Source organism: Butyrivibrio hungatei (genome assembly GCF_900101605.1).
Taxonomy (GTDB): Bacteria; Bacillota; Clostridia; order Lachnospirales; family Lachnospiraceae; genus Butyrivibrio; species Butyrivibrio hungatei_B.
The window spans coordinates 57,672-102,707 of the sequence record NZ_FMUR01000015.1 but is presented as its reverse complement, the minus strand read 5'-3'; the positions used below and the strand labels follow the sequence as shown (position 1 = coordinate 102,707).

Sequence of the window (45,036 nt, the reverse complement as noted above, 5' to 3'; positions counted from 1 at the left end):
ATGCGGTATTAACAGTCGTTTCCAGCTGTTATCCCCCAGTATGAGGCAGGTTGCCCACGCGTTACTCACCCGTCCGCCACTAAGAATTTACAAGAATCTGCCGAAGCTTCATCAGCGTAAATTCTCCGTTCGACTTGCATGTGTTAGGCACGCCGCCAGCGTTCATCCTGAGCCAGGATCGAACTCTCACGTTTAAAAGTTTAATCCGGCTAAGAACTTAAGCTTGGCTTTCGTTCTGTCCGTTAATTTACATTTTTCTGAATTATTCTCTTGGAATCTTTCAGGGTTGCATTACTGTTTATTTGTCAAGGTTCATGTTCTTGCGACTTCAGTGCCGCAACTCGTTTATCGTATCATAGTCAAGCGCTGTTGTCAAGAACTTTTTTAAACTTTTTTCAAAGTTTTTATGAAACCCGCTTAGTTCTGCGGTTTTCAGCCCCTCTCTCGAGCGGGCAAAAGTTATTATAGCAAAGCGTATATACAAATGCAACAACTTTTTTGAGAAATTTTAAAAAAATTTCCGATCACTATATTTTGTGTCAAATCACGCCTCACACCACAAGATATCTGTTTTTCATCCGCCATAATTTCTGTATTCATATAAAAATATCTTTTTTTGTTTAAAAACTTCGCACAACTTTCCCCCTTTTTTACAGAAAATATTTAAAGTCGGATACTTTGGGCCTTTCGCCTGTCAAGACTTTTTCCATAAAAATTCTTTTATAATATTTTCTATATGAAATAAGACATTTTATCCCCGCAGATCTTTTTTGTTATAGCAGAGCATTTTTTGTTGAATAGAAATTTCCTGTTAGACAAAAAAAGCGCTACTCACTGAAATTCATCAGTAAGTAACGCTATACTTCAACGGAGAAAGCGGGATTTGAACCCGCGCGCCGCGTTAACGGCCTACACCCTTAGCAGGGGCGCCTCTTCAGCCACTTGAGTATTTCTCCATGCCTGAATCCCTCTACCAAATATGGTTCGAATTCTCTTGGCTAACAGCCAAGACGCAAATGTAATTATACAAAGACACTCAGCCTTTGTCAATTCTTTTATTCGTTTTCTTTGTTATACAGTTTATCCGCAGTTTCGTACAGATTATTTCCCTTTGAGTCAATTACCACTATGGCAGGGAATTTCTCAACTTTAAGTTTTCTGATAGCTTCCGTTCCAAGATCGTCATATGCGACAACTTCAGACTCTACTATCGCTTTTGACAAAAGAGCTCCCGCTCCACCAATAGCCGCAAAATAAACAGAACCGTTTCTTACAATAGCATCCGAAACATCCTTAGACCTCTTTCCTTTTCCGATCATTCCGCCAAGTCCAAGATCAAGAAGTTTGGGGGCATACTTATCCATCCTGCTTGCCGTTGTGGGCCCTGCTGATCCTATGGGTCTGCCTTCTCTTGCCGGAGACGGTCCCATATAATAAATAAGATTTCCTTTTAAATCTATAGGAAGCTCTTTTCCCTCAGCAAGAGCTTCATCCATTCTCTTGTGAGCAGCATCACGAGCTGTATAGATAATTCCTGTAATATATACCATATCGCCTGCACTGAGACTGCTTACCGCCTCAGCACTGACAGGAGCCTGTATCTCTTTATTCATGTCAATTCCTTTTCAATCTCTATCATTATTCTGTATCACAAAGTCACAGTAACATGCCTGTTTACATGGCAACAGATATTTACCGCTACCGGAAGTCCGGCTATATGTGTGGCATATGTATTTATGTTTACTGCAAGAGCCGTCATCTTTCCTCCAAGTCCGGCAGGACCGATTCCGGTTTTGTTTATCCTATCAAGAAGCTCTACTTCCATTGCCTTTATATGCTCTTTATCGGAATGACTACCGACAGGTCTGGTAAGAGCTTCTTTTGCCATCTCCGCGCATTTTTCAAATGTTCCGCCTATTCCGACACCTACAACCATAGGAGGACATGCATTCGGGCCTGCATCCTTGACGGCACGAACAACCGCTTCCTTGACGCCTTCTTCTCCATCAGCAGGCTTAAGCATGAATACTCTGCTCATATTCTCGCTTCCAAATCCTTTTGGAGCACATGTAATAGTAACTTTATCACCCGGAACAATGTCATAATGTACGATTGCCGGCGTATTATCTTTAGTGTTTACTCTAATAAGAGGATCTCCGACTACGGATTTTCTAAGATAGCCTTCCGTATATCCCTGTCTTACGCCTTCATTTATGGCAGTTCCGAGATCTCCTCCCGTAAAATGAACATCCTGACCAACTTTAAAGAAAAATACCGCCATTCCCGTATCCTGGCAAATAGGAATCTGATCGTTTGCGGCTATCTCCAGATTTTCTTCAAGTTGTGAAAAAATCTGTTTTCCAAGCTCTGACACTTCCTCTTTCTGTGCAGTTTCAAGAGCTTTCTTCATATCATCGGAAAGCGCATAGTTAGCATCTATGCACATATTTTTTACAGCTTCGGTCACTTCCGAAACATTAATCTCACGCATTAAATATCCCCTTGTATTAACCTATTATAGTATTCTTTATCTCTACAAGCTCTTCAGCTGAAGGACTTGTCGGCTTCCACAAAATATGCTGTCCGTCGTTTTCATATCTCGGGATCACATGTAAATGGTAATGCATAACGGTCTGACCTGCAGCCGCTCCATTGTTCTGCACAAGATTAACTCCGTCACATCCAAGCTTATCTTTTAACATGGAAGCAACGATCTTTCCTGTCTGCACCGCTCCGGCAAGAACATCATCGGGAATCTCAAAAAGATCCGCATAGTGCTTCTTTGGAATTACCAACGCATGTCCCTTTGTTGCCGGTCCGTTATCAAGGATTACTCTAAAATCTTCATTCTCATAAATAGTATTGGACGGAATCTCTCCGTTTGCTATCTTACAAAAGATGCAGTCACTCATTATGCCAAACCCTCCATATTCTTGTTGTTCTTTAATACTATTATATTAACCACACCAAGTATCGCTCCCATGAGAAAGCCTCCGAGATGTGCCTGTGTATTTGCTCCGGGTTGTATAAAACAGGATTCGATAATATATAATCCAAAAACAATAAGCCTGAATTTCATATCAGCAATATTTCTTTTATTCTTGCCTCCCGAAATGAGCCACAGCGCCAGAAAACCTACATTCCCCATTATAGCACCGCTTGCGCCAACCGATATCCTGTCTATTCCAAAAAACTGCTCATATCCCAGAGAAAAGAAATTTCCGAATAATCCGGACAATATATACATAAATAAGTAATAGATATGTCCGGTATAATTCTCGATCACTCCTCCCAGAAGCAGCAACATAAACATATTGCTGGTCAGATGATTCACGTCCGCATGGAGAAACATAGAAGTAAACGTTCTGAATTTCCCCCAGCCCGAATCAAAATCTGTCAGCATCAATGCGCCTTTATCATAGATAAGATATGCATAATCCGTTGTACATAATATGTACATAATAATATTTATCACAAGAAGCGCAATAGTAACATACGCCTTTTTATAAATCTTTCTCTGCTCATCCCAGAATTCTTCCTGATTCATCCGATTCTGAGCACCAGACATTCCTTCCGACATAACTTTAAGTTATTCCTCCATCAGTCCAAAAAGCTGATCCATACTTCTGAGAAGCTTGAAATCACCCTTCATTTTAATACTTCCGTCCATAAATGCTCTTTGGAATGTAATTCTTCCGTCAAGAATGTCCTCAAAGACTCTCTGCTCTGTAGTAATCACAACATCACATTCACCGCTCTCACCTGTCGAGCACTCACATCTGCTGTTTTCAACATTTATGATCACAGGCTTAAGTCTTGCATTATCAGTAAAAAGAATCTTAAATACGGCATTTATACCGGCTACCGGTCTAAATGTACTTTGAAGTTTCTTTGCATACTCACCGGAATTTCCGGATGTAGTCTCATCCTGTCCCATCTTATCCCTGAATATACTTGCAAGTTCCTGCAGATCTTCTTTTTGCTTTTTTACAAACCTGTCATCGGAAGCATACTCAGAAAGCTGCTCTGATTCCTGAGGTGTAAGATCTATGCTGTTTGCAACAGCAACCTTGTTGATAACCGCGCGATTGCTTGCAGGAAAAACAGGCATCTTCTGATTGATCGTCCTGTAAATATTCTCTGCTTTCTTATCTATAATCTTGGAATACTCCGAACTATTTTCAAGCCTTGTAGTATCTGCAATATATCCGCAAATACCTTCACAGGGAAGTCCGCCGAGCATCTCCCACGCGGCTGAAAGACTCATCATTCCTTCTCTTTCCCCGTGAGTAGTAGACATGACAACAGGCGCCATATAGATGTCCTTTATCTTTTCCTTGTCACCGTATAACCAGCATGCATCAAGGAACTGCATCATATATCCGCCAACACCGAACCACTCAACCGTAGACGCAAGAATAATTCCGTCCGCATCCTTAAGAGTATTTGGAAGTGCCGTGATTCCGTTTTTCTGCTCATATAAATTATATTGCTGAACCTTTACATTAAGCTCCTGCAACACTGTAGTTATCTGAGAAATGACATACAAAGTGGGATCGTCAATAATTCCCCTTCCACCGTAATAGATATTTATCTTCATTAGAACCCCTCCAACCGGTTAAGGGTATTATAACATATATTTTTCAGAGTTATCGTAAGTCAAAGCAAATTCGACCTATCTTTATTTCATCCCCTTCCTCAACAGGCACTTTCACCTTAGGTCCAAGTCTTAAGCCGTTCTTGTATGTTCCGTTTGTCGAACCAAGATCGGACACGACAATCTTTCCACCTTCATTGCTGAACCTGCAATGAATCCTTGAAATACTCATATCCTTGATGACCGTATCAACATAGCCTTCGAGCTTTCCTATAGTTATAGGAAGTTTATCAAGCGGAATCCTGAATGTTTTCCCCGCATTTCTGCTGTACAGGGTCATCTCGCCCGAATCTTCTTCAGCAAGTAGCGTTGTTTCCTCATATGCAGATGAAATCTCCGCATTTCTGTCACGATCAATACCTGAAGCAGAAGATGTTATTTTAAGCGGCGCCTTATATGATGAACTGTAATCTTTAAACGAAGGCTCGTCCTCATAATAATCATCTTCGTCCTCTTCATCACTCCATGAATCGCGCTCTTCTACCTTATATCCCAGTTTCTTCATATCCCTGATTCCTGTAAAAAGAGCTGCTGCGCTCATACCCACAGAAACAACGATCACTCCTATCGAGAAAAGATTCTCAACCTCAGACAGTACATAGTTCATTCTTACATATACAACAACTGCCACAAGTGCGGCAAACAAAAAAGCAAACACGAATTTACTCTTCACTCCGAGACCGCTCTTTTTAGAATCTACATATTCCTCATATTCTTCATCATCTTCATAATCGTCATACTCATCAGATTCTTCAAAGCGCATCTCATTTTCCGGCAGCGTTTCTTCCTTGCCGGGCGCAGTCTTTAAAATCTCATCAATAAGCTGCGGAAGCAATATTCCATCTTTCTCCGACATCTCACATAGATTATACGCAATCTCTATAGCCTCATCATCGGAATGATCAACCAGATCAAGAAGTTTCTCCGCAAAATTTCCAAATGCTTTATTCTCCCCGTCAAACGGATAATACATGAATCTATATTCGCCCGAGGATATATTTACATAGATATTTTCGGGATCAAAAAGAATCCCCTCTTCCCCAAGCAGGTATTCAGACAGGCCTTCCAGCATTTCCTTAAGCTCACGCAAAAAACATTTAAGGTCATCCGCGCTCATTCCTTTTGAGGAAAATCTGTCTTCCATACTTACCATCGAACTTACTTCATAATATAAAAGCTGTTCAAGATCTATTTTCCTAAGACTTACAGGAAGAAGCTTTTTGATTCTTCCGTTTTCCGCGATCTTAAGCTTATATCCGCCAAGTTCTTCCTCTCTGACATCGTTGCAGGGAGCGATAATATAACTGTGCTTTAAATCTCTGTAATATTTGTATTCCACTTTAGTTTCCATCCTTTAATCAAATACTCTAATCAACCATTCTTTGTCCGATATCTTTAAGCCGTGTAATCTTGCGTATATGTTTCACTTGCCCGAGGCACTTTGCCTTATGTCCCGCCTTAAACTCCCATCCGGATCTTGGTTTCAAAAAATAATTCCCCATAGCTCCCGCTCTTATCCTCGCACTTGCGCTTACCCTAATTTCTTTTCCGCCGTCTCTGCTATCCACATGGATAACCGGCTTCGTGCTTCCAAAATATTTTTTTCCAAAAACACGATCTCTTTTGGAAAGCACAGTGCTCTCGGGATTACTTCCGTATCTGTCCGCATCGACGCTTGCCCTGAACGCAAGGATATAGGAATCCTGCGACAAAATGCACCTTCCGTACAGATAATATGAAAATAAGATAAGAAGAGTTATCACGCATATGACCATCGGAACAATAAGCGCCGCCTCAAGCGTCATATATCCTTTATATTTGCGCAACTGTCGCCACCACCATTCCTGCCGCAATAAACGGGATAAAAGGATAACTCTTTTTTCTCCGTCCCCTCAAAGCGGCAATTATTACAAGCGAGAACAATCCGCTCACAAAAAACGCCACCGTTATACCAAGTGCAACTCTTTCAATTCCAAACGCCGGTCCCATGCACAATGTGACCATTCCGTCACCGAGACCTATCTGCTTTCCGGTCACATAATACAGGACTATCAGAACTACTCCGGGCAAAAGAGCTACCGCTGCCCGCTCAATATCATCCGCCCCCGCAACAATCTCAAATGCAGCACTTCCAACAGAAAGTGCCGCCAAAATCCATATTTTCCATGAAGATATACTCATGCTCTTTATATCTTCAATCGCTATTATCAAAAGAACCATCAATGCCGCTATCTGAATCATCATAATCTACCTCTATCCGCAGTCACTGCAAGGACGTCTTGCGCCAACTTCCGAGATTGGAATGGTGTATATCTTCCTTTTCAGCCCCGCACAATCAACCTTTCCGTGATACCTGTTTCCGTAATCCGTTATAAATACATCTCCCGCTGCGATCTTACCTGCGCAATACTCGCAAGGATAATACTTACTCCCGTCATTGTTCCTAAGTTTATCTATCCCCTGCAAACTCGTACTCCGGACACTCACCTTAAGATGCTTACAACTTATATTCCTGTGATATACTTCGCCGTGCTCCGTAACATATACAATTTCCTCTTCGGGATCACCACCGCCTGCCGCGCCCGCAATTTTGTACCCTGTCCACGCATGGGCATAATATCTGCCTTCTACGGAAAATTTTGTAAAACCTGCAACCGGAATAAGCGGCTTAACTTTATAATCGACCACAATGTCGACTATATCGCCGCCGTTTGTCACATCCGACCTTATATATCCCAATCCGTTTAATCCGCCTGCAATGCAGCTCCTATCTATTCCGGTTCCAAGATATTCCCTCACCTTGGAAGAAGCATAGGAGACAGAAACGACGCCTTTTATAGCATTCGCATCACTTCCGATCCCGGCTGCGTTTTCGGCAAAAGAAACATCAAAAGCCCTAAGCGCAATCTCATTGCCAACCTGATGTAACGCCGCCTCAATATCCGACTGGACTTTTATGACATTGAACATCACCATTAGATTTGCAAAAAAGAAAATAAAAAGCGGAAGTACAAGTGAAGCTTCAACTGTCATGGACGCAGGTAAAGACACTCCTTTGTCCTTTCTGATCGCCCGGAAAATAGCTTTTTTTATTTTTTTGTTTCTTATTATTTTTGTCAGTAAAAAAGAAGTGTCTTTATCTGCTTCCGGACTACTCTTCATATCCGTACACCCTCTCTATCTTCACCTCATAGCCGAATGATGTTCCGACTACAAGCTCTCCGCAAAATACATCAAGACAGTGATCAACCTTAAATTCCCTGTTTCCGTCAGTTCTTCGTATATCCATCTCGATAATGTCCATAAGCCTCTGCGTCTTTTCCTTTAAATCCGTCATACCAAGCTTCATCTTAAGATAGTCTTTGTAACAAAGCCCTTCTCCGCAATCTTTTCTTCCGATGTTTCTTCTAAAAAGTAGCATCTCCGCAAGCCCAAGCTGCCAGGTCGAATCACTTTTAAAAAGAGGAACCCTCCCTCCTTCCAAAAGAATATTCACATCCGATACGCTCTCTGCAAAAACCCAGGCAAAAATGATCGACCATTTAACGGGATCTTTAAACTCAGGAGCCAAAGCGACCGCGGTAAGTGCACTTGCAACCGCATCGGCCTCATTCTGTTTGGCCGAACAGCCAAGCATGTACATCCAGTTTGACGCTTCTCTCCAGAAAAAGAGCGTCTGCGCCATTTTCTCAAGATTTCTGTAATCACTGTTTTGCCCGAAAATAAGATACTCAAGCTGATATTTAAGAAGTGATTTATCCAATTCACCTCCGTATCTTCCGCATTTTTCATAAAGGTACTCATCTATAAGAAGTTTCTCGGAAGCTGATATTTCCTCATAATCTCTTAATCCCGTACCTTTATTCTTGGATCTGTAAGACGCATAATTCGAAAGATCCGCCGCAGCCCTTGATATATCTATTCCTCCCGCAGCAAGCGAAAGAACTCCTATACCTCTCTGCGAATTTACCGCATCCGCAGGGTTCCCGAGACTGACTTCCTCTTCCTCACCTTCCTCATTTATGATGGTAGGAAGCTCCAAACTGTCTATCTCATCCTGATTCTCATAAGCCATCTCATCCACATTTGTCGTATCAAGCTCAGCGCTTCTGAGTTTGCGGATATTTTCATCCACGTCAGTCATCATCCCACCTACAGGTTCAGCCGCCATATATGAAAGAATCTGCCTGTTTAGTACCGCTCCGTCATTATCTGTCGCAAAAGAACTTCCTGTGATCCTCGCATCCTTGCAATATGCCTTCATCAAGGTACTTGTCCCCGTCAGCCTGCCGGCAGTGCTCGGCTCAAAATTCTTCTGCGCATATTTTCTTAAATGCTCTTCGGTATTGGTTATCGAATGGCTACCCGTTCCGTAAGAAGTATCGACCATAAGAAGCCCATACTGCCGATACAGCTCCCTGCTGTATTCAGCCAGCACAGAATTCATCGCTATATCCGCAACACACTCAGTTTTCATCTTTACCGCTCCGATCCTGGCTCCGCTGTACAGAGCCAGAATAAGCGACATTATCATTGTTATGGTCAGTGATAAAAAAACTGTCAGATAACCTTTAGTTCGTAATAACACGTGTATCTTCCCTTATCGCTTTAAAAATATCTTCTACAATTCCTGCAATCTGCTGCTTAAACACGATTACAAGTCCGATAAGAACCACGATGATCAAAATAACTTCAACCGTTCCCATTCCGGACTCGTCGCTCCAGAATTTGCGAATTCCCTCCACGATCCTATTTTTAACTTTGTTTGCACCTATCATTAAATAATTCATTTTTTCCTCCGTTTTTTATTATCTAAATTTTTAAAAAGAAAGATATGCAGGAATCATAATGATCACCATTACTATGACCAGCATCATTATCATTGGAAGCAGAAGTTTTGTTCCCGCTTCTTCTCCGATCTTTCTTACTCTGTCCATCTTTTCCTCAAATGCTTTTTGCGATTCTTCCTGCAAAATCTTAAGCATCTCACTGTTACCTTTTCTCAGGTTCTGCGAAAGCAGCGTGGCAAGCCTCGTATACTGCCTGCTCTGACACCTGATCCCAAAATTCTCATACACGGCAGCCTCAGAAACTCCGCTTGAAAGCTCTCTTACCGCAACAATAATCTCTTCATAGACATATTGCTTCTTTCCACCGTTCTTACTTTTTCTCACATAATCCTGTGCAAGCTTCTCAAAAATATTTCTCATGGTCATTCCCGCACCAAGATAAAGAACAAGCTGCGAAACAAGTTGCGGATAATCATTAAGCATCTGAAAAGCCCTGTTTTCTATACCTTTTTTAAGTTCTTTATCCTTAAGAATGTATGAAGCCGCGCCACCGATCAGCGTTATGACAAGTATCAGAAGACTGTTATCTTCTATCTTTTCCTTCCAGACTATCGCCTCGTCGTTGTAATTTTGCGGAAGCTCAACAATTTCACTGTTTACGGAATCTTCATCCGCCTTTTTGATAAGCTCACGAAGTTCAAACTCGATCTTCTCCGCAGGAGTCATATTCTCTCTAAAAAGCCTTGCAGACAGCTGCTGTTCCCAGATTCTTCCGTTGTATTTAAATTCAGCAACAAGATTTACCACCGCTCCGCCTTCCGGAATGTTCTCTTTCTCAAGTCGCCCGTCATAGTGGATAACTTCGTAGTCATCTATGTGCCAGTCGATAATAAACGGATATCCTTCCAGTTTTTCCACAAGCTTAAGGTCCTCTGTCACCCGGTCAAAAGATTCATTTTCGCCAAGTGCAGTTTTTTGCAGCACCTCTGCCGCTTCATCAAACATCTCATTTGCTTCGCTTTCGGTAAAAAGCCGCTCCCCGACAACAATCTTTACTTCTCCGATTTCCTTGCCTTCTTTGTCATTTGCAACAAGTTCTGTCTCGTACTCCCCCTCACCGCAGGCGTTTCTCTTAAGCTCCTGAGTTTTGTACACATCCGTTCCCATCATGGTACTAAGATACATAAGCGTAGAAAGAAAACTTCCCGCGATCGCCATGATAAGCACAATGGAAATCTTTCGGATGTAATATTCGGTCTCTGCTTTTTCGACATTTTTTCTGTTACCGAGAGTCCTCAGATAACTTCTGACTTTTTCACCAAATGAAAACCTGTCTCTTATCGGTAATTTTTTGAAAATAAAGAGCGCAATCTTCAAAAACTCACGGCTGATGCCGTTTTCCTCCATATCAGAAGGAAGTTCCTCTTTTCGCGCAAAAATCCACAAGACAAATATTCCCACCGGGAATATAAAATATAGAAACAACATATAGAACTACCTTTGTTATATTGTGATATTTACTATCTTTTGAGATAAAAGATATGCCGCAAAATACACCAGCATACAGATTGTCATAAGGATCACTCCGACGACATTGTGATATAACGGGTCAAAAAAACCGTTACTCGTGATACTTATATAGAAAATGATAAAGAACGGAACAATATTCATTATCCCTGCTTCAAGCCGCTTTGAACTTATAAGGACATCGATTTCTTTTTCAACATCCATCTTCCTTGAAATAACGGCTATTGTTCTTCCGATAATGTCAGTCATGTTTCCGCCGCTTCTTTTGGCCACGGCAAAAACCTCAGCAAATTCTTCTATATCAGCATTTCCGCTCTCTTTTCCAAGTCTGCCTATAAGTTTTTCAAGCGGAATATTGTTTCCAAGACCTTTGTATATCCGTCTCAGTTCCTGACAGATAGGGCTTTTCTTCCCATACAAAAGCTCCATATCTCTTCCGGCCTCTCTAAATGCATTCTCTATGGAATATCCGGCCTTAAGGCTTGTAAGCGCAGAAGCTATCGCATCTCTGAACTGAATCCCAAGGATTCTTACCCTTCGCATCTTTTCCATTTTCTTCTTATAGATAAACCACGGAATTACAAGCGGCAAAAGAAATATGACCGCGATCCACGAATCATAGAACAGTCTTCCAAAAAGAACTGCGATTCCCACTCCCCGTATAAGTACAGGCAATTCACTTATCGTAGGCCGGAAGCCTGATACCTGCAGAAAAAAGTTTTTCACTGTTTGAAATGTCACCGACTTTCCTCCATTCACCGACTATTTTGCCGTCGTTATCCATTCCTGTTTCTTCAAATTTAAAAAGTGTATTTGTCTGAATCTTTCCGGTTACAGGATCGATTTCCTTTGAAAGCTCGCATATTTCAAGCACTTTCCTCGACCTGTCACGAAGTCTCCCGAGATGAACAACAATATCTATGCCGGATGCTATCTGACCTCTTATCGCAGAAAGCGGAATATCCATTCCCATTAGCACCATCGTCTCGATTCGTGAAAGCATGTCTGCCGCGCTGTTGGCATGGCCTGTCGACATCGCCATGTGACCTGTATTCATTGCCTGTAGCATATCAACACACTCACTTCCGCGAACCTCACCTACAATGATCCAATCAGGCCTCATTCGAAGTGATGACTTGATCAGGTCTCTTATAGTGATCTCTTTACAACCTTCGACATTTGCATTTCTGGCTTCGAGCCTTACAATGTTCGGAACTTCACGTATCTGAAGCTCGGCATTATCCTCGATGGTTATAACTCTCATATCCTTTGGAATGTAGTTGGACAGCGCATTTAGAAAAGTTGTCTTTCCAGATCCCGTACCGCCCGAGATAAAGATGTTATAGCCCGCTCTTACAAGCTGCGCCAGATAATCTCTTATGTACGGCGTAAGCGCTCCAAATTCAATAAGCTTTTCCATCGTCATTGGATTTTCCGGAAATTTTCTTATCGTGATTATTGGACCGTTTAGTGCAACGGGACTTAGAACTATATTTACTCTTGAGCCGCCTGAAAGCCTTGCATCAACTATAGGTGATGACTCATTTACAACTCTGTTGCACGAAGCAACTATCTGCTGAACGATGTCCTCAAGTTTTTCCTTTGACTCAAATCCAAGTTCCTGCTTAAAAATCCTTCCGTTTCTCTCGGTAAATATATTATCGACTCCGTTTATCATAATCTCCGTAACTTCCGGATCATCAACAAGTTCCTGCAAAATATCAAGTTTTCTTATCGAATGAAATATCCGGAACCTGAGATTCTTTCTAAGTTCCATAGAGATTGCACGACCGCGCATGCTTACAGATAATTCCCTGTCTATCAGTTCAAACATTTCCTCATCGGAAATATCTTTGGAAAAATCAAGCGACTGTATAACCTTAGACTTTATATCTTTTTTCAGTTCCTCAAAATCACTCACTTACAAGCTCCTCCCTTGCAAGCATTTCACCCGCATAGGTTGAAAGCCCTCCTCCTAAGCTCTCTTTGGGCAAAAGACATCTCACGGTATTGGCAATAACATCGTCATATCCGTTATTACCGAGAACTTTTACATATTGCTCAAGCTTATAGTTCTCTTCTTTGCCTTCGCCGATAACAGTAAATACTCTTGTGCACATTCTGAGAATATCAAACAGCCCTTCGGGAAATTCTGAAAGATCAAGAACAATATATTCATATCCCGCAGCGTCAGATAAAAGCCTTGCAAGAGATTTGATCCGCTCAAAAGTTATTTCCTTTATCTGCGTTGCCGTTTTGGCAGGCGGGATAAAATCAAAACCTTTTCCGCTTCTCTTGATCCGTTCAAGATAAACCGAGAACTTTCCTTCTTCACACTCGGAGTAATAAAGAAGATCGGTAATATCCTCATCCGCATCCTGTCCCATTATCTCAGTGACCATCGAATAACTGTCAAAGTTAAGAAGCATTGTTTTACCATGCTTTGAAAGTTCCTCGCAAATTTTTACAGAAAGAGCCGTTTGACCACACCTTGAAAGTGGAGAAAAGAGTCCCAGAAGTTTAACCTTTTCCGAACCTCTGCCTGCATCAAGATTCCCGATGTTATCGGGAATCTTAACACAGAAATCCAAAATGCCGTCTATTATCTTTCCCGCAGGAAGATACTTGCTTATATGGCATATATTTTTTTCTTCTTCCTGACTTTCGTCCTCATTCACAAAGGAATTTGCCTCATCAAGCACCAGAATGTTTTTTACAGCCTTGATGCCCCCTCCTTCAGAAAGCGCCGAGTACACACTTTGTGAGAGAACTGAAAGTGCAGGAATCTTCTCTTTTACAAACTCTTTAAAAATCTCCGTATCAGTGAATGAACAGATTTCAAAAGACAGATTCAGATGATCTCTTAAGTATTCATCCAATCTTCTGCAATAATCTCTTTCCGTGTCACATATCGCAAGTAACGGTCTGTTCATACAACCACACCTCCTAAGGTAAAAATCGCACTTACGAGAACAGGTACTGCGAAGTGGATAGTCTTTTTCTTATTTCTTTTGAACAAGAGAATTGACAAAGAGATCAGTCCGGCAACGAAAAATGCCGTTATGATGCAGGACATTGTGTCCTGAACAGATAGGAAGGACGCTGCTGACATAAAGAGTTTAACATCTCCCGCAGCTATCCCCTTAAGTAGATACACAGGAAGCAATATAGCAAAAGTTATTCCGATCGCTGTAAGACAGGAAATAAGTTCATTCTGTCCCGCCAGCGCAGATCCGGCAATTCCGGCGATCATTCCCGGTATTACCCAGAGATTATAAATCTTATCTCTGTAGAGATCCGTGAATACTGCTCCTGTTAAGAACAATATCAAAATCACGTAAATTAGATTTTCTCCTTTCGTTTTTTTCGAGCTCGCGATTTACAAATTTATCACTTGATTTTTTGTTTGTAAATAGGCAAATTTCTTTTCGGCATTTTGCACAATTAATATTTTTTCCAAGCCGGTTGAAATAAAATTTTCATCGCAAAACCCGCACGGAAAGAGCGTTCTGTATTTTACTCAAATTATTATTACGCTTTATTGTATTCACTTTTTCGTTTTATGCTTTTCATTTTTTGATTTCACATGTCATAAAATTAATACTCTTAAGATTTCCTTAAGGCACATAAAATCGCTTTTTTCATTTACCAGAGTAACGTACCGCGGTGTAAAAATCAGCCCCAAAAAATCTTTCTTAAACAACGTGAAAACTCCCCGCCGGAACAAGCCGTCGGGGAGCTTCCACGATTATTATTTATCTGATAGAGAGGTGTGTATGCAATTTATTATTCCTGTGTCTGTGTTTCTACAACAGGATCTGTTTCCTTCTTTTTAGCCATATATGTCTTAATTGCACGATACTCAAGGAATCCGATGCATGCGATAAGAAGAACGTCTACTCCGTAGAGGATCTTAACCCATGTAGGAAGCCCTGTATTAACTGCTTTGTCATATGCACGGCTGTTTACAACAGTGTACAAAATGTTCTTTGATGCAGTTCTCATTGCATTAAGTGATGTTGCACTTGTCTGATCTGTAACAGTTGACTCCGGTGTTGAGTATGTTGCAAGCATCAGATCGCAGCCGTTTCTGATCATACGATCGGCATCCTGATATCCGTATCCACCGAAATAATCTGTTTCAGCAAATCCACGGAATCCCCACTCACCACGAAGAACTGTGTTAAGAAGTGCAGAGCAAGCCTCGGCAGGTTCAATACCGATGTTGTTGAAAGCTACCATTGTTGCACCGGGATTACCGTTCTTAAATGCAATCTCGAAGGACTTAAGGTAAATCTCACGAAGAGACTGCTCATTAAGCCATGTGCAGAGAAGTCCGGTACGGTTCGTCTCCTGATCGTTTGTGGCAAAGTGCTTAACGTATGAGTATACGCCCCACTCACGTGCGCCCTGTACTGCATTTGCGCACATCCACCCTGCAAGTACTCCGTCCTCTGAGTAATACTCAAAGTTACGTCCTGCAAAAGCAGATCTGTGTGTATTTGTAGCAGGTGCATACCAACCTGATACATCCATATCGTTAGCCATACGTCCGATAGAAGCACCGAATCTGTGAGCTATATCTTTATTCCATGTGCAAGCGATCATTACCGCTGCAGGGAATCCGATAGATCCCTGATGCGTAAAGTTGTTGTTGATAGATGCAGGACCGTCACAGTCATAAGTCATAACTTTTCCGATAGACTCAACTGCCGATGTCTCATATCCGCCAAGCTCGATAAGTGTGTTCATCTCTGCAACACTCATCTCATCAAGGAGTGACTCCCACATAGGATCGTCATACTCAAGTCCTCTGAGCTGTTCAAGCTTGATGCCGTTCTTTGCACCTGTTGCAGGCATAGCGTCTGCTTCGTTATTGTAATCAACTTCATTATAATTTGTGTTGTTTACATAATCTTTTTTGTACTCTTCTGCAAGCTCAAATGACTTGGGAGCTGCAGTTGCTTCTGCATAGTTCTTAAATCCGTCCGCACGTGAAAGGTATGTTACACCGCCTTCTGCAAATCCAAACTGATTTGTTGCGGCAACCTGATCTGTTGAACGCTTATTGTTCTGATCGTATACAACTTCAGAACCGATATTTACAGTCTTTGCTGCAATCTTGTTATGTGAATCGCTGTTGATTGAAATCTCATAATCTCCAGACTCAAGTACATAACATCCGTGACCGTATGTGTCATATGAAGCCATATCTTCCACAGGGAAAGAAATGGATACTGTTGCTGAAGCACCGGGCTCAAGAGTCTCAGTCTTTTCAAAAGCAACAAGGTTAGCTGCGGCCTTTTCGATTCCGCCGTTTGTATAAGGAGGATTGAAGTATACTTCAACAACATCCTTACCTGCTACATTTCCTGTATTTGTTACGGTAACATCGAATGAAATATTTGTACCGTCGTTGTTTATTTCACCCATCTCCTGAGTGAATGTTGTGTATGAAAGTCCGTATCCAAACGGATAAACTACATTTGCATCATAATCAAATTCATAGTTTCCGGCTGCTGCTTCAACAGCTGCAGTCTCATAATATTTGTATCCTACGTAGATACCCTCTACATAATTTACAAATGTAGGGAAGGCTTTTCCTCCCTCAGCGAACATGTTATCAACTCCAAATTCGCTCATGTTTGTGTAATCGAAATCACCAAAGTTATTTGATGTAGGTGTGTTCATAAGATCTGCAAGGAAAATATCTGCAGTCTTTCCGGAAGGATTGATCTTACCTGCGATGATCTCCCCAAGACCATCGAAACCTGTCTGACCTGTTCCGGGGCAGTAAAGCACTGACTTAATCTGTGAATAATCTTTTACAAAGCCAAGTTCCATGGCATTTGCAGAATTTACAACAAGTATAACCTTATCAAAAGTTGATGTTACCTTATCAAGAAGAGTCTTTTCTCTGTTTGACAATTCAAGATAAGACTTTGAAGCATCAAGATCGTCCTTCTGATCTGAGAAACGAACACCAAGTGCACCGAAAGGTCCCTCTGTTGAGAATGTGTCCGGTCCGTCATAAGAAGTTGGAAGATCTGCACCTTCACCGCCTGAACGAGCGATGAACAAGATAGCTGTATCTGAATAATTCTTTGCATCTGTTATAAGATTCTCATAATCTGAAACCATAGGCTCAGGAATTGTCCAGTCCTGTCCGATCATTCCAACTATAGGTCTTGCATCTCTCCAGCCCTTGTAGAAATCAACAAGATCCTGATTGTACTCAATTCCTGCATCGGTAAGTCCTGTAAGGAAATCTACGGTAGGATAAGCATCTGAAAGAGCTCCCGATCCTGTACCACCGTAAATAGGATTTGTGGATGACCATCCAAATACGTTTACCTTACTACCTTCTGCAAGAGGAAGTGCCTGCGCATCGTTCTTAAGCATAACGATACCTTCTTCGGCTATCTCAGTACAAAGCGCCTTGGCTTCTTCGATAGCTTCATCTGAAATAGTTCCTCCACCCATTGCCATGTTCACCATAGAATACATCGGAACAAGCAATATGTTAGAAATCACAATGACAACTGTAAGTAAAAATGCAAGCCACGCCTGCTTACGCACGAATTTGCGCACCGGCTCTGTCTTCTTTATAACTGACAGTGTTGCGATGATTGCTGCCAATAATACCACACCGAGAATAACAAGCTGAGGTATCATTGTTTTGAGGACGGCAATGACGTCCGCGGGGTTAATGTTTAACATTTCTCTCTTCTCCTCCTTTGCTTTAGATGAAAGAAAATATCTAAAGGACCCTTGTCCTCTATGACCAATTTAATAAAAATTCATGCTTTCTTCGGAGTCTCAGGGAAAATGATCTTATTAACAAAGAAAAATACGACCATTGAAACTCCTCCGTTAAGTACTGTAGTTCCTATGTTGTAAAGCCAGGGAGCAACGAACTTGCCCGCCACGGCTACCCAGATGCAGTTGATTGAATTTACAATGCATGTGATCACAATAAATGCCATGACATACCATGCGATCTGCTTGCCGGGCTTATCGTGATTGCGGAAAACAAACACTTTCTGGATAGGAAAATTAATGCATTCTCCTATGACCATCGCGATCATATAAGCCGTAAAATAAGCCAATCCGCCGTGAGCACTGTCATAACCCAGAATGTTCCAGCTAAATGTTTCACCTGCGACAGTAAGCGGTATTCCCGGCCAGCCAAACGATTTATCTCCCAGAAAAGCAAATGCTGCGGGGAGGAATGTCAGCAAAAGATACTTAAATATCGTTATCAGGTTGCTGACGATCACGAATAATCCGCCCTCACGCACCCACTTGGCTGCTTTAGGATATTTTTCTTCAAATTGCTTCCAAAGATTCATTCCCTTATCTCCTATTAAATATTTCCAAGCTTCTTCTCGTATTTCTTATTCGCACTCTTGTTGCGGAAGAATCCGATGATTACGCCTCCAAGTCCTTTGAAGAAATGACCGTTTACGATAGTTACTATGCTCTCAACCATATCTCTCGAGACCATACCTCCGGACATCTTGCAAATTGCCCTGAATGGCATATTGTAAATAAACATTATGTTGAGATTCGGAACGCCCTTCTCATAAGATTTTTCCAGTTTTCTTTCCAAAATCTTATAAACAAGTCTGCACAGAACGCTCTTTGCGGTATCCATCTGACATAGCGCATCATTTATATCAAGCGGTCCGACCTTCTCTTCGGGAAGCGCCCTGCCATATATTTTTTCAAATTCGTCGTAGTGAACGTTTCGTACCTGTCCGCTCCTGTATCTTGAAAATGTCTTGATATCATAAGGAAGTTCCTCTATGGTGCCTTCCTTAACAATGCTTCCTTCAAGAGCGATGTCACGAACATTTCCGCCTACATATATGCGATACTCTCCGCCTTCTACTTCCCATTTATCTGACACTGTCGAGAAGTAACGGAATGTCTTATCGTCAAAAGAAATCGTAACTTCCTTTGATTCACCGGCTTTGAGCCATACCTTTGCAAAACCTTTAAGCTCTTTTCTCGGACGGATAAGTCCGCTGTTCTTTTTTCCTACATATAACTGTGCGATCTCGGCGCCGTCATACTTTCCCGTATTGGTAACAGTAAATGATACGCCGTCTTCCGTAACCTCCAGATTGCCATACTCAAATGTTGTATAGGACAATCCGAATCCAAACGGGAACTGCACTGCAACTCCGGCGGTATCATAGTAGCGATAACCGATAAAAGGACCTTCTCTGTACTGAAGATTTCTCGTATCATCAGCTGAGAAATTTACTATCGAACAATCTGTATAAGAAAAAGGATATGACTCAGACAGCTTACCTGTCGGAACCGTTTTACCCGTTATAATATCCAGCAATGCACTTGCGCCTGCCTGTCCCGTAAGATATCCGTGAAGAAGTGCCTTCAGATTATCAAGCCATGGCATCTTCACAGCAGATCCCGCGCTCATAACTCCTACGATATTCTTGTTAAGAGCGATCAGCTTCTTAAGTTCCTTCACCTGATATTCGGGGATGTCCATCGACATTCTGTCAGCGCCTTCGCTCTCTGCGATCTCATCAAGTCCGAAGAAATACAGAACTACGTCTGCTTCTCTTGGATCTTCCACAACCTCAAGGTTATAATTTCCGATAACTTCAGAGACCTTCTCAACCTTTGTGGAATTTACCTGAGAACTTCCCGATCCCTGATATCTGGGCTTATCAACAAATGGCCCTCTAAGTGCAACTTTTGTTCCTGCTTCAAGCGGAAGAATGTCTTCGTCATTTTTCAAAAGAACTGCTGAATTTGCTGCCGCTTTCCTTGCAAGTTCATGGTGTGCTTTAACATCAAATTTTTTGGTATGGTCGTTATCCTTTACATGTAAAGCTGCTTCGATAACGGGAAGAACTGCTGTGTCTATCTCTTCTTCAGTGATGAGTCCTTCCTTAACTGCCTTTATCAGCTCTCTTGCCGAATCAAGTCCCGGATTTGGCATCTCAACATTTGATCTGCACTTAACGCCTTCAACGTGGTCGTTACTTGCGCCCCAATCCGTTACCACAAGTCCGTCGAATCCCCATTCTTCTCTAAGAATGTCCACCAAAAGATGCTTATTCTCATTGGCATACTCGCCGTTTACCTCGTTGTATGCCGACATGATTGCTTTGGCTCCACCCTCTTTTACCGCAATCTCAAATGCAGTCAGATATATTTCACGTAAGGTCCGCTCATCAACTACCGCATTCATAGCCATTCGGCGGTATTCTCTTGAGTTAACCGCAAAGTGTTTCGGACATGAATAAATATTTTTACTCTGTATTCCTCTCACATATGCAGCCGCCATCTTACCTGCAAGTATCGGATCTTCCGAAAAGTATTCGAAGTTTCGTCCGCAAAGCGGTGAACGTTTCATATTAAGGCCGGGGCCTAAGAGAACGTCTACCTTCTGCGCCAAGGCCTCTTCACCGAGAGCCTGTCCGATTTCCTCACCAAGTTTTTCATCCCAGCTGTTCGCTACAGTTGCTGCTGTCGGAAAACATGTTGCGGGAAGTGATGCATTAAGTCCCAAATGATCTCCGGCACCTTCCTGTCTTCTAAGACCGTGAGGTCCATCTGCAAATGTAATGGACTGTATATTAAGTCGGGGAATGTCTCTTGATTCCCACTCGTTCTTTCCGCCTAATAATGCTGCTTTCTCTAATAAAGAGAGCTTTGAAATAATATCTTTTGCGTTCAAAAAGCGTACCTCCTTGTCTGTATTTTTGTTATAACATGTATTTTTATTAATGGAGTTTGTGCAAGGATAACTTGTCATTTATTCGTGATAACTTGCATAGAGAAAAGAAAAAATGAATTGATAAGCACGCAAAAAACCTCGTGAAATCCACACTTCACAAGGTTTCTACGCTATTCTTTGTATGAAAGGATGACTTTAACCTTGAACCATCCGTCTTCATACGTACAGTTCATGTTTCCGCCGTATTTTTCCGCCACCTGCGCTATGGATTTAAGGCCATAGCCATGTTTAACATTATCTGCCTTGGTGGTCTTGGGCAGATTCGTACCGCGAAAGATCCTGCGGCGCTGATTGTTTTTAAGGCGCACAAAAGATCCGTCGGAGCAATTTTCGCATTCAATAATAATGAACTGATTGCGGCTTCGTACGGACAAAGTGATAAGTCTTTTCTCCTTATCAGTAAGTACCTGAGTCGCTTCAATTGCATTGTCGATAATATTTCCAAAAAGAGAACAGATATCTTTTACATGAATTGCCGAAAGAACATCTCCGTCAACCATGGCATTTAAAGTGATGTCTTTCTTCTGGCACTGAAGGCTCTTGGTCGTAAGAATTACATCAAGAACGCGGTTTCCGGTATTCATAAACGATTCCTGGATTGCGATCGCCTGCTCCATATCATCCAAAACTTCCGCACGTTTCTTGGGATCGTCCTCATTTTTAAGCGCAAGGACGTAATGCTTCATGTCATGTATCTCTTTTCGTAGCGCCTCGGAATTATCTATGGCAAGTTTGTACTGCTCATACTGTCTCTGGAAAAGCTGATTAATTGCGTCGTTCTCACTCTTTGCCGCCATCTCGTTCCTTCGTCCCATCTCAGTCATGAGCATCAACATTCCTCCAAAGTCAACAAGAGTACGGACATAGAGCATGTTCTCGGTTGCTGAAAACGGAGTCCTTTTAGTGACAAAGCTTATGTTGGACATTATGAAAGCGCCGATACCTGTTGCAATGACACTGATAAGCTCGCGCTCACTTATATTTAGATTTCTGTTTCCGGGGAAATTATCACGTTCAATGCGATAGTAGATATTATAGGTCAGTGCAAAGACAACGAACATGACCGCAAATGACGGAAGAAAGCCTTCATATCCGTTAAGATATACAGCCCATACATACAACTGCTTGTACAGACTGGCTGAAAATTCTGCAAGAACAAACGCATGCGTTGTTATGACGCCGCAGTCCCTGGGCTTAATGTCAAGTACCATGTACAGAGTCAGATACATCAAAGCCACGGCACCGACCATGCTGGGGATCCAGAATCCTATCGGCAAAAGACCTGCCACAAACTGAAATCCCACCTGTGCGGCAAACGAAAGTACACACTGCAATGCATACAGCTTGCCATGACTGTCTCTTTTATAAATATTGAAATATATAAAAACCGCCAGCCATTCAGCAATGGCGGTAAAAAGTCGCGGGGTATCCTGTAAATTCTTCGGGTCTAAGAATGATGAAAAATCCATAGATTCTCCTCTTTTTTACAAAATATCTTCCGTCAGCGCCATCATAAATTCCTTCTTACGTGCGCGGCTTATGGGAAGAACGATCCCACTCGTCAAAAGAACTTCTTCCTTCCTGACACCTTCAACGTAAGACAGATTCACGATATAAGCATTGTGACATTTACTAAAACCGTGACCGCTAAGCATTTCTTCAAACTTTTTAAGCGGTCCAGCAGTTATATAATCTTCATCGGCACAGTGAATACAGACATTGTTTCGCTGGCTCTCGATGTAATAAATATTGTCGCAATCAAGCTTAAGTTGTCGCTCGTCCACAGATACCCTGATATAGAGCTTTTCTTTTTTGGTCATAACACGCGAAATAGCCTTGTCGAACAGCTGCTCGAATTGCAGATACGGCACCGGTTTAAGCACATATCCAAGCGCATCGACAGCATATCCCTGCACGGCATATCTCACCGTTGACGTAATAAAAATAATTACCACGTCAGCGTCAACCTTTCGGATTTTCTCAGCAGCAACCATTCCGTCCAGATGCTTCATTTGAATATCGAGGAGAATAATATCGAACTGTGCCCGATACTCATCCACAAGATCGATACCGTCAGAGAAGTGGGTTATGTTAACCTGCTGATTGTTTTTATTCCCATAGGTCTGTATGTAGTTTCTGAGTAAGTCGGCCTGATCCGACTCATCTTCTACGATACAAATATTTATCATATTTTAAGTATAACAAAAAAATGTATATTTATGCCATATATCCTCGATTGGCACATACCATCGCAAGATCCTCATTCAGGCAGTGTCTTCCGTATGTAAGACCCGTGTATACCTTCTGGGTATTTCCCATCATTGGACTGCTTGTGTCATACTTCTCGATTTCTTTATATGCTTCTTTTAAGCACTTAAAATTCTGAACCACTCTCCAGATCTTATGGCTGCTGTAATTGACTCCTGCCACCATAAGCTCCTTTTTTGAAAAAATATAGATGGCGTGTAGATTCTTGGCAAGCTCATAGCTGAGATTAAGAGATCTGATAAGTTCGTCAATGCAGCTCTGCGCATATCCAATATACTTATCAGCTTCGTCTTTTTTCCCTATACCGATCTCATCTATCGCATCATTGAGATACTCTATGACCATCTCATACAAGATTGTGATGAGCTGAGTTTTATTTGCCTGTGATATCTTAAGGGTAAATTCCTGCTTCTTTTCCTGTGTCATTGTCCACCTCGATTACTATACAACCGGTTAAAAAAGTTTACTGAAGGAGCTGCAGAATCTGCGCCGGTCTTTCATTGGCCTGCGCCATCATTGATGTTCCAGCCTGAGAAAGAACCTGCTGTGTGGAATATATTGTCATCTCCTCTGCCATATCTACATCCATGATTCTTGAGTACGCCGCAGTCATATTCTCAACGGTAATATCAAGACCGCTTACCGTGTGCTCAAGTCTGTTCTGATATGCACCAAGCCTGCTTCTCATGGCATTAACGGTTTCGATTGCATCCTTCAGACTGTCAATTGCCTGATTTGCACCTGTAAGATTAGACATATCAAGGTTACTGATCCTGAGCGCCGTAAGTGACACCTGCGGAATCCTGATATCAAGTGTCTGTCCCTCGTTTGCTCCAACCTGCATTGTCATCGCGCCCTTGCCGGTGATCTCAAGATTAAGAGTTCCCTTGTAGGACTCATCCATTTTTATGCTGATGCTCTTTCCGGTGCCGTCTGACAGTGTAAGAACGTCTTCCTCTATGCTTGCGATCATATGATTTGTCATGTAAGGTTCTTCTTTTCCGTCTTCACCTATCTTATATACTTTTATATTGCTGAGATCCGCATCCTCACTGAAGATAGCTTTTTTATCGACACCCGCTTTTCCCATAAGTCTGGCAAAATCAATATCAAGTCCTCTTACTTCATAATTGCCGGCATCAAAGTTATCTGAATAGCTTGCAACTTTAATATTCGCATTTGACTTGCCGCTCTCATCGGTAACATATCCTTTGAGGTCAAAAGAGCCGTCAAGAATATTTTGTCCGTTGAACTGAGTGGTGTTTGCCATTCTGTCGATTTCCTGTTTAAGCTGCGTAACTTCCTCCTGAATTGTCTTTCTGTCATTTTCGGTGAGTGTTCCGTTACTTGACTGAATTGCAAGCTGACTCATTCTCTGGAGAACCGCATGTATCTCTGAGAGTGTTCCGTCTGCAACCTGTACGATTGAGATTCCGTCGTTTGCACTGTTATTTGCAACTCCCAATCCTTCTATCTGTGAATTCATTCTTCTGGACATTGCAAGGCCCGAAGGATTATCCTTGGCATTTGCAATCTTAAGACCACTTGAAAGTCTCTCAAGTGATTCCGAAAGAAGCTTGTCATTTTTCTGTAAAGCATTGTTTGCGATCATTGCGGACATGTTGTAGTTTACTTTCATGTTAACCTCTTTTCTGCACGTATAGAGCTTAGAGCGCCTCTATAAATGCTTTCGCCATTTTCAAAAGTGTGCCTGTATCTGCTGTCAAATTACTTTCGCCGTCCATGGCTTGTGCATTAACCGTGCCTACTTTGGTAGGTTGTGCCTGTGCGTTATAGAGAATCGCAATTCTGTTTCGGTCTACACCTGCATCCTCTATCTTCTCCGCTAATTTATCGCACATCTTAGTTTTTACGCTTTCAAGATATTCAGTCTCTTCGGGACTTCCTGCATACGTTGTTGTAAGCATTCCCGTTATACCGCCTTCCTCCCGGTAAAGATTTGCCGAGATAAGACCGTAGTCTGTAGTCTGAACACTTGCTTCCATCCTTGAAATTCTGCTGTTGTCACTCCTTAGAGTGATGTGCATTGATACTTTTGTTCCATCTATTTCCACCGGCACTTCGAAGGTTCCTTTCTCCGATGTGTATGCCATCACGGAAATCTGTTTTTGCATAAGAGTAATTGCCTTAACATCAATGTACTCTGTTTCCGGATCTACAAGTACATCCGAAAGTTTGTCGGAAATATTTTCAAGACTCTTAGTATAAGTCTCTTCGTAATTGTCATTATCAAGAGCTTCTGTAAGAGTATCCATATCTTCTGCTATATCTCTCTTTACAAGCTCCTGCGCCCTGTTCCATAAATTTCCGTTTCTTCGATCCCGCCTCACGCCGATCATAGCTTCAAGATTGTTGAAATTCATCTCAACTTCAAATGCTTCCATCTCTGCGATTGCGGCAGGTGCAGCCTTTGAACCGGCTACATTTCGTATCTCCTGCACCTGATCTTTGATATATGCTTTCTCAAGTTCAGGATCGATCTCTTCATTCTCAAGCGCCCTTGCAAAATCCTCCAACTCTGTAGCGGGCGTGGGTTTTGCTGCCTTTAATTTTTCGGGCTCGAGATTCTCATATACTATATCGGCTTGTGACCTATAAAATCTGAAGGCCGAATTTATCTGTTCGTCAATTTTCACAGAATTTCCTTCTTTTAGGTCAACTCCGCCAAAGTTATCACTCACGGAATAATCAATGCCGCTCTTTGCGGTCCTTCCACTTCTTGTCTCGATCAAAAGATTTCCCAAGGTCATATCTTTTCCCGTCTTTAATACGGAACCGATTGCCTTGTAATCATTTGCCTTTAATGTATGGAAAAGTCTGTATATTCCGATAAAAGAAGCCTTCTCTTCTTTCGTGATATCTTTTTTCTGCTCAAGCTTGCAGATAAACTTGGAGAACTTTTCACGGGATCTGTCGGAATCTCTTTTTCCGTCGCCGCTTCCGTTAAACATTCCCTGATCGAGGCTGTCCGAAAGCTGCTCAAGCGTCATATTGAGAGGATTGTTTCCTTCTCTTATAAGATTCAAAACCGCTCCGGGCTTAAGTCTTTCAAGCGTTGCGACAAACTTGCGGTCCCAGGCCCTCACGTTTTCAAAATTCTCTTCCGTGATCTCCATACTGTTATATCCAAGTATTCTTACCGCTCTGCGATTTTCCTCATTTGCCTCTTCGCCGAAATCCCGAAGTATATCATCGACATTTCTGAATGCTTTCTTAATACTATCTCCAAGATCCGCTCTGGGTGCGGTCATCATAGATTCATAGCCTTCGCCCGCAGCCTTGAACTTTCTTGTAAGGCTCGCCGAGACATCACTTATCTGCGAAAGAGTCGCTGTCTGCAATCTTCCCGCCATGAGTCCCGAAATGTCCGCAGGGCCTTTACTTATAATCTGAATCTTCTCAAGAGTCAGGTCATATACTCTTGCAGGCCCCGATGCCTTAACACCTGTGATGTCGTCTATGATCTCGCCTGCCTGCGTACCCTCTATGTCTTTTAAGATGTTCGAAAGCTCTTCGATAAGATTCCTCATTGGCGCCGTATCTATCTCAAAACCTCTGTCCAAAAGGTTTTTGTTTGCTTCGACACTCATGCGAAGTCTTACTTCCTCAAGCTGAAGTCTCGCCGCAACGACTTTGGGATCGTTATCGGACAAAAGAGCTGTCGGATTCTCAGGGTTAACTCCCGCTCCTTCACCGCTTGCCATAACAAGATTCTTGATATTCAGCTCTTTTTCTTCTTCAACAACACTCTTTACCGCATCATCGGTGATAAGCTTGGTATTTTCATAAACTCTGATTGCTTTTTCTATATTACTTTCCGAATCCGCAAGATTTCCCTCAACCGCACTTTTACCGTCAAGTATCGCAGATGCAGCCGCCTTAACGGCAGCCTCCTCCGATATGGGAAAATCCACCTTGGCAATTTCGGTAAGCGTGCTTAAATTTTCGGGTGTTAACGGGATTCCCTGCTCAACCATCCATTTTGCGTCATTTCTTATCCCCGAATCATTTGTATCATATCCTGCTTCGGCAAGCACTTTATCTATCTGCGGAGCGAGACTGTCCCAGTTTATGCTGTCCGCTTTCTGCGCATAATAACCGCCTGCTTCCTGCGCATAGAATCCTCTTCCCGAAAGATTCTGTCCGTTTGTACTGTGAGCTGCAAGATAAAAATTGCTTATTGTGGGCTTCATGTTATTGAGAACCATGTATTTGACCGCACCGTCTGAAGGCTCCTTAATCTGAGCAGCCTCTTCATAAGCTCCTTTTGCCCCTCTTACATTCTCAACGGTCATTGGAATATCGTTCTTGGAAAACTCCTTTTGAATGGACTCCGCAAGTGACCTGCTTCCCGTTATCTTCGTAAGTTTCTCAACGCTCATATCATCGTTGAAACCTGCAACTTCAACTCCGGACTCCAAAAGTACACCCTTGATCTTATCAAGGATGTTCACTGTATCTGAACTATTAAGATTTTTCACATCAAAACCATCCTGAAGAGCCTTGGCATAGTCCTCCTCAGACATAGTATTTGACAGTAGTGCCATATAATTATGCTGCGTCAAAACATCCGTGTTCTTTGCCATCTCGCTGATATCCTCAGCTCCTCTGGCATGACTTGCATATACATCATTACTGAATATGCTTGTATCAAGGTTAACGGTAATCGCACTCACCGAGCTTTGCTTTACCACACTCTTATTGATCCTGTCCTCAGCATCCATGCCGACGTACATAGAATCCTCAGTTGTCTTCTTCCCTGTCACAGTCTGAAAATTAATGTTCATATACGCCTCATTTTTAATATAAATGTACTGCTTATGTAATCTAAAAAGGTGACGGGTTTACATTCCGTCACCTTCTATTTCGGCTGAAAAATTTTATTTCTTAATATCAAAATTTTTATATTTTTTCTTTTACGGTTCCGGCAGTTTTCGCGCTTTTCCTTTTCTTTGCCGTTCCCTTAAAGCGAAATACCTCAGCTCCGTACGCAGGAAGATCAAATGTTATGCTGTAGTCTTTGTAGTCGCAGAGTCCCTTCTTTGCAGTTATCTCACTTGGAATATTACTGCCATTTCCGCCAAACTCTACTCCATTACTGTCCAGGATATGCACATATTTGCCTGAAAAAGGAACTCCGACCTTAAAATCTTTTCTCTCAACAGGTGTCATGTTGATAACAAACAGCAGGTTATCCTTACCATCTATAGCACGTCTGTAGAAGCTGTAAGTGCTGCGCTCCTTGTCATCTGCATTTATCCACTCAAATCCGCCCCAATCGTTATCTACTTCGTACATAGCGGGATATTTTCTGTATATCTTCAAGAGCTGAGAAACATAGTCCTTCATTCCTCTGTTGAGATCATTTGCCAAGAGGAACCAGTCAAGCTCCCGCTTCTCACTCCACTCTCTTTCCTGAGCAAAGTCCTGTCCCATGAAAAGAAGTTTTTTGCCCGAATGCCCAAACATGAATGTATAGCCGGCACGAAGGTTCGCGTACTTATCAACCTTGTACCCCGGCATCTTCTCAAGCATAGAACACTTAAGATGCACAACCTCATCATGCGAAAGAGGGAGAATATAATTCTCAGAGCTGTTATAACTCATGGCAAAGGTCATCATATTGTGAGCGCCCTGCCTGAAATACGGATCAAGCTTCATGTACTCACAAAAATCATGCATCCATCCCATGTTCCACTTAAACGCAAATCCAAGTCCATCCTCTTCAGGTGGCGCTGTGACTTTAGGCCATGCCGTAGATTCTTCGGCAATCGTAAGAAACTCGGGATATGTCCCTCTTACCACGCTGTTTAAATGTTTAAAGAACTCTATCGCATCGAGATTCTCTTTTTCACCATATTTATTTGGAACCCACTGTCCGTCTTTTTTGCCATAATCAAGATAAAGCATGGAAGCGACCGCATCCACACGTATTCCGTCTATATGGAACTTTCTTATCCAGAAAAGAGCATTTGCAATAAGGAAATTTTTTACCTCGGGTTTACCCAGATTAAAAATCTTGGTTCCCCAGTCTGGATGCTCGCCCTTTCTCGGGTCGGGATCTTCATAAATGCATTTTCCGTCAAAACAGGAAAGTCCGAATTCATCCGTTGCAAAATGCGCGGGAACCCAGTCAAGTATTACTCCTATGTTGTTCTTGTGAAGCTTGTTGACAAGATACATAAAGTCCGAAGGCTCACCGTATCTTGATGTCGGGGCATAGTAGCCCGTAACCTGATAGCCCCATGACCCGTCAAAAGGATGCTCAGCTATTCCTATGAGCTCAATGTGGGTATAAGGCATTTCTTTGAGATACTCGACAATTCTGTCTGCGAACTGTCTGTAAGTATAAAAACCATCTTCCGTCCCATCCGGATGTTTCATCCATGAACCGATGTGGCATTCGTAGATTGCAATGGGCTGTCTGTTGGGATCCTTGCCCTTTATTTTTTCATACCAACCTGAGTCCGACCATTTAAAGCCGGATAAATCTGTGGTTCTGGATGCGTTTCCGGGACGAAGTTCAGAATAATTTGCATAAGGATCGGCTTTATACAGCTTTTTTCCTTCCGGTGTTGTTATGAGGAACTTGTACAATTCACCCACTCCAACTCCCGGAATGAAACCTGTCCATATATTGCCGACAGAAGTACGCTCTAGAGGGTGCGCATCTTCAGCCCAGTTGTTGAACGATCCGACAACATGGACTTTTGCTGCATTTGGTGCCCACACAGCAAAAAAGTATCCCTTCTTCCCATTTTCTTCTGTGGGATGTGCTCCGAGTTTCTCATAAATCTCATAGTGCGTTCCCTGTCCGAATAAATATTCGTCAGCTTCAGATATAAATACTTTTTTGCCCATGTATCCCCCTCGTAAGTATATTTAAGCTTTTTTAGTGCATAAAATCTTTTTCTCTGAGGATTATCATATCATTTTCATCATATCGCTTGCGTGCTATGAGATCAACAAAATGAGACACCGATCTCCTCTCTGCATTTTCTATAGCCTCATCAACCATATCCCTTACCTCTGAAATCGTAACATCGTGATACAATGTCTGGCTTTCGGATATCTTGGTATGAAGTGCGAGAATACCGAGATTGTCGATAGCATATTCTTTCTCAAGCGCATACTGCTTAGCATACGCAACAAGCGACTCATCATCAAGAGCCTCTATATCAACTCTTACGCTGAAACTCTCTTTGTAATCAGGATTACTGTCAAGGAATCTGTCCATATCTTCCTTGGTGTCTTCCATTACTATTATTATACCCTTTTTCTGTTCTTTGAGAATCTTTATGAGCTCAGCAGCTGTATCAGGCAAAAGATCCGCCGCTCTCTGAACAACAAGTGCACCGTTTGCCAGCTTATCAAAAATTGCTGCCGGTCCCCTTTTATTAAGCGTATTTGCGGCTACCTTGGCAACTTTTCCGTTGAAGACAGAATTGGATGCCTGCACAACGCGGATAAGTCCCTTTGCAAGATTTATTGTTCCTGCTCCCTCGTCACCGGTAACAATTACATTTCCGCTAAACGCATCCATGCTCATGTTATCGATTGCCTTGATTATCTGTCTTCTTGATTTCTTATGATGAATATAAGGTCCGAACAATTCCTTTTCTTCAGGAGTCATCTTCCTTATTCTCTCTTCAAATTCTCTGTTTCCGGAGTTATGCTTCTTAAGTTTCTTCTTTGCACCCTGTGTTCCGTCCTGACTCTCGTTTCTCTGCACATCGGCTCTTTCCGTTCTCTCCGGCCTCTCAACTCTCTCAGGTCTTTGTCCCTGAGGCCTTCTGTCGGAATTTCTGTTTCTTCCTCTGTTCTGAGGACTTTCGGAGTCGTCTTCATGCGCAGCTTCTTCCGGTTCTTTCTCCAGCTTTACTTTGCTCTGTGGAGTACCGAAATCTTCGCGTGCAAATCTGTCCTTTTTCTTCTCAGGCTCTTTAGCCGGTTCTTCTTCGTCTATTTTTTCAAAAGAACTGTCTACGCCTTGTTCTGCATTATTTATAACTTCATCGACAGCTTCGTCGATAATGTCGGCATTATCCCTTGACCAGTCGCCTCGTCCCGATGCTCTCTTCTGCTTTTCCTTCTTAATGGCATCGGAAATTGCCTTCTCAATTTTCTCCTGAAGTCCGGCCTTTGCTATCTCATCGTAATCAGCAAAAAGATCTCCCGTCTGATCCGAAACCTTTTTCTTAACGCTCTCTAACTGTCTCTCCTGCTGATCCTTCTTGAACTGTTCCCAGTTCTGGATATACTCGGAGATACTGATCTGCCCCGTGATCTGCTTTTCTACCACAGGGTCAGGCTCAACGGCAAGCTTGATCTGACCGTCATAATCCTGAGAAAGTATATTATCAAGTCCATTACCGTTCTCATCAGCGTCAGCCACATTTGCATCCGAATTTGAATTTTCATTCACATTCGCATTTGTTCTCACATTCTGCATGCTGTAGCTTCCGTTCGGATGAATGACCGCACCCGGCACTTCCTCTTCCAACGGTCTGGTCTCATAAGTTGCACTGAAAGAAGGCTGTTCATCCGGAACATCTTCAAGATCAAAAAATCCTGAAGTCTCTTCCTGTGCTATTTCTGCTATATCTGAACTCTGTTCCTGCATGGGAACTTCATTTCTGACTTCGGGAGCCGGCTTAAATACAGGCTCTTGCTCAGGCACATGAATCTCATGTGTATCAAAAAATACTTCCTCTATACCGCCGGGTGTAGGCTCTCCTATAGTTCCGCCAACACGCGAAAAAGAGCCGTCATTTTCATCATCATCAAAAATTTCCGGTTCTAAAGACTCTGCCATTTCTTCTGCAAAGGTTGTATTTTCATATACTTGCTGCACACCCATAGTATCAGGCTTAGGCTGCGCCATCTCCTCCTGATACTGCGCAAAGCCTGACTGCTGAGGTGTCTCAGGCTGACTTGCAAAGTTATCCTGAGATTGCGCTGTCTCCTGCTGCTGTGCGAAGCTCTGCCCGTATTGCTCTGCCTCCGCTTGCTGTGCGAAGCTCTGTGCGTACTGCTCTGCCTCTGCCTGCTGTGCGAAGCTCTGTCCGTACTGCTCTGTCTCTGCCTGCTGCGCAAAACTCTGCTGGTATTGTGCCGTCTCTGCCTGCTGCGCATAGCTTTGCCGATACTGCATTGCATCTAATTGCTGTGCATAACTTGCGGGATACTGCGGTACATCCTGTTGCTGCTCATAGCCGGTCTGATACTGCGAAAATCCCGGTTGCTGCTGTGGATAACCGGGCTGTGCGAATCCCTGGTATTGCGCCGCTTCCGGCTGCGGTGCATAGCCCTGCTGATACTGCGCCGCCTCTGGCTGCGCTGCATAGCCTGTCTGATACTGCGTCGCCTCTGCCTGCTGCGCAAAACTTGTCTGCTGTACAGGCGCCTGTGGCTGATCGTTTCCTATATATGGTTTCAATTCCTCCGCAAGCGCTGCCTGCAGATTCATTGTATTGTATGCGCTTACATCAACGGACGGAGCTTTGATCTCAACATCATTTGAGACAGGTGGAATCTCTCTGGTGTCCTGTCCAAATACCTGAGACTGCTGCATATTCTGAGGCATCCTGTTCTGCGCAGGATCCTCTTTATTGTATGCTATAGATCTGTCTATATATCCGCCGTGTTTCTGCTTATATCTGATATATCTGTCCTGCTGTTCAGGGGATAAGGGTTCGTGAAGCGCCTTGAGCTCCAGCGCCTTCATGACATAGTTGCCGTCTCCGAGCCACAAAAACATCTCATCGCATGTTTCAATGCACTCAGTAGTAAGACCTATCCTATGATAAAGATAAGCCAACTCATATACCCATTTTTCTCTATAATCATGTTTTTTGAATTCTTCGAGAACAGCGATTCTCTCTTCAAGACTTACTTCCTGAGCTTCATAGAGTTTATACTGTAAGATATATCGCCCTGTATCTCTGGGCGCTATTCTGACAAATTCTTTATAATATTCAACTGCCTGAACAAACTCTCCCATTTTTATTGCAAGTTCACATAGGGAGTATACAATCGCTCTGCCCGTGGGGTGTCTGTCGTATGCCATGAGCAGAATATCTCTGCTCTCTTCAAAGCGTCTGTTTATCTTATATAGATCACTTATCGTGCAAAGCATTGCAACACTCTTTACACGCTTCCAGTCAATAGTGTCCGCAATCTTCACAGCCTCGGCAAATCTGCCTTCCCCAATTAAAGCCTTGATCTCATCGGCTCGAATCTTGTATTCAACTTTATCCAAAATATCACCTCTTTGGTGCCCCAACTATATCCAGTGTTAGTTTAACATAAGCACCTTATCTTTGTAAAATGTCTGAAAGTCGCGCAAATTGCGTAAGCGAAAGAATTTCTCCCCTTGCTTTTTCGTCAATATTTATCTCAGTTAACGCATCTTGAACCTGCTGTCTTGTAACCTTGAGAGAAGGGTTGTTTGAAAGAGAATTTGAAAGTGTCTTCCTCCTCTGATTAAATGCTGTTCTTATTATCTCGAACATATACTTTTCGTTGCCGACTTCTACCGCCGGCTTCTCATATCTTTTAAGATGCACAACTGCCGAACCCACGTTGGGCTGCGGAATAAAGCTTCCGGGCGGAACATTCATTACCGCCGTCGCTTTGGCATAATATCCCACAGCCAGAGAAAGTGAACCATAGTCCTTATTTCCGGGTCCCATCACCATTCTGTCTGCAACTTCCTTCTGCACCATGACAGTAATGCTGTCGATAGGTGCGCCGCTCTCAAAGAGCTTCATTATTATCGGAGTGGTTATATAGTATGGAAGATTGGCAACAACCTTTATTGCCCTTCCTTCGTTGTATTCTTTTACAATGCTCTCTATGTCTACCTTAAGAATATCTTCATTGATTATCGTAACGTTGTCATATTCAGACAATGTATCGTTCAAAACAGGAATAAGTGTCTTATCTATCTCAACGGATACAACCCTCTTTGCAGCCTCTGCCAGATACTGGGTAAGGCTTCCTATACCGGGTCCTATTTCAAGGACACAATCTTCTTTGGTGACTCCGGAAGCCTCAACTATACCGTCAAGTACCCCGCTGTCTATAAGAAAGTTCTGTCCAAACTTTTTCTTGGCGCTCATATTGTATTTGCTCAACACTTCCTTTGTGCGTGCTGCATTTCCAAGATATGCCATTTATACCTCCGTCATTAGGCCGTACATACGCTTTGCATTTTCTTCTGTAATACGTATTACGTCTTCTTCGCTGATTCCTTTTATGTTTGCTATCTCTTTTACCACGTAAGGCAGGTTTAAAGAGCTGTTACGCTCCCCTCTGTGCGGTTCAGGGGAAAGATACGGACAATCCGTCTCAAGAAGTATCTTTTCCATAGGTATCCGGTCTACTACTTCTCTCAGCTTCTTGCCATTCTTAAATGTCACCACTCCTCCGACTCCTATATAGAAGCCCATATCCACACATTCTTTTGCAATTTCTTTTGAATATGAAAAACAGTGCACCACTCCGCCTATATCTTCCGCATGCTCGCTATGCATTATATCCATCGTGTCTTTTGCGGCATCCCTTGAATGGATAACAACAGGGAGCTTTACTTCCCTTGCAAGATCAAGCTGTCTGACAAACCACTTCTTCTGAATCTCGGGCGCAGGATCGGGCCAGTGATAATCAAGTCCTATCTCTCCTATAGCAACACATCTTTCATCCGCACTCCATGCTTTTAATCGGTCCATGGCTTCATCATTAAGCTCTTCCACTTCACTGGGATGTACTCCGACTGCCGCATATATAAATCCGTACTTATGGGCCAGCTCAAGTGCTCTTTCACTTGATGCCATATCCGCACCTATATTTACAACATTTCCGATTCCTTTCTCTGCCAAAGAAGAAATGAGTATCTCTCTGTCTTCATCATACTGTCTGTCATCGTAATGAACATGCGTATCAAATATCATTTACACACCTTCCACATTTTTCAAAATTGCATTTTTGAATTTTTTCATAACATCTAATTTACCACAAATATATCCTCACAGATATGCGAATTTAAAAAAAAATGAATTTTTTTTATTTTTTTTCAAAAAAACACTTGCAATTCTTTTTTAGGCGTAGTAACATATCACTTGTCGTTGAGATACGGCAAAGCCGCTAAATAACGAATGCGCTGCTAGCTCAGTTGGTAGAGCACCTGACTCTTAATCAGGTTGTCCAGGGTTCGAGACCCTGGCAGCGCACGCCGAGTACTGTTTTTGTAGGTATATCCTATGAGGATGGTACTTTTTTTCTGCATTTTTGAAAAAAAAGAAATGCCGCAGAGAAATAATCCGATTAAAGATTTTTCTTTGCGGCATATTTTTTATTCTTCGACTTTATCAACTGCTTTTTCCGGATGTTCCAACATCTCCTGCATGGTATGCCATCCCAGAACGGCACATTTAACTCTTGCAGGCATATGTCTTACGTCCTGAAGCGAAGCAGCTTCATCAAGGGACTCTATGCTCTCCTCGTCCGTAATATCGCCCTTTATCATGCCCATAAAAGTCTCGGCAAGCTTAATGGCATCTTCTTTGCTCTTTCCGATTATCTGATCAACCATCATATCTACAGAAGCCTGTGAGATCGCACATCCGCTTCCGATATATTTTCCATCTGTAATAACGCCGTTTTCAACCTTAAGCTGCAATGTGATATCATCACCACAGCTTGGGTTTATTCCACGCATTACAAGATCCGGATTTTCTAATTTACCTTTGTGTACAGGGCGCAGATTATGCTCATTAACTATCTCGCGATATAACTGCTTAAGCTCCATATCCCATGACCTCCCTAACCTTTGCAAGTTTCTCCAAGAATATTTTAACCTCTTCTTCTGTATTATAGAAGTACAAACTTGCACGTGCGGTAGATCCTTCTCCGATAAACTGCATAAGTGGCTGTGCACAGTGATGTCCTGCTCTGATACATACATGATCGTCGTTAAGCACCGATGAAATATCATGCGGGTGCACACCGTCGATTGTAAATGTAACTATTCCGCAATGTTTCTTGGGATCTTTTGATCCATATATCTTGATATACGGAAGTTTTGACATGCCTTCCATAAGAAGTGCCGTAAGTTTCTGTTCCTGCGCCTCTATGGCCTCAAAACCGACGTTTTGAAGGTATCTGATTGCTTCGGCAAGTCCAACCGCTCCGGATGCGTTTACAGTACCTGCCTCAAACTTATGAGGAAGCTCCGCATAAGTAGCATCTGTCCTTGTAACATACTCAATCATTTCTCCGCCTGTAAGGAAGGGAGACATATTTTCCAAAAGCTCTTTTCTTCCGTACAGAACACCGATTCCCATAGGTCCGAGCATCTTGTGTCCGGAAAATGCAAAGAAATCCGCACCAAGATCCTGTACATTGATCTTCATATGAGGTGTCGACTGAGCGCCGTCTACTACTACGATTGCTCCCTTAGACTTTGCATATGCCACAATTTCTTTTACAGGATTGGTAACACCCATGACATTGGAAACATGCCCGATAGCCACAACCTTTGTCCTGTCTGTTATCTTGCTCTCATACTCTTCCTTGGAGATAACGCCCTCTTCATCAGGCTCAAGATATACAAGTTTTGCATTTTTCTTCCTGCATACCATCTGCCAGGGCAATATATTGCTGTGATGTTCCATCACTGAGATAACAACTTCATCTCCTTCTGATACATTATCAAGCCCGTAGCTGTATGCCACAAGATTAAGAGATTCGGATGTATTTCTTGTAAAAATAATTTCCTCGGGAGTTGCCGCGCCTATAAAATCCGCAACAACACGCCTTGAATCTTCGTACATATCAGTTGCCGCTATACTCCAGTCGTATAAACCTCTGAGCGGGTTGGCATTAGCCGTGCGATAAAAATTTGATATTGCATCCAGAACCTGATTCGGTCTCTGGGAAGTAGCCGCATTATCAAAATATACATAGTCACCTGAATTTAATATATCGAAGTCTTTTCGATAATCTCCGATGTTAGCCATTTTCTTTTCCTACCTGTTAAATAATATTCTGAATGTAGAATATAACTCTCTGTTCCAGTTCCTTATCGGGAATCGTTCTTGCAACGCTGTCAAGTCTTGCCCTGATCATCATGCGTTTTGCATTTTCCTCATCGATTCCTCTTGTCTGCATATAGAACAACAAGTCCTCGCCAAGCTGTCCTATTGTTGCGCCGTGTCTTCCGTCAACATCTTCTTCCTGACAAAGTATCACGGGCATGCTGCGGTTTATAACATCAGGGCTCAGCATAAGTGTATCTTCCTGCTCATCACCTGCCGATCCCGAGCTTCCGTTTTTAAAATCAATTGTTCCTCTGAATACCTTTGTTGCGGAATCCATCAGAACTCCTTTTGCGTGCATGACTGAGTTTGTATTTTTTCCTCTCTGGTCTGCGATGTAATTCACATCAAGGAAATTATTGTATCTAACGAGATATCCCATGTTAGATATAAGCTCAGCATCTTTTTCAACAAGGTTCACAAGACAACCTGCCCAGGTCTTCTCTGCTCCAAGTTCCAACGTTGTAACGCCGATCGATCCGCCCTTAAAACAGGCACCGCCGATATCATCGAAATGAATGAACTTATCGCCAAGCATCTGAATCTTATATATATTTATCTTTGCACCCTCTTCAGCAAGAAGTCTTGTGCTGATCCCGTGGAATCCGCCGAACTCTTTCTCTGACTCATACACAAGAATAACGCTTATCTCAGAATCTTTCTTGGCATGAATGACCTGCGATGATATACATCCCTCGCCGTCTTTCATCTTGTACTCTATGATAACGGGCTCGGAAACTTTGACATTTTCCTCAACCGTATACACATCACACTTTGCGCCTGCAGAGATCATGAGCTCGTCCACATCGATTCCCATGCCCGTTCTGATTGCCTGTCCGTCATTTCTTCCGGATGTATCTGCGTTAGGCCCTGCAAAATCACCTGTGGTATACATGATCCTGTCTTTATTTCTTATGAATATTTCGCCCGCTTCCGTAAAATCAACTCCGCGTCTTACATCTACACCCTTCGGCATCTTGACTGCATCCGGAGTTTCAAAGCTGTCTATTTTTATATCCGATTCGGAAACTGTGCTGTCATTGACTTTCAGAAAACCATATGTCAGAACAGGCAGCACATTAACCTTCATGTTCAAATCTTTGTTCATGTGAAATCCCTTCTTAATGTCCGCTCATTTCAAGCTTTATAAGGTTATTCATCTCAACTGCATACTCAAGCGGAAGTTCCTTAGATACAGGATTGGCAAATCCGCTTACGATCATCGCCTTAGCCTCTTCTTCACTGATTCCTCTGGACATAAGATAAAAAATTGCGTCATCACTGATTCTTCCAATCTTAGCCTCGTGTCCTACATCAGCATCATCAGTTCTGATATCCATTCCGGGAATGGTATCCGCTCTTGAAATACTGTCAACCATGAGTGAGTCACAAGAAACCGATGCTTTTGCCTTTTTAGCCGAACTCTGAATTACAACGCTGCTTCTGTATGTTCCTATTCCGCCGTCCTTGGAAATTGACTTGGAATTGATAACCGATGTCGTTCCAACACCCTGATGTACTACCTTTGCTCCTGTATCAAGGTTCTGACCTTTTCCGGCAAAAGTGATACCGGTAAATTCCATCTTGGAATGATCACCCTTAAGGATTGTCATGGGATAAAGATATCCCGTATGAGATCCAAACGATCCCGATACCCACTCCATGATTCCGTTCTCTTCAATAAGAGCTCTCTTGGTATTAAGGTTGTACATATTCTTGGACCAGTTCTCTATTGTTGAATAACGAAGTCTTGCATTCTTAGCCACAAAGAGTTCTACCGCTCCGGCGTGGAGATTGGCTACATTGTACTTGGGCGCCGAACATCCCTCTATAAAATGAAGGTCCGCACCTTCATCGACAATTATGAGTGTATGCTCGAACTGTCCCGCTCCTGCCGCATTAAGTCTGAAATATGACTGAAGGGGAATGTCTACCTTAACTCCCTTAGGTACATATACGAATGATCCACCTGACCATACCGCTCCGTGAAGTGCGGCAAATTTGTGATCCGTAGGCGGTATAAGAGTCATAAAGTGGCTCTTGATCATGTCTGCGTATTCTGTTCTCATAGCGCTCTCAAGATCTGTATATATAACACCCTGAGCAGCAACTTCATCTTTTACATTGTGATATACAAGTTCAGAATCATACTGAGCACCTACACCTGCAAGAGACTCTCTCTCTGCCTGAGGAATACCGAGTCTTTCAAAAGTGTTCTTGATATCCTCGGGGACATCTTCCCAGTTATTCTTCATATCAGACTTATGTCTTACATATGATGTGATCCTGTCCATATCAAGGCCTTCAATACTTGGGCCCCACTTGGGCATCTCCATCTCGTTGTAGAGCTTCAAACACTTGAGTCTGAAATCTCTCATCCATTCAGGATCGTTCTTTTCCGCAGAAACCTTTAATACAGTTTCTTCATCAAGACCTTCCTGCATTCTGTAAAAGTCTTTTTCTGTCTCTATATCTTTAAATTCATATGCGCTGCGGTCTATCTCAACCACTTTCTGTTTGTTATCGCTCATATCAATCCTCTGTTATTCAGCTTCTGAGATAAACTTCTCAAATCCGTTAGCGTTGATCTCGTCAACAAGTGATCCGTCACCTGTGCAAACAAGTTTTCCTTTTACAAGCACGTGTGTATAATCAACATGAAGTGCCTCAAGGATCTTGGTGCTATGTGTGATTATAAGAAGTGCTCCGTCCTTTTTCTTCTGATACTCCTGAATGCCCTTAGATACTGTTCTTACAGCATCAACATCAAGTCCCGAATCTGTTTCGTCAAGAATCGCAAGCTTGGGATTGAGCATAAGAAGCTGAAGAATCTCTGCTTTCTTTTTCTCACCGCCTGAGAACCCAACGTTAAGATCTCTGTCTGCGTAGGACTCATCCATAGAAAGAACTTCCATAGCTGACTTAAGTGATTTCTGGAAAGCCATGAGCTTTACAGGTGCACCTGTCTGAGCATGAAAAGAATTTCTTATAAAGCTGCTAAGTGAAATTCCCGGAATCTCGTGTGGATTCTGGAATGACAGGAACATTCCGGCCTTAGCTCTCTTATCTGCAGAAATATCTGTAATATCCTGCCCGTCAAAAATAATATTTCCCTCTGTCACACAGTAATGAGGATTTCCCATAAGAGAATATCCAAGTGTGGACTTTCCTGCTCCGTTAGGTCCCATGAGAACATGAGTCTCTCCCGGCTTTATATCTAAACTGATCTTGTGCAGAATCGGCAACTCGTTATCTATTGAAACAGATAAGTTTTTTACCTGTAATAAAGACGTATCTGACATGATAATTTTCCTTTCTATGTTTTCCTACCAACTTGGTAGGAAATATAATAACACCTCATATTTCTGTTGTCAATTTTCAAACAATCTAAAGTTTATCATAAAACCCCTTGACATACTACATAAAAGTATTTAAAATACAATCTTGTCAGTACCGTGCGGGTGTAGTTCAATGGTAGAACACTAGCCTTCCAAGCTAGATACGTGGGTTCGATTCCCATCACCCGCTTTACTGATTTTTTTTTACCCTTTTTTCTTTCTTTAATTAGCAAGGAGTTAATTCATGGAACTGTTTATCGATGTTGTCATGGACGCGCTTATCGATTCTCTTAAGATACTCCCCTTTCTTTTTATAACTTATCTTTTAATGGAATATCTGGAGCACAAGACTCAGGAATATACGTCTGCGATTGTCCAAAAAACAGAATATTTCGGGCCTTTATGGGGCGGACTTATTGGAGTTTTCCCTCAGTGCGGATTTTCAGCGGCTGCTTCAAACCTGTATGCAGGAAGAGTCATAACGCTCGGAACGCTTATAGCAATATATCTTTCGACTTCGGATGAGATGATCCCGCTCTTTATATCTGAGCAGGTTCCGGCGCCGATCATGATAAAGATATTACTGATAAAGGCAGTTATCGGAATTATTGCAGGTTTTATTATAGACGCCGTTGTACACTGGCATCATATGAATCACAATAAGCGGCTTGACGATCCGGTTCAGATAAATGCCCTTTGTGAAAAAGAGCATTGTCACTGCGAAGAAGACGATCACAGCGGTTTTATCGGAATCGTGAAATCTGCATTTGTCCATACGATCCATATTTTTGCTTTTGTTCTTGTTCTTACTTTGATATTGGGATTTGCGATTGAGCTTATCGGTGAAGATAAATTATCGGAACTGCTTAAGACAAGTCCGGTGCTCAGTCACCTTCTTGCGGGAATTATAGGTCTCATCCCAAATTGTGCGGCATCGGTTATAATCACAACCTTATATCTTGATAAGATGATCACTTTCGGAACCATGATGTCCGGTCTTTTGGTTGGAGCCGGAATCGGACTTTTGATACTGTTCAGAGTTAATAACAATAAAAAAGAAAATATCAGAATCGCTATTCTTTTGTTCCTTATAGGAACTGTCGTAGGCGCTTTGCTTGACGTCCTTGGAATCGCATTATAGAAAAAACATATAACAAAGCATGAAAATACCCCGATGCATATGCATCGGGGTTTCTTATGTACTGACTAAAGCAATTGATTAAACTAGTGTTACCTGTTGTTTAATAAATCTAATTGAATTAGCTATTATTATTTTGCTGATGAAGCGTCTGCTGCTGCGTCTGAAGATGCCTCTGATGAAGCGTCTGAAGATGCCTCAGATGAAGCGTCTGATGAAGCATCTGAAGATGCGTCTGTAGCTTCTTCTGTTGTCTCTTCTGTAGCTGCCTCTTCAACTGAGAAAGCTTCTACTGATGCCTCTACAGATGTCTCCTCTGTAGCTGCGTCTGCTGCTTCGCCGCAACCAGCAAGAACTGCTGCTGAAAGTGTTAAAACTGAAAGTAATGTAACGATATTCTTCTTCATAATATATTCTCCTCTTTTCTGCATACTTTGCAATTACGAATTATTGCAAACAATTGCTTCAGTACAGTTATAGATTATATATTGTGAAATGAAGAATGTCACCGACAAATCGTCGCATAATATCTTAAGATTTCCTTAATATTTTGTGCAATTCTCACAAATTTTATTGATTTTGAATGTCTGCGACCCCTGTTCCGGCTGTTGAATCATAGCTAAGTGTTATGTATATACCCTCTCTTGAAGCCTGATTAAAGTCCCCGCAGACAAACGAATATGCCTTTCCCCCGTCATCTTTTATGACAATTTCCCACTGTGCACTGTCTATTTTGATATCAAGATCGACACCGACAAGTGTATATCCCGCAGCAACCGTTATCCCATCGCCAAGCAGGTTTGCAGAGTATTCATCACTTGTCATATCATGAAGAACCATCTCCGTTATCGTGAATTCCGTGTTGTTTATGACAGTTGCGTTTAGCATTGCCTCTTTTAAGGCCGCTTCTCTTTTGGCATTATCTTCGGCAAGTTTTGCATCAAGCGTCAGCTGTATACTCTGATATTCCCCGGTAAGCTCGGTCATCTTGGGAACATAATATTCCAGCATACTGTCACTTAGTTTGGAAAAATCTTTATTTTCTATAGCGCTTTCTTTCTGCGCTAGTTCATCAAGAGTTCCCCGTAGGCTTGAATCTGTTATGTCAAGATATGTATTTTCCGCATTATTCTTGGCTTCAACAAGAGCTGCCTTTAAAGCCTCCGCTTCGCTTAGTTTCTCCGGTGAAGGTTTACACGCGACAAGCAGGAGCGCCGTCATAAGCGTTCCTGCTCCGCAAATCAACCTGTTAATCTTCATATTTTGTCCCCCGATTCATTTTCTGCATACTCGGGCTCATTGTAATAGTAATCCATGATAAGTGCAACTACATGACAATAACTGACTTTTCCGGAAAGCACTCCGTTTACTTTAAGATTGGTATCTATGAAGGTTTCAGCCGCTTTTTTAACCGTTGCCGTCTTAACTACGGCTTTCTTTTCAACTTCAACCCACGCTTCCTTGGTAAGGAACTGGTTGTCGTACTTTACTCTGTCCGATATTTTCACATGTGACTTATATTCCTGCTTGCTGACTGCATTATAAAAATCATTGTTTATATAATTAAGAACTCCCAGATATCCACTGTATCTAAACACAATGTCATCAGATTTTATACAAGCCAGAAATCCCAGGAAGTTCGCTTCATCTTCATATATATATCCGTGTGTGTGCGCAAGTTCATGACACATGGTAAATGGCTTATTCATTATAGACATCGTGTCGTTATAGTTTGCTTCCATAGAGAACGGGAAGTAATATCCCTGCATATATTGCTGACTCATAAAACCTGAGAAATGAAGCGGCTTGGGCGTAACATAAAATCCTCCAAGCCTCGGAAATTCTCCCTCAAGATTTTTCATTGCACGGATAGCCTGAGTTTCCATGTTTCCGCAATATATAACATTTCCTCTTTCATCGTGAGGAACCTGCTCTGCAAGTTCATTACATTTTTTAACCACGTAGTCTCGCAGTTCCGCAAGCTGTGCAAGATCGTATTCTCTTATATAACCCGCTTTTGCCACCTCAAGCTTGGACGTATGATACAGAACAAAGCAGTTGAGCGACATTATCGTGCATACTATCGCCATAACTATCGGAGATACTCTGTGAAGAATTCCGGAAATTCTCTTAAACACTCTATCTGCACGATAGAATCCACGGCCCTTTTTTAAAGCACTTCTTGAATAGATCCAGAATAAAGTATGTAAGGCTATGAATAAAAGCGCAAAGGCTGTAAATACAACAAGTATCACCAGCATGATCTCGCCTACCGAAAAAGCAAAGCGGCTTGTAAGCGCTCCGTACACCGATGTTATCCTTGGATAAATGTTCGTAACGTAGAAGTCAGAAAAGGCCGCACTTTTCCATGCGGCCAAATTAAAAATAAAACAAAATGCCATTATTAAGGATATTTTTATGGAGAATACTCGTTTTCCGTGCATTTTTCTGACTCCCTGTTTCTTAAAATTCATTTATAAATATTCTACATTAAAAATATGGACTGAAAATGACCAAACTATTGATAAATCGTTCATATTTTATACATATATTTGTTTTTAATTTTCTTTTATCCTTCTCTCAATATGGTAAAATTATCTTGAAAAGGAAATCCCTTTGCGGAGGAACGGAGGATCACACATGCGACTGCTTCTTGCTGATGACGAAAAAGAATTATCCAACGCCCTCGTAGCTATATTGAAACACAGCAGCTACACGGTAGACGCTGTCTACAACGGGACAGATGCCTTAGACTACGCGCTTACGGGAAACTACGACGGAATAATCCTGGACATTATGATGCCCGGGCTTGATGGAACGGAGGTCCTTAGACAGCTGCGAAACAGAGGAATATCTACTCCCGTTCTTTTTTTGACTGCAAAATCCGATGTCGATGACCGTATAAAGGGTCTGGATCTTGGTGCCGACGACTATCTTACAAAGCCTTTCGACATGGGCGAACTTCTCGCCAGGATTCGTGCAATGCTTCGAAGAAAATCTGATTTTTCACCGGTCAATCTGACTTGCGGAAATCTGACGCTTGATAGGAACGTATATGAGCTGTCCACTCCGAATCACAAGCGTATACGGCTTGCGGGACGCGAATTTCAGATGATGGAAATGCTCATGGATACTCCCGGTAGGATTGTCTCCGTTGATACCTTTATGTCACATATCTGGTCTGACGGCGAAGCCGACGTAAATGTTGTGTGGGTAAACATCTCAAATCTTCGAAAAAAAATCCTTTCTCTTCATGCAAACTGCGAAATAACGGCCTGCAGAGGAATCGGATATTCAATAAATGTGATTAAACCAGGTAAACCGGAGCTGTAAAATGGTAAATAAATTAAGAAAAAAATTTGTTATAACCGCTATTCTTTCACTGCTCCTGATTCTTGTTACAATGATCGGCATAATAAA

Annotated in this window: 39 protein-coding genes, 3 tRNA genes and 1 rRNA gene (1 of these 43 cut by a window edge); 5 read left to right on the top strand and 38 right to left on the bottom strand. The window is 42.2% G+C overall.

Translation table 11 applies throughout. The features are described 5' to 3' along the window. From BLP87_RS12290 to BLP87_RS12145, 30 genes are all read right to left on the bottom strand, one after another. Positions 1–194, bottom strand: a 16S ribosomal RNA gene (locus BLP87_RS12290); the annotation flags it as partial. A gap of 674 nt (positions 195–868) precedes the next feature. Continuing rightward, positions 869–956: transfer RNA gene (locus tag BLP87_RS12285), tRNA-Ser, on the bottom strand. A 99-nt stretch (positions 957–1,055) separates the two neighbouring features. Then, positions 1,056–1,613, bottom strand: coding sequence for a Fe-S-containing hydro-lyase (locus BLP87_RS12280; protein ID WP_074462931.1), 558 nt, complete (start codon positions 1,611–1,613; stop codon positions 1,056–1,058). Between the two features lie 35 nt (positions 1,614–1,648). Further along, the gene (locus BLP87_RS12275) at positions 1,649–2,491 is read right to left on the bottom strand and encodes a fumarate hydratase (RefSeq protein WP_074462930.1); all 843 of its coding nucleotides are present in this window, start codon (positions 2,489–2,491) and stop codon (positions 1,649–1,651) included. Between the two features lie 16 nt (positions 2,492–2,507). Beyond that, the gene (locus BLP87_RS12270) at positions 2,508–2,912 is read right to left on the bottom strand and encodes an HIT family protein (RefSeq protein ID WP_074462929.1); all 405 of its coding nucleotides are present in this window, start codon (positions 2,910–2,912) and stop codon (positions 2,508–2,510) included. Beyond that, complete coding sequence (locus BLP87_RS12265) at positions 2,912–3,580, bottom strand: rhomboid family intramembrane serine protease (protein ID WP_074462928.1); 669 nt, start codon at positions 3,578–3,580, stop codon at positions 2,912–2,914. Before BLP87_RS12265 ends, BLP87_RS12270 begins: the two co-directional genes overlap by 1 nt. Before the next feature lie 9 nt (positions 3,581–3,589). Further along, a complete protein-coding gene (locus tag BLP87_RS12260) occupies positions 3,590–4,600 on the bottom strand; it encodes an SCP2 sterol-binding domain-containing protein (protein WP_074462927.1) in 1,011 nt (336 codons plus the stop codon). 49 nt (positions 4,601–4,649) lie between these two features. Further along, entirely contained in the window at positions 4,650–5,996 is a 1,347-nt protein-coding gene (locus BLP87_RS12255; RefSeq protein ID WP_176756647.1) for a DUF6382 domain-containing protein, read from the bottom strand. A 28-nt stretch (positions 5,997–6,024) separates the two neighbouring features. After that, complete coding sequence (locus BLP87_RS12250) at positions 6,025–6,483, bottom strand: TadE/TadG family type IV pilus assembly protein (protein WP_074462925.1); 459 nt, start codon at positions 6,481–6,483, stop codon at positions 6,025–6,027. Further along, positions 6,470–6,901 carry an A24 family peptidase gene (locus BLP87_RS12245; RefSeq protein WP_074462924.1) on the bottom strand — a complete coding sequence of 144 codons (432 nt, stop codon included), beginning with the start codon at positions 6,899–6,901 and terminating at the stop codon, positions 6,470–6,472. The genes BLP87_RS12250 and BLP87_RS12245 overlap by 14 nt, the downstream gene beginning before the upstream one ends. A gap of 9 nt (positions 6,902–6,910) precedes the next feature. Next, positions 6,911–7,819 carry a TadE/TadG family type IV pilus assembly protein gene (locus BLP87_RS12240; RefSeq protein ID WP_074462923.1) on the bottom strand — a complete coding sequence of 303 codons (909 nt, stop codon included), beginning with the start codon at positions 7,817–7,819 and terminating at the stop codon, positions 6,911–6,913. Then, positions 7,809–9,245 (bottom strand): DUF5702 domain-containing protein, encoded by a 1,437-nt coding sequence (locus BLP87_RS12235; RefSeq protein ID WP_143002137.1) that lies wholly within the window; start codon positions 9,243–9,245, stop codon positions 7,809–7,811. The genes BLP87_RS12240 and BLP87_RS12235 overlap by 11 nt, the downstream gene beginning before the upstream one ends. Then, the gene (locus BLP87_RS12230) at positions 9,229–9,447 is read right to left on the bottom strand and encodes a Flp1 family type IVb pilin (protein ID WP_330390061.1); all 219 of its coding nucleotides are present in this window, start codon (positions 9,445–9,447) and stop codon (positions 9,229–9,231) included. The genes BLP87_RS12235 and BLP87_RS12230 overlap by 17 nt, the downstream gene beginning before the upstream one ends. 30 nt (positions 9,448–9,477) lie before the next feature. Beyond that, the gene (locus tag BLP87_RS12225) at positions 9,478–10,893 is read right to left on the bottom strand and encodes a type II secretion system F family protein (RefSeq protein WP_176756646.1); all 1,416 of its coding nucleotides are present in this window, start codon (positions 10,891–10,893) and stop codon (positions 9,478–9,480) included. A gap of 57 nt (positions 10,894–10,950) precedes the next feature. Beyond that, positions 10,951–11,649 (bottom strand): type II secretion system F family protein, encoded by a 699-nt coding sequence (locus BLP87_RS12220; RefSeq protein ID WP_083334603.1) that lies wholly within the window; start codon positions 11,647–11,649, stop codon positions 10,951–10,953. 1 nt (position 11,650) lies between these two features. Continuing rightward, positions 11,651–12,895: a CpaF family protein gene (locus tag BLP87_RS12215; protein ID WP_242871861.1), complete on the bottom strand. Its 1,245-nt coding sequence runs from the start codon at positions 12,893–12,895 to the stop codon at positions 11,651–11,653. Then, positions 12,888–13,907, bottom strand: a complete 1,020-nt coding sequence (locus BLP87_RS12210) for a P-loop NTPase family protein (protein ID WP_074462920.1) — start codon at positions 13,905–13,907, stop codon at positions 12,888–12,890. Before BLP87_RS12210 ends, BLP87_RS12215 begins: the two co-directional genes overlap by 8 nt. Further along, the gene (locus BLP87_RS12205; RefSeq protein ID WP_074462919.1) at positions 13,904–14,311 is read right to left on the bottom strand and encodes a prepilin peptidase; all 408 of its coding nucleotides are present in this window, start codon (positions 14,309–14,311) and stop codon (positions 13,904–13,906) included. Before BLP87_RS12205 ends, BLP87_RS12210 begins: the two co-directional genes overlap by 4 nt. Before the next feature lie 449 nt (positions 14,312–14,760). Then, entirely contained in the window at positions 14,761–17,694 is a 2,934-nt protein-coding gene (locus tag BLP87_RS12200) for a glycoside hydrolase family 3 protein (protein ID WP_074462918.1), read from the bottom strand. A gap of 80 nt (positions 17,695–17,774) precedes the next feature. After that, entirely contained in the window at positions 17,775–18,326 is a 552-nt protein-coding gene (locus tag BLP87_RS12195) for a GtrA family protein (protein ID WP_074462917.1), read from the bottom strand. Positions 18,327–18,340: 14 nt separating this feature from the next. Next, positions 18,341–20,692 carry a glycoside hydrolase family 3 C-terminal domain-containing protein gene (locus tag BLP87_RS12190; RefSeq protein ID WP_074462916.1) on the bottom strand — a complete coding sequence of 784 codons (2,352 nt, stop codon included), beginning with the start codon at positions 20,690–20,692 and terminating at the stop codon, positions 18,341–18,343. A gap of 170 nt (positions 20,693–20,862) precedes the next feature. Next, on the bottom strand, positions 20,863–22,221 hold the full coding sequence (locus BLP87_RS12185; RefSeq protein ID WP_074462915.1) for an ATP-binding protein: 1,359 nt from the start codon (positions 22,219–22,221) through the stop codon (positions 20,863–20,865). A gap of 15 nt (positions 22,222–22,236) precedes the next feature. Continuing rightward, positions 22,237–22,941 carry a LytR/AlgR family response regulator transcription factor gene (locus tag BLP87_RS12180; protein WP_074462914.1) on the bottom strand — a complete coding sequence of 235 codons (705 nt, stop codon included), beginning with the start codon at positions 22,939–22,941 and terminating at the stop codon, positions 22,237–22,239. A 28-nt stretch (positions 22,942–22,969) separates the two neighbouring features. Continuing rightward, positions 22,970–23,446 carry a flagellar export chaperone FliS gene (locus tag BLP87_RS12175; protein ID WP_074462913.1) on the bottom strand — a complete coding sequence of 159 codons (477 nt, stop codon included), beginning with the start codon at positions 23,444–23,446 and terminating at the stop codon, positions 22,970–22,972. 37 nt (positions 23,447–23,483) lie between these two features. Next, entirely contained in the window at positions 23,484–24,659 is a 1,176-nt protein-coding gene (locus tag BLP87_RS12170) for a flagellin N-terminal helical domain-containing protein (RefSeq protein WP_074462912.1), read from the bottom strand. A gap of 28 nt (positions 24,660–24,687) precedes the next feature. Continuing rightward, positions 24,688–27,828 carry a DUF6240 domain-containing protein gene (locus tag BLP87_RS12165; protein WP_074462911.1) on the bottom strand — a complete coding sequence of 1,047 codons (3,141 nt, stop codon included), beginning with the start codon at positions 27,826–27,828 and terminating at the stop codon, positions 24,688–24,690. A 115-nt stretch (positions 27,829–27,943) separates the two neighbouring features. Further along, on the bottom strand, positions 27,944–29,902 hold the full coding sequence (gene glgB / locus BLP87_RS12160) for a 1,4-alpha-glucan branching protein GlgB (protein WP_074462910.1): 1,959 nt from the start codon (positions 29,900–29,902) through the stop codon (positions 27,944–27,946). Between the two features lie 31 nt (positions 29,903–29,933). Continuing rightward, positions 29,934–33,302 carry a tetratricopeptide repeat protein gene (locus tag BLP87_RS12155; protein ID WP_074462909.1) on the bottom strand — a complete coding sequence of 1,123 codons (3,369 nt, stop codon included), beginning with the start codon at positions 33,300–33,302 and terminating at the stop codon, positions 29,934–29,936. A 55-nt stretch (positions 33,303–33,357) separates the two neighbouring features. Further along, positions 33,358–34,218 (bottom strand): 16S rRNA (adenine(1518)-N(6)/adenine(1519)-N(6))-dimethyltransferase RsmA, encoded by an 861-nt coding sequence (rsmA, locus tag BLP87_RS12150; protein ID WP_074462908.1) that lies wholly within the window; start codon positions 34,216–34,218, stop codon positions 33,358–33,360. Continuing rightward, positions 34,219–34,995 carry a TatD family hydrolase gene (locus tag BLP87_RS12145; protein ID WP_074462907.1) on the bottom strand — a complete coding sequence of 259 codons (777 nt, stop codon included), beginning with the start codon at positions 34,993–34,995 and terminating at the stop codon, positions 34,219–34,221. It abuts the gene before it with no gap. A gap of 206 nt (positions 34,996–35,201) precedes the next feature. On the opposite strand from BLP87_RS12145, the gene BLP87_RS12140 reads away from it, so the two are divergent. Continuing rightward, a tRNA-Lys gene (locus tag BLP87_RS12140) sits at positions 35,202–35,274 on the top strand. 122 nt (positions 35,275–35,396) lie between these two features. Here BLP87_RS12140 and sufU read toward each other — a convergent pair. The 5 genes from sufU to sufC are packed head-to-tail and all read right to left on the bottom strand — an operon-like array spanning position 35,397 to position 40,442. Next, a complete protein-coding gene (sufU, locus tag BLP87_RS12135) occupies positions 35,397–35,852 on the bottom strand; it encodes a Fe-S cluster assembly sulfur transfer protein SufU (protein WP_026656238.1) in 456 nt (151 codons plus the stop codon). Beyond that, positions 35,842–37,062 (bottom strand): aminotransferase class V-fold PLP-dependent enzyme, encoded by a 1,221-nt coding sequence (locus BLP87_RS12130; protein ID WP_074462906.1) that lies wholly within the window; start codon positions 37,060–37,062, stop codon positions 35,842–35,844. Before BLP87_RS12130 ends, sufU begins: the two co-directional genes overlap by 11 nt. Positions 37,063–37,078: 16 nt before the next feature. After that, the gene (locus BLP87_RS12125) at positions 37,079–38,248 is read right to left on the bottom strand and encodes a SufB/SufD family protein (RefSeq protein WP_074462905.1); all 1,170 of its coding nucleotides are present in this window, start codon (positions 38,246–38,248) and stop codon (positions 37,079–37,081) included. Positions 38,249–38,261: 13 nt separating this feature from the next. Beyond that, positions 38,262–39,671, bottom strand: coding sequence for a Fe-S cluster assembly protein SufB (sufB, locus tag BLP87_RS12120; protein WP_074462904.1), 1,410 nt, complete (start codon positions 39,669–39,671; stop codon positions 38,262–38,264). A 12-nt stretch (positions 39,672–39,683) separates the two neighbouring features. Further along, the gene (gene sufC / locus BLP87_RS12115) at positions 39,684–40,442 is read right to left on the bottom strand and encodes a Fe-S cluster assembly ATPase SufC (protein ID WP_074462903.1); all 759 of its coding nucleotides are present in this window, start codon (positions 40,440–40,442) and stop codon (positions 39,684–39,686) included. Positions 40,443–40,597: 155 nt separating this feature from the next. Between sufC and BLP87_RS12110 the strand changes: the two genes are divergently transcribed. Together BLP87_RS12110 and BLP87_RS12105 are read left to right on the top strand one after the other, a co-directional pair. Next, positions 40,598–40,668, top strand: a tRNA-Gly gene (locus BLP87_RS12110). Between the two features lie 54 nt (positions 40,669–40,722). After that, on the top strand, positions 40,723–41,619 hold the full coding sequence (locus BLP87_RS12105; RefSeq protein ID WP_074462902.1) for a putative manganese transporter: 897 nt from the start codon (positions 40,723–40,725) through the stop codon (positions 41,617–41,619). Between the two features lie 128 nt (positions 41,620–41,747). On the opposite strand, the gene BLP87_RS12100 is transcribed toward BLP87_RS12105, so the two are convergent. From BLP87_RS12100 to BLP87_RS12090, 3 genes are all read right to left on the bottom strand, one after another. Beyond that, positions 41,748–42,023 carry a hypothetical protein gene (locus BLP87_RS12100; protein ID WP_026513471.1) on the bottom strand — a complete coding sequence of 92 codons (276 nt, stop codon included), beginning with the start codon at positions 42,021–42,023 and terminating at the stop codon, positions 41,748–41,750. 163 nt (positions 42,024–42,186) lie between these two features. Continuing rightward, positions 42,187–42,876 carry a hypothetical protein gene (locus BLP87_RS12095; protein ID WP_074462901.1) on the bottom strand — a complete coding sequence of 230 codons (690 nt, stop codon included), beginning with the start codon at positions 42,874–42,876 and terminating at the stop codon, positions 42,187–42,189. Next, a complete protein-coding gene (locus tag BLP87_RS12090) occupies positions 42,873–44,060 on the bottom strand; it encodes a DUF3810 domain-containing protein (protein ID WP_074462900.1) in 1,188 nt (395 codons plus the stop codon). The genes BLP87_RS12095 and BLP87_RS12090 overlap by 4 nt, the downstream gene beginning before the upstream one ends. A 196-nt stretch (positions 44,061–44,256) precedes the next feature. On the opposite strand from BLP87_RS12090, the gene BLP87_RS12085 reads away from it, so the two are divergent. Both BLP87_RS12085 and BLP87_RS12080 read left to right on the top strand, forming a co-directional pair. Further along, positions 44,257–44,949, top strand: a complete 693-nt coding sequence (locus BLP87_RS12085; protein WP_074462899.1) for a response regulator transcription factor — start codon at positions 44,257–44,259, stop codon at positions 44,947–44,949. Position 44,950: 1 nt separating this feature from the next. Then, positions 44,951–45,036 carry the 5' end (the start) of a sensor histidine kinase gene (locus BLP87_RS12080; RefSeq protein ID WP_074462898.1) on the top strand. 1,216 nt of this gene lie beyond the right edge of the window, so only the first 86 of its 1,302 coding nucleotides appear in the window; it begins with the start codon at positions 44,951–44,953; the stop codon falls past the right edge of the window.

What these genes read in the sequence shown, in the direction of transcription:
- BLP87_RS12270 (WP_074462929.1), bottom strand. Translation starts at nt 2,912, where the DNA reads ATGAGTGACTGCATCTTTTGTAAGATAGCAAACGGAGAGATTCCGTCC.
- BLP87_RS12245 (WP_074462924.1), bottom strand. Translation starts at nt 6,901, where the DNA reads ATGATGATTCAGATAGCGGCATTGATGGTTCTTTTGATAATAGCGATT.
- sufB (WP_074462904.1), bottom strand. Translation starts at nt 39,671, where the DNA reads ATGAGCGATAACAAACAGAAAGTGGTTGAGATAGACCGCAGCGCATAT.
- BLP87_RS12105 (WP_074462902.1), top strand. Translation starts at nt 40,723, where the DNA reads ATGGAACTGTTTATCGATGTTGTCATGGACGCGCTTATCGATTCTCTT.
- sufU (WP_026656238.1), bottom strand. Translation starts at nt 35,852, where the DNA reads ATGGAGCTTAAGCAGTTATATCGCGAGATAGTTAATGAGCATAATCTG.
- BLP87_RS12240 (WP_074462923.1), bottom strand. Translation starts at nt 7,819, where the DNA reads ATGAAGAGTAGTCCGGAAGCAGATAAAGACACTTCTTTTTTACTGACA.
- BLP87_RS12125 (WP_074462905.1), bottom strand. Translation starts at nt 38,248, where the DNA reads ATGAACAAAGATTTGAACATGAAGGTTAATGTGCTGCCTGTTCTGACA.
- BLP87_RS12280 (WP_074462931.1), bottom strand. Translation starts at nt 1,613, where the DNA reads ATGAATAAAGAGATACAGGCTCCTGTCAGTGCTGAGGCGGTAAGCAGT.
- BLP87_RS12085 (WP_074462899.1), top strand. Translation starts at nt 44,257, where the DNA reads ATGCGACTGCTTCTTGCTGATGACGAAAAAGAATTATCCAACGCCCTC.
- BLP87_RS12230 (WP_330390061.1), bottom strand. Translation starts at nt 9,447, where the DNA reads ATGAATTATTTAATGATAGGTGCAAACAAAGTTAAAAATAGGATCGTG.
- BLP87_RS12095 (WP_074462901.1), bottom strand. Translation starts at nt 42,876, where the DNA reads ATGAAGATTAACAGGTTGATTTGCGGAGCAGGAACGCTTATGACGGCG.
- BLP87_RS12275 (WP_074462930.1), bottom strand. Translation starts at nt 2,491, where the DNA reads ATGCGTGAGATTAATGTTTCGGAAGTGACCGAAGCTGTAAAAAATATG.
- BLP87_RS12210 (WP_074462920.1), bottom strand. Translation starts at nt 13,907, where the DNA reads ATGAACAGACCGTTACTTGCGATATGTGACACGGAAAGAGATTATTGC.
- BLP87_RS12260 (WP_074462927.1), bottom strand. Translation starts at nt 4,600, where the DNA reads ATGAAGATAAATATCTATTACGGTGGAAGGGGAATTATTGACGATCCC.
- glgB (WP_074462910.1), bottom strand. Translation starts at nt 29,902, where the DNA reads ATGGGCAAAAAAGTATTTATATCTGAAGCTGACGAATATTTATTCGGA.
- BLP87_RS12195 (WP_074462917.1), bottom strand. Translation starts at nt 18,326, where the DNA reads ATGAATCTTTGGAAGCAATTTGAAGAAAAATATCCTAAAGCAGCCAAG.
- rsmA (WP_074462908.1), bottom strand. Translation starts at nt 34,218, where the DNA reads ATGGCATATCTTGGAAATGCAGCACGCACAAAGGAAGTGTTGAGCAAA.
- BLP87_RS12100 (WP_026513471.1), bottom strand. Translation starts at nt 42,023, where the DNA reads ATGAAGAAGAATATCGTTACATTACTTTCAGTTTTAACACTTTCAGCA.
- BLP87_RS12180 (WP_074462914.1), bottom strand. Translation starts at nt 22,941, where the DNA reads ATGATAAATATTTGTATCGTAGAAGATGAGTCGGATCAGGCCGACTTA.
- BLP87_RS12090 (WP_074462900.1), bottom strand. Translation starts at nt 44,060, where the DNA reads ATGCACGGAAAACGAGTATTCTCCATAAAAATATCCTTAATAATGGCA.
- BLP87_RS12145 (WP_074462907.1), bottom strand. Translation starts at nt 34,995, where the DNA reads ATGATATTTGATACGCATGTTCATTACGATGACAGACAGTATGATGAA.
- BLP87_RS12185 (WP_074462915.1), bottom strand. Translation starts at nt 22,221, where the DNA reads ATGGATTTTTCATCATTCTTAGACCCGAAGAATTTACAGGATACCCCG.
- BLP87_RS12200 (WP_074462918.1), bottom strand. Translation starts at nt 17,694, where the DNA reads ATGTTAAACATTAACCCCGCGGACGTCATTGCCGTCCTCAAAACAATG.
- sufC (WP_074462903.1), bottom strand. Translation starts at nt 40,442, where the DNA reads ATGTCAGATACGTCTTTATTACAGGTAAAAAACTTATCTGTTTCAATA.
- BLP87_RS12165 (WP_074462911.1), bottom strand. Translation starts at nt 27,828, where the DNA reads ATGAACATTAATTTTCAGACTGTGACAGGGAAGAAGACAACTGAGGAT.
- BLP87_RS12130 (WP_074462906.1), bottom strand. Translation starts at nt 37,062, where the DNA reads ATGGCTAACATCGGAGATTATCGAAAAGACTTCGATATATTAAATTCA.
- BLP87_RS12175 (WP_074462913.1), bottom strand. Translation starts at nt 23,446, where the DNA reads ATGACACAGGAAAAGAAGCAGGAATTTACCCTTAAGATATCACAGGCA.
- BLP87_RS12170 (WP_074462912.1), bottom strand. Translation starts at nt 24,659, where the DNA reads ATGAAAGTAAACTACAACATGTCCGCAATGATCGCAAACAATGCTTTA.
- BLP87_RS12265 (WP_074462928.1), bottom strand. Translation starts at nt 3,580, where the DNA reads ATGTCGGAAGGAATGTCTGGTGCTCAGAATCGGATGAATCAGGAAGAA.